Source organism: Jatrophihabitans sp. (assembly GCF_035474675.1).
Taxonomy (GTDB): domain Bacteria; phylum Actinomycetota; class Actinomycetes; order Mycobacteriales; family Jatrophihabitantaceae; genus Jatrophihabitans_A.
Map to the genome: position 1 here is coordinate 1 of NZ_DATINC010000146.1, position 55,436 is coordinate 55,436.

Here is a 55,436-nt window from a genome sequence, read left to right on the forward strand (position 1 = left end):
ATCAGCTGGTAGCGCTGGGCCAGGTAGGGCAGCGGCTGGTGGCTGTGCTCCCAGTCGATCAGCGACAGCCGGCGGAAGCCGATCACCGCCTCGTCGTCGGACCAGGTGCCGGCGTCGTCCGGGCCGCGGTGGCGCATCTGGGCCAGCGAGGCCTCGATGGCCGCGCGGGTCTCGGGCAGCTGGTCCTCGGCGGCGGGAGCCGCGAGGTAACCGATGAGTCCGCACATGTCAGCCGTCCATCCGTTGCTCGCTGAACTTCGCCGCCGCCGCGTCCTTGGCCGAGATCTGCGCCGGGTTGCCGGCGTCCACCGGGATCGGCCAGCTGAACCCCAGGCCCTCGTCCAGCGGCGAGTACGCGATGCCCGGCATGCCCGGGTACCACTCGTCGGTGAAGCAGTACAGGTACTGGCTGCCCTCGCGGCTCACCGACTGGAACCCGTTGCACACGCCGGGCGGCACCAGCACCTGGACGCCGAGGGAGAGGTCGACGGTGACCACCTTGCCGTAGCTGGCCGAGTCCGGCCGGGTGTCGAGGTAGGCACCGAGCGCCTGCCCGGCCACGCAGCCGACCAGCTTGGTGGTGGACTCGCCGTGCAGCCCGCGCACCGCGCCGTAACCGGACTCGGTGACGTTGATCTGGCGGAGAGTGCCGAAGCCGTCCAGGGTCGAGAGCCGGAAGAACTCCCGGACGGTGCCGCGCGGGTCGCTGACCTGCTTGACGGTGATGACCAGCAGCCCGTCGATGTCGGTCTGCTCGGTGTGCATGTCGGTGATCTGCACGCTCATGGGGTCAATACTCCCAGAAGCTCGACCGGTCACCGGACGCGCCGCACCCGGTAGGCGGTGCCGCCGTCGCCCGCGTCCTGCTGGCCGACCAGCTGCTGGCCGCGCATCCGGCACCAGGCCGCGATGTCGCCGGCTGCTGCCGGGTCGTCGGCCAGCACCGTCAGCTCGGCGCCGATCGCCAGGTCGGGCAGTGCCCGGGCCAGGTCCAGCACCGGCAGCGGGCAGCGCCGGCCCCGGCTGTCCAGCACCGTGGCTGCTTCGGTCCGGCCCTCGGTCTCCCGGACGGCGGGCGACCCGGGCGCCTGGGCCCGCACGGCGGCCACCGCGTCGGGCAGCACCGCCAGGAACCGCTCGACGTCGGCCTGGCCGACGCCCGGGTGCAGCGAAATCCGGACGTTGCCCGAGGTCAGCGCGCCCATCGCGACCAGCACATGGGACGGGGTCAGCGTGTCGGAGGTGCACGACGAGCCGGACGAGACCGCGAAGCCGCGCCGGTCCAGCTCGGTGAGCAGCGCCTCGCCGTCGAGGTACAGGCAGGAGAAGGTGACCAGGTTCGGCAGCCGGTCTACCGGGTCCCCGAGCACAACGGTGTCCGGTACGGCCAGCGGCACCTGCTCGCGAATCCGGTCGACCAGCCCGGCCAGCCGGCGTCCCTCGGCCTCCCGGCCGGCCCGGGTGGCGCGCAGCGCGGCGACCGCGGCCACGATGGCCGGCACGTTGGGCGGGCCGAGCGAGCGACCGGACTCGGACTCGTCGGTCGGGAAGGGCGGCCGCCACCGGGTGCCGTGGCGGACCACCAGCAGCCCCACGCCGGCCGGACCGCCCCACAGCCGGGCGTCGGCGGTGAAGACCGGCGCCTCATCCGGGGGCCGGCCGTAGACCAGGTCGTGGCCGGCGTCTACCACCAGCGGCACGCCGAGGCCGGCGAGCTGCTCGGCCGCCTCGGCGACGGGCTGCCGGGTGCCGACCTCGTGGTTGGCCGCCTGCAGCACCGCGGTGGCCACCCCGGGCCGGCCGGCCAGCTCCACGAACTCAGAGATCCGGACCCGGCCGGTGCCGTCCACGCCGGCCACCTCGACCTCGCCGCCGTGCACGCGGTGCCAGTCGGCCGCGGCGAACACCGCCGAGTGCTCCACCGCCGAGTGCAGCAGCACGGTGCCGGCCCGCCGCCGGCCCGCGAGGCTGCCGAGCAGGCCGTGCTGCAGGGCATGCACGCCGGACGGCAGGAAGCTCAGCTCGTCCGGGCGCACGTCGAGTTCCTCGGCCGCAGCCTGCCGGGCGGCGTCCAGCAGGATCGCGCTGCGCCGGGCGGCGCCGGTCAGCCGGGACGGATCGGCCCACCCGTCGGCCCAGGCGGCCTGCATCGCCTCGGCGGCCACCGGGTGCAGTGGCAGCCCGGCCGCGGCGTCGAAGTAGCCCGAGCCCGGCTGGTCCATGCCGTCAGACGGTAGTACGGCCTCGGTCCGGCCGCCGCCGCAGTCGACCCGGCCGCTACCTGACGCCACGAACCACCCCTCACCGCTGCCGTGCGCTGTTCTCAGATACGCTCGCACGTGCGGGATCCTCGAGGCGGGAATGGCCTCGACCCGGCCGGATGAAGGAAGGGCGGTTTCGCCAGTGCAGCGCAGTCTCCGGTCCCGGCTCACCCGGCTCGGCCTGCTCGCGGGCGTTGCCGTGCTGCTGTCCGGGTGCACCGCCCACGACGTCGAGATGAAGCTCCGTTTCGGCTGGCCCACCGGGGTCACCCACCAGGCCGACCGGATGCGCACCCTGTGGACCTGGTCCTCGGTGGCCGCGCTCGTCGTCGGGGTGATCGTCTGGGGCCTGATCTTCTGGTGCTGCTTCCGCTACCGCAAGACCGACGACCTGCTGCCCACCCAGACCAAGTACCATCTGCCGATCGAGATCGCGTACTCGATCGCGCCGTTCGTGGTCATCGCGGGGCTGTTCTACTTCACCGCCGTCACCGAGGACTACGTCGACAAGCTGTCGCCCAACCCCGACACCGTCGTCCAGGTGGTCGCGTTCAAGTGGAACTGGGAGTTCCAGTACAAGTCGAACACCGTCAACGGCGCCTCGCAGGCCACCAACTACTCGAGCAGCGACCCGGCCGCCGGCAAGCCGCTGTCCACGGTCGGCACCTCGGACGAGATCCCGATCCTGGTGGTGCCGGTGGACAAGAAGGTGCGGGTGATCGAGGTCAGCAAGGACGTCATCCACTCCTTCTGGGTGCCGGAGTTCCTGTTCAAGCGCGACGTGATCCCGATGCCCAAGCCGAACGAGTTCGAGTTCACCGCCACCTCCACCGGGCACTTCGTCGGCCGGTGCGCCGAGCTGTGCGGCACCTACCACTCGCAGATGAACTTCGAGGTCCGGGTGGTCACCGCCGACAACTACGCCAAGTACCTGTCGGCCCTGGCCTCGATCCCGTCCGGTGATCCGGCCAAGCAGCGCAAGGCACTGCAGGCCATCGGGGAAGCCCCGTGTGCCACCACCACCTATCCCTTCGTGACCGAGCGCCAGCATCGGTCGGCGTCCGAGCGTGCGCAGACCTGCGGCACCGGTGCGAGCTAGGGGAGGGCAGCGATGAAACCTGAATCCAGAATCTTCCTGTGGGTCGCGCTCTTCTGCTTCGTGGTCGCCGGCATCTACGCCGGCTGGACCAAGCAGAACAGCCACGGCATGGAGGTCGCCGGCACCGCGGCGCTGGTCCTGTCCGGCGGCCTGTTCGGCATCAGCGGCTCGTTCTTCTGGTTCGTCTCGCGGCGCATCGACGCCCGGCCGGAGGACCGCAACGACGCCGAGATCGCCGAGGGCGCCGGCGAGCTGGGCTTCTTCTCGCCCGGCAGCTACTGGCCCGTCGCGATCGCCTTCGGTGCGATGGTGACCGCCATGGGCATGGCGACCGTGCAGTACTGGCTGGTCGGTCTCGGCGTGATCATGATCCTGTTCACCAGCGGCGGTCTGCTCTTCGAGTACTACACCGGCGACCGGTCGCCCCTGCGCTAGAGCGCGATCTCTGGTTCAGTCTTAGGGCAACGTAAAAAGTAGAAGAAGCGTAAATCCGCTGATCGCGAAGTCCGCTGTGTACATCTCGTGCAGGCGGAGACCTCGCTGCTCTTCTGGCGTTCGGGATGGAACGGTGCGCAAGATCGCCAGCAGCGGACCCGTCGCTATCAGCGCTAGTGCGATTAGCACATCCAAGGTAATGATGGACGGGGTCGGCCGCAGATGCGCTCCCGCCAGTCGCAAGGCCATGGCTAGCAAAACTGGAGTTATGGTCACTCCGCCAAGTAGCCATGCTGCCTTAACGGCACCGGCGTGTTCACGAATCTGCTGAGCTTCCAGCCACGCACCGCGCGTCTCGCCTGTAGGACCAAGCTTTACGCTGTGGACAACGGCGAAGCAGGTATAGACGACCCCGAATAGGCTGCCTGCGGCCACCACCATGGAAAAAAGTGTTTTTACTGAGGGCTGGAACAACGCTGCCAGTACCTCGAATGCCCCGACTATGCAGGAGAGAGAGACGACGACGGGCACTGCGGCATAAACGATGGCCGGAGCAAGTCCGGCAATTGGGTCACGCTCCGCGCCGAGGTAGGCAAGCGCGACGGCGCCCAACAGACTGCCGAACATTCCGGCAACGAGGAGCGCGGTGGCAAAGGTGGCCAGAGTTGGCGCGTTCGCAACATGCGGTACCGGAGTGGTGAAGACAAGGATAATTGCGGGTACTGCTATCGCGCCGAACGTGCCAACTACCGCAGAGTACGCCGTGGCTCCGTGTCGAATATCGTGATAACCCCGGTCCGGTTCGGTCATGTCACTCCCGACGCAGAGGCGTTACTGGGCGCGCCAGCGCGGACGGTGTTTCAGTAGATACCAGTCTTGGCCGCTCTCACATTTGTGTCTAGTCCTGCATCCCAGCTCGGAGGGCGCGACGGTGCAGGAGTTGAGACCGATCCTCCTGACAGATCGCTGCGCTCATTCGCACGTGGCCGACCAGTATTGGTCCGGCATAGCGCGCCCGGGTCAGTCGGTGAGTTCGCGCTCGCGGTGCTGCTCGCGCTCGGAGGCGGCCAGCGCGTCGAGCTCGGCCTGGACGTCGGCCTTCTCGCGGACCGGGTAGAAGAAGCCCCGGATCTTGTGGCCGCGCGGGTTGCCGAGCTCGTTCATCTTCTTCGGCACCTTGGTTCCGGCGTAGGCCAGCTGGCCGTGGCCGTGGTCGTCCACCGGGCCGAGCGGCTGGTGCACCTCGATGAACTCGCCGTTGGGCAGCAGCTTGATGATGCCGGTCTCGATGCCGTGCTCGAGCACCTCGCGGTCGTGCCGCTGCAGGCCGAGGCAGATCTTGTAGGTGACCGCATAGGCCAGCGGCGGCAGCACCAGCAGGCAGATCCGGCCCGCCCATGTCATCGCGTTCAGCGAGATGTCGAAGGCCTTGGCGATCAGGTCGTTGCCGCCGGAGACCAGTAGCACGCCGTAGAACGTGATCGCCATCGCGCCGAGGCCGGTGCGCACCGGCACGTCACGGGGACGCTGCAGCAGGTTGTGGGCAGACTTGTCCCCGGTGAACTTCGCCTCCAGGAACGGATACGCCCCAGCCAGGGTGAACAGGATGCCGGGCAGCACCAGCGTCGGCCAGAACAGCGGCGGGATGGTGTGGTCGAACAGCCGGATCTCCCAGGACGGGAAGAGCCGGGTCGAGCCGTCCAGGAAGCCGATGTACCAGTCCGGCTGCGAACCGGACGACACCTGCGCCGGGTTGTACGGCCCGAACAGCCACACCGGGTTGATCTGGGCCAGCCCACCGAGCGCGGCGCACACCGCGAACACGATGAAGAAGAAGCCGCCGGCCTTCATGCCGTAGGTCGGGTACATCCGCTCGCCGCTGACGGTCCGCTCGGTCTTGCCGGGGCCGGGGAACTCGGTGTGCTTCTGCTTGACCAGCAGCGCCATGTGCGCACCGATCAGCGCGGCCAGGATGCCGGGCACCAGCAGCACGTGCACGATGTAGAGCCGTCCGATGATCACGGTGCCCGGGAACTTGCCGCCGAAGACCATGAACTCGGCCCAGCTGCCGACCACCGGGATCGACTGCATGATGGCCGCGGCGATCCGCAGCCCGGTGCCGGAGAGCAGGTCGTCGGGCAGCGAGTAACCGGCGAAGCCCTCGACCAGGCCCAGCGTGATCAGGCCCAGGCCGATCAGCCAGTTCAGCTCACGGGGCTTGCGGAACGCTCCGGTGAAGAACACCCGGAACATGTGCACCAGCATCGCGGCCATGAACAGCAGCGCGGCCCAGTGGTGGATCTGGCGCATCACCAGGCCGCCGCGGACGTCGAAGGAGATGTCGAGCGTCGAGGCGTAGGCCCGCGACATCTCCACGCCGTCCAGCGGCACGTACGAGCCGTCGTAGCGCACCTCGCCCATCGAGGCGTCGAAGAAGAAGGTCAGGAAGGTGCCGGACAGGATCAGGATGATGAACGAGTAGAGCGCGATCTCGCCCATCATGAACGACCAGTGGTCGGGGAAGACCTTGTTCAACTGCTTGCGCAGGCCGCCGGCCACGCCCAGCCGGTCCTCGGCCCAGCGACCGGTCTTGCCGATCCGGGTGGCCGGCTTCTCGTACCGCCGCGGGTTCTTGACGGTGGGGGCCTGGCGCAGGTCCGCAGGATCAGTGGTGGTCATGGCCGCTCCCAGAAAGACGGGCCGATTGCCTCGGGAAAATCGTCCCTGGCCTTAAAGTACTGCCTGCCGTCGACCATCTCCACGTCCAGCGGCAACTTGGGCAAGCTGCGGGTGGCGGGACCGAACACCGGCTTGGCATCCTGCAGCACGTCGAACTGCGACTGGTGACACGGGCAGAGCAGCCGTCCGGTCTTCTGCTCGTACAGCGAGGCCGGGCAGCCGGCGTGGGTGCAGATCTTGGAGAACGCCACGTACTCGCCCCAGCCGAAGTTCGCCTGGTTCTTGCGGGCCTTGACCGTCTGGCCGGGGCGGAGCCGGATCAGCAGGGTGGGGGAGTCGCTGTTCTTGACGCCGCCCTCCACGCCGGGGAACACCGTCGCGATGCCGCCGGGCTGCAGGTCGTCCGGGCTGACCCGCCGGCCGTCGGAGTACACCAGCGGCACGCCCGGGCCGTACGGGGTGTGGAACAGGCTCTGCCCGGGCCCGCGGCCGGGCTTCTTGATCATGGCGCCAACCAGCGCGACCAGCGGCACCAGGCCGAGCGCGCCACCGGCCAGTCCCAGGGTGGTCTTGAGCATCGAGCGGCGCGCGATGCCCAGGTCCTCGAAGCCCGACACCAGCGTGCCGGCGCCGAGGATCTGCTGGGTCATGTCGGAGGCACCGTCGTGCCGGTCCTGGACCGCCTCCTCCTCCGGCAGCAGCCACTTGGCCCACAGCACCACGCCGATGCCGATGCAGGCCAGCGCCAGGCCCAGCAGGCCGCCGAGCAGCGGGGTGAAGTACCGGTAGTTCTGGTTGCCGGCCCCGGGCAGCTTGAACTCGTAGGGCACCGCGCCGCAGAACACCACGATGAAGGCCACCGCGGCCAGGAAGCCGATCACGAAGACGGTGGCGATGGTGCGCTCGGCCCGCTTCTCGGCCTTGGTGCCGGCGATCGGGAACCGCTCGCGGCGGTGCACGATGTAGATGCCGTCGGCCTCCGCGCCGGCGATCATCGCCTCTTCCGGGCTCAGCTGCGCGGCCTCCTCGGCCGTCATCTCCTCGCCGGAGGAAGGGGAGTGGGTGGTGCTCACAGCCGTGCTCCGATCCACAAGATCGAGACCATCAGGACGCCGAGGCCGGCGGTCCAGATCAGCAGGCCCTCGGCGACCGGGCCGATCCGGCCGAGGCCCGCACCGCCCGGGTCCTTGGTGGTCTTGAGGTTCTCCACGTACGCGATGATCGCGCGCTTCTGCTCAGGGGTGAGCTGGTTGTTGCTGAAGACCGGCATGTTCTCCGGCCCCACCAGCATGGCCGTCCAGAGCTGCCGGTCGGTGGCGCGGTACAGGTCCGGGGCGATCTTGCCGGCCGACAGCGGCGCGCCGTGCCCGGTGGCGCCGTGGCAGGAGGCGCAGTTCAGCCGGAACAGCTCGCCGCCCTCGCCGAGCGCCTCGGAGCCCGCCCGCAGGTTGGCGTCGGCGGCCGGGACCTGCGGGCCGCCGCCCTTGGACTGCACGAACGCACCGAGCTGCAGGATCTCCTGCTCGGTGAACTTGGGCACCTTGCGCAGCTCCAGGGCACCCTGGGTCGGGGCCGGCATCCGGCCGGTGCTGACCTGGAAGTAGACGTCGGCCGAACCGGTGCCGACCAGGGTCGGGCCGCGGCCCGCGACGCCCTCGAGGTTGGCGCCGTGGCAGGTGACGCAGCTGTTGATGTACAGCTGGCGGCCGGCCTCCACGTCCTGGCTGCTGACGGTGTCGTCGGCGCCGGACGTCGGGGCGAGCATGGCGTAGCCGCCGCCGACCACGGTCAGGGCGCCGACCAGCACGGCCAGGCTGGTGACCCGCCGCCGCAGTCCGGCGCGGCGGCGCGGCGCGGTCCGGCCGGCAGTGCTCGCCACGGCAGTGTCCGCACCGGCAGTGTCCGCACCGGCGGTGTCCGCGCCGGCGCTGTCCACGACGGCGGGCGCGAAGCCGAGGTCGCCGTCCGCGTCGAGGTGGTCCTCGTCGGTCATGGACGTCCTTTCGGGGTTCGGGCCGGAGAGCCGGGCCGGGCGGTGGTGCACCTGTTCGTCATGGCTGTCGCTAATGGATGAGGTAGATCGTGGCGAACAGGCCGATCCAGACGACGTCGACGAAGTGCCAGTAGTAGGACACCACGATCGCCGCGGTCGCCTGGGCCGGTGTGAACCTGCCCAGGGCGGTGCGCGCCAGGAAGAACAGGAACGCGATCAGGCCGCCGGTGACGTGCAGGCCGTGGAAGCCGGTGGTGAGGTAGAAGACCGAGCCGTACCCCGACGACGAGAGCGTCATGCCCGCCTCGTGCACGCCGTTGACCAGGTGCCGGTACTCGTTGACCTGGTTGCGGTACTCGTTGGCCTGCCCGAGCACGAAGATCAGGCCCATCACGAAGGTGAGGGCGAACCAGCGGCGCAGGCCGTAGACGTCACCGCGCTCGGCCGCGAACACGCCCCACTGGCAGGTCACCGAGGAGGCCACCAGGATCACCGTGAAGACGGTGGCGTAGGGCACCGCCAGGTGCACCGAGTAGGCCGGGTTGCCGTTCAGCGCGGGAGCGCCGGGCCAGACGTCGAGGTTGTTGGCCCGGACCGTGAAGTACATCGCGAACAGGCCCGCGAAGAACATCAGCTCGCTGGACAGCCACACGATCGTCCCGACGCTGACCAGGTTCGGCCGGGTCAGCGAATGAACCTGGGACGAGGGAAAGCGCCCGGCCGGAGCGGCCTGTGCAGTCGAGGTCACCTCTGCATTATTGCCCCATCCCGCCGAGACCGTGAGGCATGGGGTCCGTGCTGGAGACGTGTTCTGCGCTCACTACCCTCGAAGAGTGCTCGGCACCCCGTTCTCCCTCGCTCCGGTGCTCGCCCACGGCGGGGAATCACCGGGCTCGACGGTGCCCTCCGACCTGCCCCGGTTCACCGTGGCGAGGCTGTTCACCGAGGTCGAGCTGGACTGGTGGCTGGTGGTCCCGCTGCTGGTCGCGACCGGGCTGTACCTGTGGGGGGTGTGGCGGCTGCGACTGCGCGGCGACCGGTGGCCCGCGGGCCGGTCGGCGGCGTTCCTGGCCGGCGGGATCGGGGTGATCGCGTTCGCCGGGATGAGCGGGCTGGGCAGCTACGACACCACCATGTTCTCCCTGCACATGATCCAGCACATGCTGCTGGCGATGGTGGCGCCGATCTTCCTGGCCTTGGGGGCGCCCATCACGCTGGCGCTGCGTACCACGCCGCGCCGGGTCCGCTCGGTGCTGCTGGCACTGCTGCACAGCCGGTTGGCCAGGCTGCTGACCTTTCCGCTGGTCGGCTGGGCGCTGTATGTGGCGAGCCCCTTCGCGCTGTACTTCACCGGCTGGTACCCGGCGACCCTGGAGCACCCGGTGCTGCACGAGATGCTGCACCTGCACTTCCTGCTGGTCGGCTCGCTGTTCTTCTGGCCGATGGTCGGCATCGACCCGCTGCCCGGCCGGCAGTCACCGCCGTTCCGGTTCCTGATCCTGGTCTCGACCCTGCCGTTCCACGCCATCCTGGGACTGGCCATCTACACCCAGACCACCCTGATCGCCGGTTCGCACTACGAGGGCCTCGAGCTCGGCTGGCTGGACCCGCTGTCCGACCAGCGGGTCGGCGGCGGGCTGCTGTGGTCGTCCGGGGAGCTGGTCGGCCTGATCATGCTGGGCGTGGTGGCCGCCCAGTGGATCAAGGCCTCCGAACGCGAGGCGGCCCGGGAGGACCGCCGCCTGGACCGGCTGGAAGCCGCCGAGGCCGCGGCCCGGGCCGCCGGCGGGCCGAGCGCGCCGCTGCCGGATGCCCCGGCGCCGGACGCTGCGGTCCTGGATACGATGGCGATCTCCCAGGCGACACCCGACGCCCGGCCGGCAGGCTCTGCGACGAAGGAAGTGCAGCTCTAGATGACCTCACCCGGAAACCTCACCGTTGTGGTCTACAGCCAGCTCGCCGACCTGCGTTCCGCCGTCCGGACCGCGGTGGGCCGCCGGGCAGCACCCGACCTGGGCCGGATCGACTGGGTGGAGTGCGCCAACTACAGCCAGCTGCGCAACCAGCTGGACTCCGGCCACATCGACCTGGTGCTGCTGGACGGCGACGCCCAGCCCACCGGCGGCATCGGCCTGTGCCGCCAGTTCAAGAACGAGATCACCGACTGCCCGCCGATCATGGTGCTGCTGGAGCGGGCGCAGGACCGCTGGCTGGCAGCCTGGTCGCAGGCCGACGCCACCCTGGTGCGTCCGCTCGACCCGGTGGTGGCCGCCCGGACCGTGGCCGAGCTGCTGCGGGCCCGGGCTGCCGCGATCCCCGTGGTGCGCTGAGCCGGTTCCCGTTGCGACCCGGCCCGTGACCGCCTCCTCGTCCCCGCCCCGGTGGGCTGACCTGCTCACCGCGCTGATGCGCGGGCAGTCGCTGTCGGCCGAGGCGACCGGCTGGGCGATGGCCGAGATCATGGCGGGCGAGGCAAGCCCGGCCCAGCTGGCGGCCTTCGCGGTGCTGCTGCGCGCCAAGGGCGAGACCCCCGCCGAGCTCGCCGGCCTGGTGCGCAGCATGCTGGCCCGTGCGGTGCCGGTGGCGCTGTCCCAGCCGGCGGTCGACGTGGTCGGCACCGGGGGAGACCGGGCGCTGACGGTGAACATCTCCACGATGGCGGCCCTGGTGACCGCCGGGTCCGGCCGTGCGGTGGTCAAGCACGGCAACCGGGCGGCGTCCTCGGCGTGCGGCACCGCCGACGTGCTGGAGGAGCTCGGGGTGGCCATCGACCTGGGCGCGGACGGGGTGCTGGCCACGGTGGCCGAGGTCGGCATCGGCTTCTGCTTCGCGCCGGTCTTCCACGCCGGCATGCGGCATGCCAGCGGGCCGCGACGCGAGCTCGGCGTCCCGACCGCGTTCAACTACCTCGGCCCGCTGACCAACCCGGCCCGGCCGGTGGCAGCCGCGATCGGGGCCTACGACGGGCAAATGGCGCCGGTGATGGCCCAGGTGCTGGCCGACCGGGGCGACCGGGGCATGGTGTTCCGCGGCGACGACGGGCTCGACGAGCTGACCACCACGACCACCTCGCAGGTCTGGCTGGTGCACGACGGCGCGGTACGGCAGGACGAGCTGGACCCGGCGTCGGTCGGCATCGCGCCGGCCGAGCCGCAGGCGTTGCGCGGCGGCTCGGCGGCGTTCAACGCCGAGGTGGTCCGGCGGGTGCTGGCCGGCGAGCCTGGTCCGGTGCGCGACGCGGTGCTGCTCAACGCCGCCGCGGCGATCGCGGCGTTCGACGGCGTGCTGGACTCGGCCGAGGCGGCGGTCCGGCACGGCCTGCCGGCGGCCGCCGCGGCGATCGACGACGGGTCGGCCGCGGCGTTGCTGCGGACCTGGGCGGAGCTCAGCCGGCAGCTGCGCGCCAAGCAGGACCGCTGAGCCTTTAACTATCGCCGAGCCTCACTGCCGCCGGGCCTTGTCTGCCGCTGGGCCTCACTGCCGCCGGCCGTTACTCCGGGGCCGAGTAGCCGATCGAGAAGGCCGACTCCAGGTCGTGGCGGGAGTAGGCCCGGAACGCCACGTGGGTGTCGGTGCTCAGCACCCCCTCGACCCGGCTCAGCCGGCCGGCGATGACGTCGGCGATCTGGTCGAACTCCCGCACCCGGACGATCGCGATCAGGTCGACGTCGCCGGCCACGCTGTAGACCTCGCTGACCCCCTCCAGGTCGGCAATCGCCTGGGCGACTTCCGGGATCCTGTTCGCCGCGACCTTGACCATGACGATGGTGGTGATCATGCGCTGATCCTAGAGCCAGCCGCCGACCGGACGGGCTGGTGCGTGACCGGCAGCCGCCGCCGGTCGGCGAACGGGTGGGCGCTGCGCCGGGCGGTGTCGGCCGAGGCCAGCCAGCTGCGCAGCCGGGCGGCGCCGGCTGCCGGGGAGGTCCACGGATGGCTGGCCGAGACCAGCCGGGTGCCGGGCTCGTTGAGCCAGCGCAGCAGCAGCTCGGTCTCCTCCACGGTGGCGGCGGTGGCCATGGTCGCCGAGTCGGAGGTGTGGGCCACCACCTCGGCGGACTCCTGCAGGGCCGCCACCAGCGGCATCGGCGGCACGCCGCAAGCCGCCACGTCGGCCCCGACCAGCCGGCCGTGCCGGATCACCACCAGCTCCCAGCCGCCCAGGCCGTCCGGGCGGGCGGCGACCAGCTCGGCGATCCGGGTGAGCGAGACCAACGCCTGCATCCGGGCGCAGCTGCGCACCAGGGTGGCGATCCGGTCGCGTACCACGGCCGCCTCCTCGTAGCGCTGGGCGACCGCCAGCGCCGCCAGCCGGTCGCGCAGCGGCTCGATCAGCATCGCCACATCGGCCTGCCAGGCCTGCACCACGGTGTCGACCAGCCGCGCGTAGGCGGCCGGCGAGAGCCCGTCCTCGCAGGGGGCGGCGCACTTGCCGATGCCGGCCAGCGCGCAGGCCGACCGGACCTGCCGGCCGGGTGCCAGCCGGTCGGTGCACTGCCGGATCGGCACCGCGTCGTGGATGGCGTCGCGCAGCTGCTCTGCCTGCCGGGTGGACCGCAGCGGGCCGAAGTACTGAGCGCCGTCGGTGCGGGCCTGGTGCACGATCGACAGCCGCGGATAGGGCTCCTTGGTCAGCTTGAGCCAGATCGTCCGGTCGCCGTTCTTGGAGCGCCGGTTGTAGCGCGGCTTGAGCGAGGTGATCAGCCGCAGTTCACGGACCTGGGCCTCCAGGGCATGCGCGCAGACGATCGAGGAGACCGACTCGGCCAGGCCCACCATCTCGCCCATCCGGCTGCGGGTCTCCGAGGCCACGAAGTACTGCCGCACCCGGCTGCGCAGGTCCTTGCTGGTGCCGACGTAGAGCGTCTGGCCGCCGGCGTCGTTGAACAGGTAGACCCCGGGCGCGTGCGGCAGCCCGTCGGCCAGGTGCCGCTTGCGGCGCTGGGCCTCCGAGACCTGGGAGGTGAAGGCGCGCAGCTCGGGCAGCGAGTGCACCCCCAGATTGCCCAGCCGCGCGATCAGCGCGTGCAGCACGTCGACCGTGGCCTGGGCGTCGGTCAGCGCCCGGTGGTTGGGCGTGACGGGGGAGGAGAAGAAGCGGGCCAGCGTGCTCAGCTTGCAGTTGGGCACCTCGTCGCGGGTCAGCACCCGGCGGGCCAGCAGGGCGGTGTCGAGCACCGGCGGAGCGGGCCAGCTGCGTTCCTGGCTGGTGCAGGCAGCCTTGAGGAAGCCGATGTCGAACGGGGCGTTGTGGGCGACCAGCACCGCGCCAGTGGCGAACTCCAGGAACGCCGGCAGCACCGAGCCGATCGACGGGGCGTCGGAGACCATGCCGTCGGTGATACCGGTGAGCACGCTGACGAACGGGCTGATCGGCATCCCGGGATCGACCAGGGTGGCGAACTCGCCGAGCACCTCGCCGCCCCGCACCTTGACCGCGCCGATCTCGGTGATGGCGTCCGTACCGGACGCGCCGCCGGTGGTCTCGAGGTCGACCACCACGAAGGTGGTATCGCGCAGCGGCTGCCCCAGGCAGTCGTCGATGCTGTCGAGGCTGAGCTGGCCGGTGGTCATCGCGGTCACAATCGAACACGTTAGCGATAGGGTGTGACGAAAGCAGCAGGCAGCGCCCAACTGTTTCTACGGCGATGGCTCGGCAGGGCCGGTTTGCGGGACGGAAGGCCACCTTGGATCGGCTCGCGGGCGAAACTGTCAGTGCCTGTTCCTACGGTATGGAGGACCCGCGGAACACGTCCCGCCGGCCGGGAGGAAGAGGTTCGAAGATGCTCATCGACTGCGACAGCTGCGCGGCCCGCGACATCAGCTGCAAGGACTGCGTGGTGGCCGTCCTGCTGGGCCCGCACCGGGGCGCGGTGGAACTCGACAGCGCCGAGCAGGACGCGCTCGGCGCACTGGCCAGTGGCGGCCTGTTGCCGCCGCTGCGACTGGTGCCCACCATGCGCCTCGAGGACCCGCCCAGCACCCGTACCGCAATTGCCTGATTTGTGACGCCAGTGTGAAAAATTAGGCTCACGACACGGCCCGATCAGATTGCTCAATGGCACGGCCGTCACGTAACCTTTCCGAGATCTTCCGGTTGCCGCCTCCCGACGGGAGGCACCGGAGGAAACCGCCGAGTCGGCAACAGACGAGTCGCGAACAGCCTTAGAAAAAAGTGCTGTTCGTTGGTCCGCGCCGAACCGGGGACCCAGGTTTTCTGGGGTGAATCGGAGCAGAACGGGGCCACTCGGCACCGGTACGGCACTGCTCCGTAGGGCAACTTCCAAGCCCGAACCCGACAGCTAACTCGGTAGGCGGTCGAGTGGAAGAGGAGTTCCGCCAACAGTGGCGTCAACTCGTGTTACGCGGCTCAGCCGCACAATTGTCAGTGTGCTCATCGTCACCGCAGCAGCGTTGGTGGCCCCGCTAGCCGCTCAGGCAGTCCCGCGGCTGGATACCCCCACGACCTCGGCGCAGGCCACCGCCAAGCTGCACCAGCTGGCCCAGTCCAGCGAGAAGCTGGCCGAACAGCTCAACCAGGCCCAGATCGAAGTCCGCGCCGCCCAGCGGACCGCCGCCACAGCCACCCAGGCCGCCGCCGCCGCCGAGCAGCGGGCGCACACCGCCCAGCGCCAGTTGGCCGCGCTGCTGGCCTCCCAGTACAAGGCGGCCTCGTTCAGCCGGACGGCCGCGCTGCTGGCCAGCAACTCCACCGACGGCTACCTGCAGACCATCCAGTCGATGAACCTGCTCACCCAGCACCAGAGCGTGGTGGCGCTGACCGCGAGCAAGGCCATCGCGACCTCGAACGCCGCGGCAGCCCAGGCCAAGGCCGCGGTGGCCACCGCCGTCGCCAAGCGCGACGCCCTGGCCAAGCGGCAGGCCGACCTCAAGCGCGAGGTGACCAAGTACAAGACCCTGCTGGCCACCCTGACCGCGGCCGAGCGGGCCAAGTACTACAACCCGGTCCCGTTGCCGTCGCCGGCCACCGTCAACCAGGTGGTGCTCAACGCCATGGCGGCCTCGACCCCGGAGGCGCCGGTGGGAGCCGGCCAGCCGGCGCATGCCTCGGGCAGGGCCGGTACGGCCATTGCCGAGGCGCGCGCCCAGCTCGGCAAGCCCTACCAGTACGGCGGCAGCGGCCCGGGCTCCTTCGACTGCTCGGGACTGACCTCCTGGGCCTGGCGGGCGGCCGGGGTCAGCCTGCCGCACAGCGCCGCCGGCCAGCAGGGCATGGGCACCCCGGTCAGCCGCGAGAACCTGCAGCCCGGTGACCTGGTGTTCTTCGGATCGCCGGCCTACCACGTGGGCCTCTACGTCGGTGACGGCATGATGATCCACGCGCCGACCAGTGGAGACGTCGTCAAGATGTCGCCGCTGTCCTACATGAGCGATTACTCAGGGGCCACCCGGGTCGGGTGAGCCAGCCAGCTGAACCGAACGGGCGGGAACCGGCAACGGTCCCGCCCGTTCGGCTGTCCCGACGCGGCCGTCGCTGGTGGCCGGTCTGGATCGGCTCGGCCGTCCTGGTAGCGGTGGTGCTGGCCGCGGTGCTGGTGCGCCAACTCGGGCGGCGGCCGGAGTCCGCGACACCCGCCGCCAGCTCCGGCTCGGCGGACGTCGCCGCGGTGCTGACCGTGCTGCACCGGCATGCGGATGCCCTGCTGGCGCGCGACGGGAGCTCCTGGGCCCAGGACCTGGATCCCTCGCCCGCCTCGGCGGGCTACGCCGGGCGCCAGCGACAGGTGTTCGCCAACCTGGCCCAGGTCCCGCTGGACACCTGGCGCTACGTGCTGGTCGCGCCGGTCACCGACCCGAACGTACTGGGCCCGGCGGCGAGCCGGCTGGGCGGTCCGGTGGTGATCGTGCACGTCGAGCTGCAGTACGCCCTGGCCTCGGTCGACCCGGCGCCGACCGGCCAGCAGCTCTGGCTGACCGGGGTGCGGCGGGGCCGGGACTGGAAGCTGGCGGCCGACGACGACGCCGCGACGGTCGGCGGCGCGTCCTGGCGGGGGCCGTGGGACTTCGGCCAGCTGCTGGCCCGGCGTGGCCCGCACACCCTGGTGCTGGCGCATCCGGCGCACCGGCAGGATGAGGCGGTGTTCGCCGATCTGGTCGAGAAGGCCGTGCCGGTGGTGACCCGGGTCTGGGGAAGCGGCTGGAACGACCAGGTCGCGGTGCTGATCCCGGACACCGCGCAGGAGTTCGCCGCGGTGACGGGGGACCGCGTCGATACCTCCGACCTCGCCGCGGTGGCGGTGGCCGACCAGGTGCGCGGCGACGGGACGGTGCTCGGCGCCCGGATCGTGCTGAACCCGGGCAACCTGGCCCGGTTGGACGGCACCGGGCGCCGGCTGGTGATCGGCCACGAGCTCACCCACATCGCGTCCCGGGCGGTCACCTCCGACCGGATGCCGGCCTGGCTGGTGGAGGGGCTGGCCGACTACGTCGGCAACCTCGGCTCCGGCCTGTCGGTGCCGGCCACCGCCGCCGAGCTCGCCACCGAGGTACGGGCCGGCCGGCTGCCGGCGGCGCTGCCGGCCGACACCGCCTTCTCCGGGGGCAGCCGGCTGCCGCAGGCCTACGAGCAGTCCTGGCTGGCCTGCCGGCTGATCGCCGAACGGGCCGGGCCGGCCGGCCTGGTGCGGCTCTACCGGACGGTGGCCCGGGCCGCCGCCACCGATCCGGCCGCCGCGCTGGCGGTGGGGCTGCGCCAGGTGCTGCACACCGACGTGGCCCGCTTCACCGCCGCCTGGCGGTCCTACCTGGTTTCGGAGCTGCGATGAGCACCCGCCGGTTGCTGGTCGTCACCAACGACTTCCCGCCGCGGCAGGGCGGCATCCAGTCCTTCGTCTACGAGCTGGCCCGGCGGCTGCCAGCCGGCCAGCTCGCGGTGTACGCCTCGGACCACCCGGGCTCGAAAGCCTTCGACGCCGGCCAGGACTTTCCGGTCCGCCGGCATCCCGGTGGCCTGCTGACCCCCACCCCGCGCGCCCGGCGCCGGGTGCTGCGGGCCCGGGAGGACTTCGGCAGCACCGCGGTGTGGTTCGGGGCGTCCGCGCCGCTCGGGCTGCTGGCGCCGCCGCTGCGCCGGGCCGGGGTGCGGCGGATGGTGGCCAGCAGCCACGGGCACGAGGCCGGCTGGGCGATGCTGCCGGGTGGCCGGCAGGCGCTGCGCCGGATCGGCAACCAGGTGGACGTGGTGACCTACCTGGCCGACTACACCCGGCAGCGGCTGGCCGGCGCGTTCGGCCCGCACCCGGCCCTGGTGCAGCTCACCCCGGGGGTGGACGTCGACACCTTCAGCCCAGCGGTATCCGGCGCGGCGGTCCGGCACCGGCACGGCCTGACCGGCCGTCCGGTGGTGGTGTGCGTCTCCCGGCTGGTGCCCCGCAAGGGCCAGGACGTGCTGATCCAGGCGATGCCGGCGATCGCTGCCCGGGTCGAACAGGCGGCGTTGCTGGTCGTCGGCGGCGGGCCGTACCAGCAGAAACTGCGGGAGCTCGCCGACCGGGTCGGGGTGGCCGACCGGGTGGTCTTCACCGGCCCGGTGCCGGCCGCCGAGCTGCCCGAGTACTTCGCGGCCGGCGACGTGTTCGCCATGCCGTGCCGGACCCGCCGGCTGGGCATGGACGTCGAGGGGCTGGGCATCGTGTTCCTGGAGGCGTCGGCGTCCGGCCGGCCGGTGGTGGCCGGCAACTCCGGCGGCGCCCCGGACGCGGTCCGCGACGGCATCACCGGGCTGGTGGTGGACGGCCGGGACGTGGCCGGCGTGGCACACCAGGTCGGCGGCCTGCTCGCCGACCCGGAGCGAGCCGGCCGGATGGGCAGCGCGGGCCGGCGCTGGACCGAGCAGGCCTGGCAGTGGGGCACCATGGCCGACCGGCTGGCCGAGCTGCTGCAGCTGTAGCAGCCGCTCAGTCCCGGGTAGGAGCTGCTCCGTCCCCGTAAGAGCTGCTCAGTCCCTGAAGGAACTGCTCAGTCCCTGAAGGAACTGCTCAGTCCCGGCCGGCGCTGGAGTACAGCGCGGCGATGTCGCCGGCGCGTTCGGACATCACCAGGTTGCGCTTGAGCTTGAGCGACGGGGTGAGCTGGCCGCCAGCCTCGGTCCAGTCCGCGGCCAGGATGGTGAACTTCTTGATCGCCTCGGCCTGGGACACCGCCCGGTTGGCGTCGTCGACGGCCTGCTGGATCTCCGCCCGCAGGTCCTTGTCGTCCACCAGCTCGGACAGCGCGGTGTCGGCGGGCCGGCCGGCCTTCTCCAGCCAGGTCGGCAGCGACTCCGGGTCCAGGGTGATCAGGGCTGCGATGAACGGCTTCTGATCGCCCACCACCAGGCACTGGCTGACCAGCCAGTGCGCCCGGACCCGGTCCTCCAGCACCGCCGGGGCGACGTTCTTGCCGGCGGCGGTGACGATGAGCTCCTTCTTGCGCCCGGTGATGGTGACAAAGCCGTCGTCGTCGATCTCGCCGATGTCGCCGGTGTGGAACCAGGTCTTGCCGCCCCGTTCCTCCAGGGCGTCCGCGGTGGCCGTCGTGTTCTTCCAGTAGCCGTCGAACACCACCGGGCCGGCCAGCAGGATCTCGCCGTCGTCGGCGATCTGGACGCTCATGCCGGCGACCGGCCGGCCGACCGAGCCGACCTTGATCTTGTCCTCGACGTTGAGGCAGGCCCCGGCGGTGGTCTCGGTCAGCCCGTAGCCCTCGTAGATGGTCACGCCGATGCCGCGGAAGAAGTGCCCGAGCCGGGCGCCCAGCGGAGCCCCGCCGGAGATGGCGGCCGTGCACTGGCCGCCGAGCGCGGCCCGCAGCTTGGAGTAGACCAGCTTGTCGAAGACCTTGTGCTGCAGCCGCAGTGCCGGTCCCGCGCCGCCGGAGTCCATCGCCTCGGAGTACCGGATGGCCACCGCCTCGGCCCGGTCGAAGATCTTGCCCTTGCCGTCGGCGTGCGCGCGCTGCTTGGCGGTGTTGTAGACCTTCTCGAAGACCCGCGGAACGCTCAGCACGAAGGTCGGCTGGTAGACGGCGAAGTCGGCGATCAGGTTCTTGATGTCGGCGGTGTGGCCCAGCGTGCATCCGGTGGCGATGGCGCCCATCTCGATGGCCCGGCCGAACACGTGCGCGATCGGCAGGAACAGCAGCGTGGAGGTGTTGGCGTTGAACAGGTTGCCCAGCCCGCTGGCCACCTCCGAGACCTCGGACAGGAAGTTCAGGTGGGTCAGCTCGCAGCCCTTGGGACGTCCGGTGGTGCCGGAGGTGTAGATCAGCGAGGCCAGGTCGCCGGGCTTGCCGGCCGCGAGGCGCGCGTGCACCTGCTCGGCGTCGACGGCCTCGCCGGCCGCGGTGAGCTCGGCGACCGCGCCGGCTTCGATCTGCCAGACCCGGCGCAGACCGGGGGTGCGCTCGCGCACCTCGGAGACGATCGCGGCGTGCGCGGCGGTCTCGACGATCACCGACTCGGCCTCGGAGTCGGACAGGATCCACTCGACCTGCTCGGCCGAGGAGGTCTCGTAGATGGGCACCACCACCGCGCCGACGGCCAGCACCGCGAAGTCGAACAGCGTCCACTCGTAGCGGGTCTTGCTCATCAGCGCGACCCGGTCGCCGGGTTCGATGCCGGCCGCGATCAGCCCGCGGGCGACGCCCAGCACCTGCTCGGCGAACTCCGCGGCGGTCACCTCGCGCCAGCCGTCGGTGCCGCGGACCTTCAACGACACCAGGTCCGGCCTGGTCCGGGCGTTGTCGAAGACGTACTGGGCGGCATTGTTCTGCGGAGGTGTTCCGGCGCTGGGAATGGTCAGCTCACGCACTCGCTCGCCTCTCGCGGATCGGGGTCCTGGACAAGACTGCTGGGGAACATCGAAAGGTAACCCTGGCCGCAGGGTAGTCGCATCTGGAGTTGCCTGGCGTGTCATCCTGCCGCAATGCACCCGCAAGTCCACCTCGTCGACGACACCTGGATCGATGCCGCACCCGAAACAGTGTCGGTCGAGGTTCGCGATCCTGCCAACTGGCAGGCCTGGTGGCCCTATCTGCGGCTGACGGTGACCCGCGACCGCGGCGTCAAGGGGGTGCAGTTCGCGGCCGAGTCCGGGCCGTCCGGAAGGTGGCCGGCCCTGACCGGCACGGTGGAGATCTGGCTGGAGCCGTTCAAGGCCGGCGTCATCCTGCACCACTTCCTGCGGCTGGCACCGGCCGATGGCCAGCAGTTGCCGCCGCGGGTGACCCGCCGGGCGAACCGGCGGGCCGGCTGGCACGCCAAGCAGGTGTTCTGGCGGCTCAAGGACAGCCTGGAGTCCCGGCCGCGGGAGACCAGCGGCTGAGGCTGGTGCCGGTGCTCCCGGTGTCCAGTGCCGCCGGCCGGCAAACTCGACGGTAACCTTCGCCCATGGCCGATGAGTCAACCCAGTCGATCACCATCAACGCAGCTCCGGCCGCCGTGATGGCGGTGATCGCCGACTTCGCCGCCTACCCGAAGTGGGCCAAGTCGGTGAAGTCCACCGAGGTGACCAAGCCGGGCCCGGACGGGCGTGCCGAGCAGGTCGCCTTCAAGATCGACGCGGGCGGCATACGCGACGAGTACGAGCTCGCCTACACCTGGCACGACGACCTCGAGGTGTCCTGGACGCTGGTCAAGGGCCAGATGCAGAAGGCCCAGCGCGGCTCCTACACCCTGGTGCCCACCGGCGCCGGCACCACCGAGGTGACCTACAACCTGTCGGTGGACCTGGCGATGCCGATGCTCGGCATGCTCAAGCGCAAGGCCGAGAAGGTCGTGATGGACACCGCCCTCAAGGAGCTGAAGAAGCGCGTCGAGACCGGCTGATGCCGCTCGCGATCGGGGTCGACATCGGCGGCACCAAGGTGGCCGGCGGGGTGGTGGACGACCAGGGCCGGGTGCTGGACACCGCCCGGCGTGCCACCCCGGGCAACGACGTCGGGCAGACCCAGGCGGTGATCGTCGAGGTGGTCTCCGAGCTGGCCGGCCGGCACCCGGTGTCCGCGGTCGGCATCGGGGCGGCCGGCTGGATCGCCAACGACCGGGCCACCGTACTGTTCTCCCCGCACCTGGCCTGGCGCGACGAGCCGCTGCGCGACGCGCTGGCCGGCGCCATCGGGGTGCCGGTGCTGGTGGAGAACGACGCCAACGCCGCGGCCTGGGCCGAGTACCGGTTCGGCGCGGCCCGCGGAGCCCGGGTAGCGGTGATGGTCACCCTGGGCACCGGGATCGGCGGCGGGCTGGTGCTCGACGGGGCGCTCTACCGCGGGGCGTACGGGGTGGGCTGCGAGTACGGGCACATGAGCGTGGTGCCGGACGGCCGCCGGTGTGCCTGCGGCAACCGGGGCTGCTGGGAGATGTATGCCTCCGGCACCGCACTGGCCCGGGACGCCCGGGAGCTGGCCGCCGTCTCGCCGGTCGGGGCGCACCGGCTGATGGAGCTGGCCGGTGGCGAGCCGGACCGGCTGACCGGGCAGCTGGTGACCCAGGCAGCCCGGGAGGGCGATCCCGCGGCGGGAGAGATCTACACCGCGATGGGACGCTGGCTGGGCCGCGGGCTGGCCGATCTCGCGGCGGTGCTGGATCCCACGGTGTTCGTGATCGGCGGCGGGGTGTCCGAGGCCGGCGACCTGCTGCTTGCCCCGGCCCGGCAGGCCTTCGGCGAGACCCTCACCGGACGCGGCTACCGGCCGGCGGCCGAGGTCGTGCTGGCCGAGCTGGGGCCGCAGGCCGGCCTGGTCGGGGCGGCCGACCTGGCCCGCGCCCCAGCCGCGCCGCCCTGAGCCGGACGCGTTGAGCCGAGCCGCGGCGCGGTGAGCCGCACCGAGCCGGGCCACCAGGTGCAGCCGCGCCGAGCCGGGCCTTTCAGGAAAGCTCGTGGAAGCAGCAGGAGCCGGTGGCGCCGCTGACCATGTTGAGCACCGCGTTCTGGTTGGCGACCAGCCCGCCGCGCAGGTACATCCCGGAGTAGCCGCGGGCGCCGAGGAAGGCGCCCCACACCAGCAGCCACTCGGTCGGCCCGTCGTCGGACGGGAACAGCTCGGTGTGCGGGTGGATGCGCCGCTGCAGCACGAACTGCTCGTTCATCGACTCCCGCAGCAGCGCGGCCCAGGCGTCGGGCTCGGTCTGCCAGCCGGGGATGACGCCGGCGCCGCCGTGCAGCATCACCGGCTTGAGGATCAGCTCCTCGCGCTGGTCGAGGGCATATTCCTCGAGCAGCACGCGGCGGCCGTCCACGGTCACCGGCCCGGGCCGGACGGTGCGGGTCCAGGGCAGGATCCGGTCCAGCACCTCCAGCTCGTCCGGGCTGAACAAGCCGCGGTTGGCCTCGTCCGACAGCAGCGCCAGCGCGCCCTTGCTGCTGTAGAGCTCGGCGTCCATCGGGGAGAAGATCTGCACCTTGCCGCGCTCGGCGGCCCGCAGCACCGGCTCGATCAGGCCGGGTCCGCTGGGGTCGAGCAGGTCCTCGATCAGGAAGAGCCGGTAGATCACGTCCACCTTGCGGCCGTCCAGCCAGACGTCGTACTGCTCGTCCACCCGCAGCTGGCCGAGGTGGCAGGCGAAGGTGTCCATGCCGCGCCGGGTCAGCGCGGCGGCATTCTTGTGCAACTGCGGTTCCAGCTCGGGGTAGCTGGCGGGCCAGTCGCAGAACGCCACCACCGGACGGGTACCCGGGGCGGCGTTGCACTCGGCCAGCAGGGTCTGGGCGACCTCGTCCATGGTGTCGATGTAGCCCAGGTTGTGCTCGGCCGCGAACTCGGCCATGAACGGCTGGTCCATAAACGCCCGGATCAGACCGCCGCTGTCGATGCCGCCCAGGGCGGCGCTCATGTTGTACTCCAGCACCCGGAAGCCGCCGTCGTCGAAATACAGGTCGGCCCGAGACAGCCGGCTCGGCGCGTTGCCACGGCCCCGCACGATCGCGTCCACCTGCTGGCGGGGCACGCCGGTGGCCAGCGCGAAGGCGCCCAGGTCGCCGCCGAACAACCGTTCCGGCAGGCTGGTCAGGCACCGGTACAGGGTCTCCAGATCCGCTCCCAACTGCCGCACCTGTTCGCGCTGCAGCAGGCCGGGCCGGGTCAGGCAACGACCGTCGAAATGGGTTCCCACCGTCACCGGCTGCACGGCGGCGTGAAATTCACTGGCCTTGATCCCGCTGGCGGCAAAGGCTGCCAGGTAGGCCTCGGTGAGCTTGTTGTGGTGGACCTGCGCGCTGTGCGTCGGTGCTGCCGTTGCTGACTCGATCACGAGCTGCTCTCCCGCCCTGTTCCTTCGCCGTGCCCTCGATGACTGCCGTTCGAACGCCCACAGGCTAACCCAATGCAGACACTCGGGACAGAGCCATTGCAGTCAGGGAAGGGGGTTCAGAAATAAATTTGATGTCGTACTACTTCGGACGCCGAATGCGAATCCCGCCGGCCGGTGCCGCAAGTTGCCGTGGCCGCCGGCAGCGGGAATGCTGCTGGGGATGACGGAGAACGAAGTGCCCGAGGCCGGTCCCGACGATGTCGCCTTCAGCCTGACCTGGCAGCCGGACGGCGAGGCACTGCGGGGGGAGCTGGCGGCTCGTAATGTCGGCAACCGCCGGGTGCGGCTGACCGGCAAGCCCCGGATCGTCCCGCTGGATACCGCCGGCCAACCGCTGGCCGCGGAGGCGATCATGACCCTGGAGCTGCTCGTTCCCGGCTACGTCGAGCTCGAGCCGGGGGAGTCGGCGACCGCACCGGTTGGCTGGGCGGGCTGGGACGGGCCCGCCGCCGGGCCGCGGGTGCGCGTCGGGTGGCCCGGCGGTCAGGTGGACGTGGCCGCCGACGGCCCGCGCGAACCGGCCGGCAACGGGCCGGCCACCAACCTGTGGAGTTCCTGGTTCGTCCGCGCCGACTCCTAGCCGGGGACCCGGTGGCTGCGACGGAGCCGAGCGCGATCCAGGGGTATGGAAAACATCCTGGTTGGGATAGCTTGTCCTGATTAGGGTGCGCAGCGTGTCTCCGGAGCCGGAGGCGCCGACCACCGGCGCCCCGGGCTGGAGGAGGCTTTCCATGACACGACCCCGCAGGCGCACCGGCATCCTCGCGGCCGCCGTCGGCGCGCTGGTGGCCGGCACCCTGCTGCTCGCCCCGGCCGACGCCGCCGCTGCCGCCGGGGTGCAGGGTGGCGACGCGGTCTACAGCGGCCAGTACCGCTGCACGCTCGCCTTCAACGTGCGCGACGCCAACGGCGCGTACTACTTCATCGCCTCCGGGCACTGCGGGGCGAGTGTCGGCTCGGTCTGGTACTCCAACTCGACCCACACCACCGCGCTGGGCACCACGTTCGCGGTCTCCTCGCTGGGCGGCGGCATCGTGATCGTCAAGTACCCCGCCGGCGTCGTGCCGCCCGGCAGCGTGGACCTGCACAACGGCAGCAGCCAGGACATCACCACGGCGGTCGACCCCTACGTCGGGGAGGCGGCCAAGCGCAGTGGCAGCACCACCGGCGTGCACAGCGGCAGCGTGACCGGGGTCAACGTGACCGTGAACTACCCCGAGGGCACCGTCACCGGCCTGATCCGGACCAACATCTGTGCCGAGGGCGGCGACACGGGCGGTCCGCTGTTCGACGGCACCAAGGCGCTCGGCGTCCTGGTCAGCGCAAGCGGCAACTGCAGCAGCGGTGGCACGACCTTCTATGAGCCGATCACCAAGATCCTGGCGGCGTACGGCCTCAGCGTCTACTAGCCGGCGGCGCCCGCATCGGCGGCACGACCCGTTTCCAGCCGGGCTCCCGAGGCGCTGGTGCCTGTTCGCCGACCGCCCAACGACGCTTTCCGTTGGCAGTTCTGTGCTGCCCGCGAGGGATTTCGCGTTCTGGTTCGCACTTCCGGAAATATGTTGAGCCTTCACATTTCCGATAGCGCTACCGGAAACCTTTATGCGAACTCCAGCGAAACAGATGTATAGAGATAGTCAGATTTCTGTTGGATAAAGGTGAAGTGGCGGAGTAATTCTCTTTGAAACTCTTGTCCTGATAACGAAACGCATGCTAGACCTGAATGCACTCGGAATTGTCTCTTTCCTTGCGTAGCGTTCTGCGTTTCCCCCGAAGGACCTACGAGAAGGAATCTGCCTGCCGAGCCCTTCTGAGCGTGCTACCCCCGGCGCGCTCTTCCCCTATCAGGAGGCTCGTAGTGAGACTTACCCGCACCTCGGTCCGCACCGGCGCTGTTGCCGTTGCGGTCGGCACGCTGGCAACAGGAACCCTGCTGCTCGCCCCCGGCACGCAGGCCACTCCGTCAGCTGCTCCGGCGTCGGCAGCCACCCTCAATGCCGCCGTCCATATCCTCGACACCACGGCTCGTATCCCGGGTACCGCATGGGCGATCGACGCCCAGACCCACCAGGTCGTCGTGTCGCTCGACCAGAGCGTCACCGGCACCAAGCTCACCAAGATCAGCGCCGTGGTCGCCAAGCTCGGCAACGCAGTCCGCACCGAGCGGGTTGCCGGCACCTTCCACAAGTACCTCGCCGGTGGCGACGCCATCTACGGCGGCCAGTACCGTTGCTCGCTCGGCTTCAACGTGCGCTCGGGCAGCACGTACTACTTCCTGACCGCCGGCCACTGCGGCAACATCGCCTCGACCTGGTACGCGAACTCCTCGCACACCACGGTGCTGGGCAACACCGCCGGCAGCAGCTTCCCGGGCAATGACTACGCGATCGTGCGCTACACCAACGGCAGCGTGCCGCCCGGCACCGTCGACCTGTACAACGGCAGCAGCCAGGACATCACCTCGGCGGCCAACGCCTTCGTGGGTGAAGCGGTCAAGCGCAGTGGCAGCACCACCGGCGTGCACAGCGGCAGCGTGACGGCGACCAACGCCACCGTCAACTACGCCGAGGGCACCGTCACCGGCCTGATCCGCACCACCGTCTGCGCCGAGGGTGGCGACTCCGGCGGTCCGCTGTTCGACGGCACCAAGGCCCTGGGCCTGACCTCGGGCGGCAGCGGCAACTGCAGCAGCGGTGGCACGACCTTCTTCCAGCCGGTCACCGAGCCGCTGTCCGTGTACGGCGTGTCGGTCTACTAAGCCGGCAGTTCCTTCCAGCAGTACCAGTTCCACCCCTCCAGGTAAGTAGCACCACCCAGGGCCGGCCGCCCGCGCATCGCGCGGGCGGCCGGTTCACTGTCCGGCTCATCGCGGTGGCCGGCCGGGTCTACCGGTGGCCGCCCGCCCTCAGCGCAGGTAGGACGCGCCGTTGGCGTCGAGGACGGTGCCGCTGATCCACACCGGCGCGTCGGTGGCCAGCCACGCCACCGCCCGGGCGATCTCGGCAGGCGTGGCGACCCGGCCGAACGGGCTCTGGGCCCGGACCGCGGCACCGTCCGGGCCGTCCAGCACGGAGCGGGCCATCTCGGTGTCGACGAAGCCCGGGGCGACCGCGGCGGCCAGGATCCCGTGCGGGGCGAGGGCCACCGCCAGCGACTGGGTCATGGCGTGCAGCCCGGCCTTGCTGGCGCCGTAGCCGGGCGTGGCGGGCTCGCCCCGGTACGCGCCCCTGGAGCCGACGCTGATCAGCCGGCCGCCGGCGGGGCCGGCCGCGCGGTGCAGCAGGTGGTCGACGGTCAGCCACGCCAGGTTCGCCGGGGCGAGCAGGTTGAGCTCGACGGTGTCCCGCCAGGCCTGCTGCCAGTCGCGGTAGCCGGTGGCCGCGATCGGGTGGGCGGTGAACACGCCGGCGTTGTTGACCAGCACGTCCAGCCCGCCCAGCCCGTCGATCGCCTCGGCGACCAGCCGCGCGCAGGTGTCCGGGTCGGTGAGGTCGCCGGTCACCACCAGGTGGCCGGTGCCGGGCAGCGCCGCGCGCACCCGCTCGGCGGCGTCCCGGTCGCGTCCGGCGTGCACCGCGACCCGGTGCCCGGCCGCCGCCAGCTCGTGCGCGATGGCCGCGCCGATGCCACGGCTGGCTCCGGTCACCAGGCTGCAGGTCGTCACGGGGTGCGACGGTACCGGTTGCCGTTTACCCGCAGGCGTTTTACCCGCGCTCGGCGTCGATGAGAGAGTGGCAGCCATGAGCTTCGACGTATCCGCCGTTCGTACCGGGTTCCCGGCGCTGGCTGCCGGCACTGCCTACTTCGACGGGCCGGGCGGCTCGCAGACCCCGCAGGTGGTGGCCGACGCCATCGCCGGGGCGTTGCGGGCGCCGCTGTCCAACCGGGGCACGGTGACCCGGGCCGAGCGCAACGCCGACGACATCGTGCACGCCGCCCGGGCCGCGGTGGCCGACCTGCTCGGCGCCGACCCGCGCGGCATCGTGTTCGGGCGCAGCATGACCCAGCTGACCTTCGACATCGCCCGCACGCTGGCCGGCGGCTGGACGGCCGGCGACGAGGTGCTGGTCAGCCGGCTGGACCACGACGCCAACGTCCGGCCCTGGGTGATCTGGGCCGAGCGGGCCGGGGCTACCGTCCGCTGGATCGACTTCGACCCGGAGTCCGGCGAGCTGGCCGTCGAGCACGTCACCGCCCAGCTGTCCGAGCGCACCCGGCTGGTCGCGGTGACCGGCGCCTCGAACCTGATCGGCACCCGGCCGGACCTGGCCGCGATTGCCGAGGCGGTGCACCGGGCCGGGGCGCTGCTCTACGTCGACGGGGTGCACCTGGCCGCGCACGCCTCCGTGGACGTGGCCGCGCTCGGCGTGGACTTCTTCGCCTGCTCGCCGTACAAGTTCTTCGGCCCGCACCTGGGCGCGCTGGCCGCCAGCCCCGAGCTGCTGGAGCAGCTGCACCCGGACAAGCTGCTGCCTTCCACCGACGCGGTGCCGGAGCGCTTCGAGCTGGGCACCCTGCCGTACGAGCTGCTGGCCGGCACCACCGCGGCGGTGGACTTTCTCGCCGGACTCGGCGGCAGCTCCGCCGGCTCTCGGCGCGAGCGGCTCCTGGCGTCGATGGCCGCGGTCGAGGAGTACGAGGACGGCCTGCGGCAGCGCATCGAAACCGGCCTCGCCGAGCTGGGCCCGGTGACGCTGCACTCGCGTGCCCGGCACCGGACGCCGACGCTGCTGGCCACCTTCGCCGGCCGGTCCGCGGCCGACGCCTACCGATTCCTGGCCGAGCTGGACGTCAACGCCCCGGCCGGCAGCTTCTACGCCTACGAGCCGGCCCGCCGGATAGGACTGCCGGACGGCGGCGGCCTGCGGATCGGGCTGGCGCCGTACAACGACGACTCCGACGCTGCCCGGCTGCTCGAAGGCCTGGCCAAGTTCCTCGGCTGATGAGCTGGCTCCGCTGGGCAAACCTGACCTGCAAGCTTGCCCGGGCATAGCACCGTCGGGCTGGGACGGATGCCGGCCGGGTTCGTCCGGCCGGCATCTGCCCTGACGTCAGCCGCCGGCTGCCGGTCGCGGGCTCCGGCAGCAAATCCGGTCCGAGGCCGTGAGCAGCGCCCGGGCCTGCGCCTGCAGCGACGTCAGCTGGCCGTGGGTGGGAGCCTGCCCGGCTGCGGCGGCGATGAGCACGTCCTTCATCTTGGCGGCGACCCGGTCCCGGGCGTCGGCCAGCGCCAGCAGCCTGTCCTGCTCGTCGGTGAAGGCGGAATCGTCGCTCGCCGACCCGGACGCCAGCGCCGCACTGTCGGCGATCAGGGTGTTGGTGGCGAACTCGCCGACGCTGGAGTTGAGCTGCTGGTAGGCCACCGCCAGGTCGGCGGTGTCCCGCAGCGCAGCGGACGGGTGCGCCAGGGCCTGGCTGATCACCCGGCCGTCGGTGGGGTAGTCGTCGGTGAGCCCGACCAGGTGCAGCAGGGTGGGCCGCAGGTCGGTCTCCTCGACCCAGGTGCCGACCGTGCTCGCCTGCGGCACCGTCCGGATGGAGTTCGGGTCGGACGGCTGGTTGCCCGCCGCGGGCTCGGGACCGTCCAGGCCACGGGCGGCCACCCCGGGGCCGACCAGCGCCGACCAGGTCACGTCGATGTTGGGGCTGTAATAGCCGTGGTTGTAGGCAAATCCGTTGTTGATGCTGACGTTCGGCCCGGACGTGGAGAAGAAGTAGTCCGGCTTCGGGAACAGGGTGTAGGTCGGCGTGCGCAGCGGATCGGAGGTCTGCAGGTGCAGGATCCGCTGCTCGATGGCACCGGCCTGGTAGTTGGTGATCCGCTCGTTCGGCACACCGGCATAGGGGTTGTCGCCGGTCATCGCCGCGGTGTCCCGCTGCAGCTGGCGAACGGCCGGGTCGGTCGGAGCCGGCTGGCCGTGCACGTAGATCGCCGCACCCTGCGGCTCGAGGTCGAACGCCGTGCCGCTGCTCGCGGTGGCCGACAGCAGGCCCTTGATGTTGGCCTGCAGCTCACCGATCTGGGCGGTGGTGTAGTGGCAGGCCACCGTCACGCCGTCGCAACCGGCCGGCGTCGGCTGGGTCGCCCGGCCGACATTGGCTCCGGCGAACTGGTCGTTCTCCTCCGCGCTGATCACGAACTCGGTGTTCGCCGGGGTGATGCCGTCGGCGGCCAGCCGCCGGAAGAAGGTGGCGAAGGCGGCGTCATAGTTCTGCGCGTTGGTGATATAGCAGCTGTCACCGGGGCCGATCGGCTTGCCGCTGCCGGTCGCCGAGGCCGAGGTGCAGCCGCTGGTGCCGGCCTTGCGCTCGTGCAGGTCGGAGATATAGCCGTAGGTGACCGGGATGCCGCTCTCCTGCATGTCGGCCAGGTAGGCCAGCGACTGGGTGGCGGTCGGGCTGAAGCCGGGGAATCCGGGCTTGTTGGCAAAGGTATTGATCAGCGGGTTGCCGTCCAGGTCGGTCAGGTTGCCGGCCGCGTCGGTGACCGGGTAGCCATTGCGGGTCAGCGACGGGGTGCCGGCGCCCAGCACCGGGGCGACGTACTTGTGCCCGAACAGCGCCTGGTAACCGGAGTAGCCGCCGGGCTCGGTGGGCAGCACGTCGGCCACCGCGGACGGCGACGGGGTGGCCTGGCCGAACTTCACCGCTTGGGCGTCGGCGCAGGTGGCATCACCGGCGGCGCAGTGCACCGCAACGCCGACGTAGTCGGCGGTCTCCGGGTCCTTGAACGAGGACGGGTCGGCCTGCCACTGGGCAACCTCGGGCGAGTTCGGCCCGAACACGGTCGGCAGGTCCAGCGCGGTGTTCTCCAGCACCATGTTGGCGGTGGAGAAGTCGCCGACCGAGCAGCCGGCCCGGGTGAACGGCACCCAGGGCGCCGGGGTCTGCTGGCCGGTGTTGACGGACCTGGCCGGCACCGAGGCCGAGTACGCCATGCTCGGCGCGGTGTCGTGGCCCGGCGTCGGCGTCGCCTTGGTGTCGAACACCGGCGAGGTCCAGTACGCGAAGGAGCCGGCCGGGTCGGTGCTGCCGTCCGGGTTGTAGGTCTTGTAGGAGTTGCTGACCGGCTGGCCGTGCCGGTCGCCGTACAGGCCGGTGTAGATGGTCAGGCTGTCGTCGGCGGTGTGCGCGATCAGCGGCGTGTGGGTGTTGGAGAACACGGTGCCGTTGGATTTCAGGAAGTCGAGCAGGTGCGGCATCTGCTCGAGGTCGGAGGGCACGTCGGGGTTGTCCCGGGAGAAGTGCACGTTGTCGAACACGATGCTGATGACGTGCTCGACCCCGTTGCCCAACCGGCACGTCGCCGGCCCGGAGGCTGGTGGGCTGGCAACGGCACTGGCCAGGCCGGCCAGTGCGACGGCTGTGCTGGTGGCGAGCGCCGAGGCACATACGACGGCGACGCTTCGTCGGGTGAGATGGCGCATGCGAACCTCCCGGAATGGACCAAAGCAGCTCACCCTAGCCCCGGGCAATACCCTTGCAGAACCCCTGGAAACTGAATTTCTGGCCAACTGTGGACATGGTCCACCGGCCGGATGTGCCTGTAATGAAGGCCTAATGAGACCCTGATGTCGGCAAACTGAAGATCAGGGCACCGGGACGAAGTCGATGGTGACCTTGACCTTCCTGATGTAGAGCACCCGGTTGTAGGTGAAGCTGTAGGCCAGGCTGTCGAAACCCCAGACGTGCGCGCCGAGCGGCAGCGGCTTGAAGTTGCCGGTGAAGGTGTGGGTGATCGGAAGGTTCTTCGAGATCGGGTGCGGCGGGGTGTTGGGTTGCCGGTAGCCGTTGACGTACCAGATGAAACCCGACTCGGCGACCGGAGTGATCTGGGTCGAGCCCGCCGCCGGGGGCGTCAACCGGATGCCGAAGGTGCCCATCCGCAGCCGGCACACGTTGAGCAGGTCGAGGGTCGCGCCGGGGTAGTGGCCGCGGTAGGGCTTGTTGCAGAACAGCGGGGGCGGCGGGGGAGGCTCGCTGTTGGGCACCTGTGCCGGCTGGGCCGGCACGCTGCCGCTGGTCTGGGTGCTGGTCTGGGTGGTGCTGGTGCCGTCCTCGGCGACGGCCGTATCGGTGGTGCTGACCGTGATCTGCGGGTCGGTGGCGGCCGGCGGAGTGGCCGGGGCGTCGTGGCCGATCTCGACGTAGAAGAGCGCCGGGTCCGACTCGGTACCGTTGGCGTCCTGCGCGATGACCACCAGGTTGTGCGGGCCCTCGGTGGTGATCCCCAGTGAAATGCTGCCAGAACTGCCGTCGACGACGGTCAGCGGTCCGTCGTCCAGGACGTACTCGAACCGGGCGGCAGAAGTGTTTCCCACCCCCGGCGGGGCGGTGAAGGTGAAGGTGGCGCCGGCGTCCGGCACCGCGTCGAACTGGCCGTCGGTGAACGACGAGGACGTCACCGTCGGGGTGGCCGGTGCGGTGGCCCGGAACCATCCCTGGGCGTCGACCACGACGTCGATCGCACCGGGCCCGCCATTGCGGATGTTGATGGTGCCGTCGGCCGCCGGGGCGACGATGGCCAGGTCGGTGCGGTAGGTGTTGGCGGCGGTGTAGTTCAGGTTGGACGTCGCGGGTTCCGGCTGGTCGCCGGGCCACAGCCGCAGGTAGCCGCCGGCCGTGGTGTTCGCGCCGTTCTGCACGGTGCGCAGGTTCAGCGCCACCGCGGCCAACCCCGCCGCGACGCCGGGCAGGCCGCCCACCCCGGCCACCGGCAGCGTGAGCACCGAGTTGCCGGCGATGGTGCGCACCGGCGCCACCCGGGTGTCGAGCAGTCGCACGGCGGCCGGTGTGAACGTTCCGGCCGCGGCGCGCGGGGTGAAGTAGCCCTGGATGTCGATGATCAGGTCCAGTGGTCCGCCGGCCCCGACCAGCACCGAGAACTCCCCGGCGCTGCTGAGCGGAACGGCCACCGACACCGCCTGGGTGGTGTCGTCGAAGTCCAGGGCGCCGGTGCTCGGCACCGGCGTGCCGGTCGCGTAGGTGCGCAGGTAGCCGTTGCCGGCCTGATTGAGGACCGCGATGTTGACGTAGACGGCGCTGGCGTCGGCCGGTATGCCGGCCAGTCCCGCCGGTTGCAGGGTGAGCGCCGAACCGGGTTGGACCTGGTACTGCGGGACGCTCAGGCCGCTGCGGGTGTCGCCGATCCTGGTCTGGTTGACCGCCACGAACCCGCCCGGCGCGGTGGAGCTCCCGGCGGTGAAGTAGCCCTGCACGTCGATGATGAGCTGGACCGCATGGTCGGCGACGACGTGCAGCGTGCCGTCGGCGTGCAGCGCCACCAGCGCGGTGTTGGACACCGAGTCGCCCGGGTTGAACACCAGCGCGGTGCCGGTCGGGGTGGCCACGTCGCCCGGTGCCACGCTGACCGAGCCGATGCTGCCGGCACCGACCGCGGTCAGCGACAGGGCCAGCGCGCTCACCCCGCTGGTCGGAATGCCGGCCTGGCCGGCCGCGGCGACGGTGCGCACGCTGCCGGCGGGCATCGCGGTGGAGTAGCCGCCGGTGCCGTTGCGGGTGTCGAGCAGCCGCCCGACGGCAGGCACGAACAGCCCAGCGGTACCGGCCTCGTCGGCCCGGGCCGGAGCGCCGTGCGGCGCCGTCGCCAGCTGGGCCGCGGAGACCATGCCGGCCACCAGCGCGAGCACCAGCACCGGGGTCACCGCGGGCAACCCGCCCCGCCGACGCCTCATCCGAACCTCCGCAGTTCTTCGCAGGAAAGGAGCACCGCCCCGGGCCGGATGTTCAGTTCCGGTATGGGAATGCGGGTAGCGGCGGCACAAAGTAGCACTGCAGACAGGTGCGAAACGACAATTCACAAAGAATCCGGCTGCCCGGTTTCCAGGCGATACCTGTTCGCCTGCCGGGCAGAGGGCGGCTGTGCGTCCAGCGAGAGTGGCCGCCGAGTACTCACTCAGACCTTACGAAACCTGAATGATTCATTCCAATTCGATACAATCTCTTTCGAGGCGGTAGCTGAGCCGCTGCACGTAACCGAGGAGGCCTGTACATGAAACGCATTGTGTTCGCAGTAGCCGCGGCGATGGCGGCGTTCCTGGTCGCGACGCTCGGCCCGGGTGCCCAGCCGGCGGGCGCGGCGGCCGGCACCGGATGCGCGTTGCGCACCACCACCCCCACCACCCAGTACTTCTGCCACGCCGGCGCCTACCAGTACGTGACATCAGACGGGGCGTACATGTCCACCCCGGTGCAGTCCCCGGCGGTGTCGAGCGCCGACTGGCACAGCCTCGCCGAGCTGGCGGTCGAGTCGGCCGACGGCCGGCAGATCATCGAGATCGGCTGGCGCATCTACCGGCCGGACGGCCCGACGCCGCGGCTGTTCGTCTACCACTGGGTCAACGGGGTGGGCAGCTGTTACAACACCGGCTGCGGCTACGTGTCGAACTCCTCGACCATCACGCCGGGCATGGCGCTGACCCCGTCGAGCACGCCGGTGCAGTTCGCCATCGAGTACTTCCAGGGCAACTGGTGGTACGGCTACAACGGCACCTGGTTCGGCTACCTGCCGGGCTCGTTGTGGAGCGGCACGTTCACCAAGGCCGGCCTGGTGCAGGAATTCGGTGAGGTGTCCTCGACGGTGGCCAGGCCCTGCACCGACATGGGCAACGGCTACCTGGGCACCAGCGCCTCGGCTGTCTCGGTGAGCGGGGTCGGCTACTACAACTCCACCACCGCGGCCAACCTGACCCGGGTCACCCCGGACGACTCGACGCTGTATGACAGCCAGCTGACCTCGGCGAACAGCTTCCGCTACGGCGGGCCGGGCGCCTGCTGAGGTTTCCCCGCAGGGACAAGGCCACTCCGGTCAAGCACCGGGGTGGCCTCGCCGCGTCCGGTCGCTCCGGCGACCCAGCGCTCCCGACGGGCCTCGCAATGGCCGGGGATCTCCGGACGCGGGCACCGGCAACTGCCAGGATGGGGGCCGTGACCACGCTGCGGCTGCTGTCCTACAACGTCCGGTCGATGCGCGACGACGTCGACGCGCTGGGCCGGGTGATGCGCGAGATCGCCCCGGACGTCGCGATCATCCAGGAGGCGCCGCGGTTTCTGCGCTGGCGGTACCAGTGCGCGGCGCTGGCCCGCCGGGCCGGCCTGGTGCTGGTCACCGGTGGCCGGGCCTGCGGAGCGAACCTGGTGCTGTCCTCGCTCGCGGTCGACGTGCTGGACACCTACGAGCTGGCCTTCTCTGTCGACCGGCGCCTGCACCACCGGGGCTCGGCCGTCGCCGTCCTGCGACGAGCCGGTGCGAGGTTCGCGGTGGCCGGCACCCACCTGGATCTGATCGAAGCCCCCCGGCTGCGGCACCTGGACGAGCTGGCGGACTTCACTGCCCGGTTCGTGCCGGCGGACGTGCCGCTGATCGTCGGCGGCGACATCAACGCGGTGCCGGCCTCGGCGACCTGGCAGCGGCTGCAACGGTTCGGCACCGACGCCTTCGCCGCGGCCGGCACCGGCGACGGCTTCACCTACTCGACCGTAGCGCCGGTCCGCCGGATCGACGGGGTGTTCGCCGACCCGCGCCTGCAGCTGCTCAAGGCCGAGACCGTCGACACCGCCGACGTCCGGATCGCCTCCGACCACCGGCCGCTGGTGGTCGAGTACCTACTTGCCGATGCCCAGCACGTCGAGCTGCCAGGCCAGGCTGAACGATAGCTCCCGCCAGGCGTCGTAGCGGCCGCTACGACCGCCGTGCCCGGCCTCCATCTCGGTCTTGAGCAGCACCGGCGCCGGGTCGGTGGCAGTCGCGCGCAGCTTCGCGACCCACTTGGCCGGCTCCACGTACAGCACCCGGGTGTCGTTCAGGCTGGTGACCGCCAGGATCGCCGGGTAGTCCTTGGCCTCGACGTTCTCGTACGGCGAGTAGGACTTCATGTACGCATAGACCTCCGGGTCGGCCAGCGGGTTGCCCCACTCCTCCCACTCGGTCACCGTCAGCGGCAGCGACGGGTCGAGGATGGTGGTCAGCGCGTCCACGAACGGCACCTGCGCGACGATGCCGCCGAAGGCCCGCGGCGCCAGGTTGGCCACCGCACCCATCAGCAGGCCGCCGGCGCTGCCGCCCTGGGCGACGATCCGCTCCGGACGGGTCCAGCCGATCCGCACCAGGTGCTCGGCGGCGGCGACGAAGTCGGTGAAGGTGTTGCGCTTGGCCAGCATCTTGCCCTGGTCGTACCAGTGCCGGCCGAGCTCCCCGCCGCCGCGCACGTGCGCGATCACGAACACCACGCCGCGGTCGAGCAGGGACAGCCGCGGGATGGGGAAGTTCGGGTCGATCGACACCTCGTAGGCGCCGTAGCCGTACAGCACCACCGGGGCGTTGCCGTCCAGCGCCACGTCGACCCGGCGCACCACCGACAGCGGCACCAGGGTGCCGTCGCCGGCCCGGGCCCACTCCCGGGACTGCACGTAGTCGGCCAGGTCCACCCCGCCGAGCACCGGCTGGCGCTTGCGCAGCAGCAGCTCCTTCGACGGCACCGCGTAGTCGTAGACGGTGTCCGGGGTGACCAACGAGCGGAAGGTCAGCCGGTAGCCGGTGGCGTCCCAGTCCGGGTTGTTTCCGGGCAGCACGGTGTAGAGCGGCTCGTCGAACTCGATCTCCTCCGGTGCGCCGAAGCCCGCGCCGGTGCGCGGCAGCACCGCCAGCCGGGTCAAGCCCTCCCTGCGCAGGTACAGCATCGCGTGCCCGGCGAAGGCGTCCACCGACAGCAGCCGGCGCTCGGCCGAGCCCGGGATCAGGGTGCGCCAGTTCGCCGCGCCGGGATCGTCCAGCGGCGCCGAGCTCAGCTCGAAGTTGGCCTCGTTGCTGTTGTGCACGATCAGCAGCTGGTCGCCGGCGTGCTCGACGTGGTACTCCACGCCCTCGGTGCGCGGCTGCACCACCACCGGCTCGGACAGCGGTGCGTGCGCGTCCAGCAGCCACACCTCGCTGGTCAGCTTGCTGGCCACCGAGATCTCGATCGCCTGCTGGTTGCGGGTCAGCCCGATGCCCACCCAGTACCGCTCGTCGTCCTCGGTGAAGACCACCACGTCCTCGGAGGCGTCGGTGCCGACCAGGTGCCGCCAGACCCGGTTGGGACGCCAGGAGTCGTCCACGGTGAGGTAGAAGACCGCGCTGGCGTCGGCCGACCAGGCCGAGGAGTAGAACACCCCGGCGACGGTGTCGGGCAGGTCCTCGCCGGTGGTGAGGTCCTTCAGGCGCAGGGTGAACCGCTCGTCGCCGGTCAGGTCCAGCGAGTAGGCCAGCAGGGTGCCGTCCGGGGACGGCTCGAGAGTGCCGAGGGCGAAGAAGCCGGAGTCGGCGGCGATCCGGTTGCCGTCCAGCAGCACCTGCTCACCAGGCGGCGCTCCTTCCTCGCCGCCGTCCTCGCCGATGGTCGGCGGGACGTCGCCGGTGGCCGGCAGCCGGCAGTGGATCGAGTACTGCTGGCCCTCCACCGTGCGGCTGTAGTACCAGAACCCGCCGCGCCGGTAGGGGACCGACAGGTCGGTTTGCTTGGTCCGGGTGACGATCTCGTCGAAGATCTGCTGCCGCAGCGGTTCCAGCCGGGCGGTGCGGGCCTGGGTGTAGGCGTTCTCCGCCTCCAGGTAGCCGATCACTTCCGGGTCGGCCTTGTCGCGCAACCACTCGTAGTCGTCGACGAAGGTGTCGCCGTGGTGCACCCGCTGTACCGGCTTGCGTGCGGCGACGGGCGGCTGCGGTTGCTGCGGCTGGTCGGACATCTGTCCGAGGCTACCGGCCCCGGCAAGCAACTCGGTGTCAGGCAGCAGCACGGTGTCAGGCAGCAGCACGGTGCCCAGCGGTGGCGGGTGCTCGCCGAAGTAGCGGTCCTCGGCGGCCAGCCAGGCGAGCTCCGGCTGTCCCAGCGCCCCGTCCCGGGCGATCCAGCGGCGCTCGCGGACCGGGCGCGGCACGTCCAGGAAGATCGCCACCGACAGCCACCCGGCGCACGCGGCGATCGCCGACACTCCCTCGACCAGCAGCACGGCGGGCACCGGCACCGCGACCGTCTCGGCGAAGCGCATCGCGTGCCAGTCGAAGCGCCGGTAGCTGCCGGGCCGGCCGGCCGCCAGCGGCTCCAGGACGCCGGCGCGCAGCCGCGGCCAGAAGCTGAACTGGCCCTGCCAGCCGTCCAGCAGCAGGTCGGTGGACAGCACCGCGGCGCCGTCCAGCCGGGCGGCCAGCGCCGCGGCCAGGCTGGACTTGCCGGCTGCCGCGCCGCCGTCGACGGCCACCACCCGGACCTGCCCGCACCGTGGCTCGGCGGCCCGGACCAGGTCGGCGAGCGTCGTCAGGTCGGCGAGCTTCGTCAGGTCGGCGAGCGTCGTCAGGTCCGCCGGCGGCCCGGCGAACTCCTCGGGGCTGGCCACGGCACCCAGCCTAGGCGCGGGCTGTCGTTTCCCCGGCCCGCTGTGTTCCCCCGGGCTGCCGTGTTCCGGCTGTCATGCGCTGAGCAGCCGTTCCCGGCGCACCGCGCCCAACCACCGCTCCAGGGGCAGCGAATCGCCCCGGGCCACGGTCACCCCCGCATGCAGCAACACCGGGTAAGGGCTCCGCGCCAATTCCGCGACCTGCGGCCTGGCCCGGAACGCCTCCCGTTCCTCGGGGCCGAACTCGTCCGGGCTGTTGCCGGTGAGCCGGCACCACACCTCGAACACCAGGTCCTGTCCGGTTCTCATCCTGACCGCCTTTCCCGCGGCACGAGCCGCACGCGATCACTGTGCGTTGCCAGGATGGCTGCGCGGACACCACCGGGTGACCGGCGGGCGAACATCGACCGGCGAGCGGGCGGGCTCAGACCACCGCGCCGTCGTCGTCGGAGTCGTCGCGCGGTTCCGGGCGCAGCCGCAGCACCAGCAGGCCGGAGCCGAACAGCACCAGCACCACGCCGAGCGGCAGCGGCAGGTCGGCCGGCAGCCCCATCCGGTAGCCGAAGGCCAGCACCAGGACGCCGAGCAGGGTGACCAGCACCGCCATCGCGGTGGGCAGGGTGGGCCGCGGCACCGGCGGGGCCGGCGGCGGCACGAAGTGCTCGACCTCGTCCAGCGGGTCCGGGGCGGCGGTGCCCAGCGGGCGGACGGTGGGCGCGGCGGCCGGCGGCCGGTCCAGGTCGCGCAGGTCGGCGACGATCCGGGCGAACTCGGCGTCGGTGTCGATGCCGGCCAGCGGATCGACCGGCGGCTCCTCCCGCGGCCGGTCCCAGTGCCGGTGCTGGGCCACCTCGATGCCGAGCTCGGAGGCGATCTCGGTCAGCACCTGGCGGGCCTCCGAGGTCAGGTCGGCGGCCACGTACAGCCGGTCGGCGGTCACCGGGTCACTGGCCGTGGTCGGCTCCACGTAGGCCGGCACGTCCCGCAGGCCTAGCACGTCGAGCAGGTGGTCGGCCAGTCGCGGGTCGACGTCGGCGACGGGTGAGAACTTGTCCGAGTTCAGGCCGTTGTCCCGGCGGCCACGGTGCGAGGCGGGCGAGCTCACGTCAGTCGCCGACGCTGGTACGGGCGTGCTCGGTGATGAAGTCCACGCTGCCGGCGAAGATCAGCTCCGCGTCGTGGTCGACGGTGGCCACGTGGTAGCTGTTGGCCAGGCTCACCTCGCGCACCGTGGTGGCGGTGGCACCGGCGTGCAGCAGCTTGGCCGACAGCGCGTCGACCACGTGGTCCTCGGCCGAGTGGTAGTACAGGATCGGCACCCGGATCTTGCCCAGGTCGGCGATCACCAGCCGCCACATGGCCTGCATCGACACGAACGCGCGCAGCGGCGTCCGGTCGTAGCTCAGCTCGGCCATCCCGGGCTTCTTGATGTCGCTGCCGATGCCGGGCCGGGAGCGCACCGCCCAGGCGAGGTAGCGGGCCAGCGCCGCGTCCTTGCGCATGGTGCCCAGCGCGACGTTGACCAGCACCAGGCCGGACAGCTTGCTCGACGGGTCGTCGGCGAGGTCCTCGGCCAGCCGGATGACCAGGGCGCCGCCCATCGACAGCCCGCACGCGAACACCGTGTCGCAGCGCTCGGCCAGCTCGGCGTAGCCGGCCCGGACCTCTGCGTACCACTCGGTCCAGGTGGTGCGGTTCATCTCCTGCCAGGTGGTGCCGTGCCCGGGCAGCCGGGGCAGCCGCACCGAGTAGCCCTGGGCGGCCAGGTACTCGGCCCACGGCCGCATGCTCTGTGGGGTGCCGGTGAAGCCATGGCTGATCAGCACGCCGGTCCGGCCGGCGGCGCCGCTACCGTCGACCGCGAACGGCTCGGCACCTGCGAGGATCGGCACGCGCGATCTCCTTTGCGTCTGGCTGGTTCCATTCTGCCGTGGCCGGTGCCGTCCTGGCGAGTCCCGGAAAAAGCCCCGGAAGCCTTTCACGCCCCGTCCCGGCGCGCGGGCGGGTCAATTGTGAGCCAGGTCCCGGCCAGACTATGGTCGAGGCACCCTGAGCAGTTCGGGAATCTGGGCTGGAGGCGCTGAGTGCTGTACTGGTTCCTGAAGACCATCGGGCTCGGCCCGTGGTTGAAGGCGATCTGGCGCCCCTACGTGGAGGGTGCGGAGAACGTGCCCGCCACCGGCGGCGCGATCCTGGCCAGCAACCACCTCTCCTTCTGCGACTCCTTCTTCATGCCGCTGATGGTCAAGCGGCGGGTCACCTTCCTCGCCAAGGCGGAGTACTTCACCACCCCCGGCCTGAAGGGCAAGCTGTCCCGGATGTTCTTCGCCGGCGTCGGGCAGGTGCCGATCGACCGCGACGACGCCGACGCCGCCAAGGGCGCCCTGACCACCGGCGTCCGGATCCTGCGCAAGGGCGAACTGCTGGGCATCTACCCGGAGGGCACCCGGTCCCCGGACGGCCGGCTGTACAAGGGCAAGACCGGGGTGGCCCGGATGGCCCTGGAGGCCGGCGTGCCGGTCATCCCGGTGGCCATGATCGACACCGAGAAGATGATGCCGACCGGGCGCAAGCTGCCGCACCTGCGGCCCCGGCCCGGCGTCCGGTTCGGCAAGCCGCTGGACTTCTCCCGCTACGAGGGGCTGGCCGGCGACCGGTTCGTCGAGCGGTCGATGACCGACGAGATCATGTACGAGCTGATGCAGCTGTCCGGCCAGGAGTACGTCGACACCTACGCCAGCAAGGTCAAGGTGGCCACCGGAGCCGACCTCGGCTTCGGCGCCCGGCGCGGCCTGATCCACCCGGACGCGGTGGGCAGCACCTCGCACGACCGGCTGCCGGTCGAGCGAGCCGGCTGAGCCTGCAGACGGGCCGGCTCGCCACACCGATGCGCTATTTCTACGACTGCGAGTTCATCGAGGACGGCCAGACCATCTCGCTGGTCTCGATCGGCTTCGTCGACGAGAACGGCCGGGAGTTCTACGCGGTCTCGACGGAGTTCGACCCGTCCCGGGCCATCGACTGGGTACGCCGCAACGTGCTCAACCAGTTGCCCTCGCCGGCCGACCCGGCCTGGCGCTCCCGGGCCCGGATTCGGGAGGACCTGCTGGCCTACCTGACCGCGCCGGGCGAGCCGATCGAGCTGTGGGCCTGGATGGCCGGCTACGACCACGTCGCGCTGGCGCAGCTGTGGGGCGACATGCGCGCCCTGCCCCGCCAGATCCCGCGCTTCACCCACGAGCTGCGCCAGCTGTGGGAGAGCGCCGGCTCTCCGCCGTTGCCGATTGCCGGCGAGGACGTGCATGACGCACTGGCCGATGCGCGGCACAACCTGGCGCGCTGGAGACTGATCACCGAAGCTCTCGCGGCCGGCTCGGCCCGCCCTGCCGGTGGTCGCTAGGCTCGCAAAACCGACAGCGCCGTCGATCCACCCGTTGCCCAGAGAAGAACAGTGCCTGCCGGGATAGCGGCAGCCGCACAGGAAGGACCGCCAGATGCGTATCGGTGTACTGACCGGTGGTGGGGACTGCCCCGGACTGAACGCGGTGATCCGCGCCGTGGTCCGCAAGGGCATCGGGGTGTTCGGCTACGAGTTCGTGGGCTTCCGGGACGGCTGGAAGGGCCCGCTGGAAGGCCTGACCATGCCGCTGGGCATCGCCGAGGTGCGCGGCATCCTGCCGCGTGGCGGCACCATCCTGGGCTCCTCGCGCACCAACCCGTTCAAGATCGACGGCGGCGTGGCCAGGATTCGCGAGAACCTGCACAGCCTGGGCGTCGACGCGCTGATCGCCATCGGCGGCGAGGACACCCTCGGGGTCGCCACCCAGCTGCACGAGCAGGGCGTGAACGTGATCGGGGTGCCCAAGACCATCGACAACGACCTCAACGCCACCGACTACACCTTCGGCTTCGACACCGCGGTCAACATCGCCATGGAGGCCATCGACCGGCTGCACACCACCGCCGAGTCCCACCACCGGGCCCTGATCGTGGAGGTGATGGGCCGGCACGCCGGCTGGATCGCCCTGCACGCCGGGATGGCCGGCGGCGCCAACGTGATCCTGATCCCCGAGCAGCGGTTCTCCATCGAGCGGGTATGCGCCTACGTGCAGAGCCGGTTCGAGTCCCAGTACGCCCCGATCGTGGTGATCGCCGAGGGCGCGATGCCGCTGGAGGGCGAGATGTCGACCGTGGACAAGGGCGTCGACGCCTTCGGCCACGTCCGGCTCGGCGGCATCGGTGACTGGCTGGCCTCCGAGATCGAGAGCCGGACCGGCAAGGAGGCCCGCACCACGGTGCTCGGCCACATCCAGCGGGGCGGCACCCCGACCGCCTACGACCGGGTGCTGGCCACCCGGTTCGGGCTGCATGCCATCGACGCGGTGCACGCCGGCGACTGGGGCAAGATGGTGGCCCTGTCCGGCACCGAGATCATCCGGGTGCCGCTGGCCGATGCCACCAAGACCCTCAAGACGGTGCCCAGCGAGTTCTACTCCGAGGCCGAGGTGTTCTTCGGCTGAGCCGGCGCTTCCCACGCGCCGGCACCTGCGGACCGGTTGCGGGCGTTCGGCGGCCGGCCCGCACTGGGTAGTCTTGGCCGTGTGACATCGCTCGACCATCCGTCCACCGCCGCGGAGGAGCTGAAGCTGGACGCCTGGCGCGGCCTGCCGGCCGCCCAGCAGCCGAGCTGGCCCGACCAGGCAGAGCTTCGCGCGGTGGCCGGCACCCTCGCGCAGCTGCCGCCGCTGGTGGTGGCCGACGAGGTGAACGCGCTCACCGCCCGGCTGGCGCAGGTGGCCCGCGGCGAGGCGTTCCTGCTGCAGGGCGGCGACTGCGCCGAGACCTTCGCGACCTCGTCGCAGGCCGACATCGCCGGCAAGGTCCGGGTGCTGCTGCAGATGGCCGTGGTGCTCACCTACGGCGCCTCGGTGCCGGTGGTGAAGGTGGGCCGGATGGCCGGCCAGTACGCCAAGCCGCGCTCCACCGAGCTGGACGCGCTGGGCCTGCCCTCCTACCGCGGGGACATGGTCAACGACCTGAGCCGGGATCCGGCGGCGCGCACCCCGGACCCCAAGCGCATCCTGCGGGCCTACTCGACGGCGGCCTCCACGCTGAACCTGCTGCGCGCCTACGCCGGCGGCGGGCTGGCGTCGCTGGAGAAGGTGCACGCCTGGAACACCGCCTTCGCCCGCGAGACCGAGACCGGCAGCCGGTACGAGCAGCTGGCCGCCGAGATCGACCGGGCGGTGCGGTTCATGCGGGCCTGCGGGGTGCACGACGCGGCGCTGGAGACCGTCGAGCTGTACTCCAGCCACGAGGCGCTGATCCTGGAGTACGAGCGGGCGCTGACCCGGGTCGAGGACGGGCGGGCCTACGACCTGTCCGGCCACTTCCTGTGGGTCGGCGAGCGCACCCGGCAGATGGACGGCGCGCACCTGGACTTCGTCTCCCGGATCGCCAACCCGATCGGGGTGAAGCTCGGGCCCAGCACCACGCCGGAGATCGCCGCCGAGCTGGTCGAGCGGCTGGACCCGGACGGCGTGCCGGGCCGGCTGACCCTGATCAGCCGGATGAGCAACCACCTGGTGCGCGACCTGCTGCCGCCGATCATCGAGAAGGTCCGCTCCACCGGCCACCTGGTGGTCTGGCAGTGCGACCCGATGCACGGCAACACCGAGGAGACCGCCACCGGGGTCAAGACCCGGCACCTGGACCGGATCATCGACGAGGTGGACGGCTTCTTCGACGTGCACGCCCAGCTCGGCACCCACCCGGGCGGGCTGCACGTCGAGCTGACCGGCGACCACGTCACCGAGTGCATCGGCGGCACGGCCGACCTCACCGCCGCCGACCTCAGCCGGCGCTACGAGACGGCCTGCGATCCCCGGCTCAACATCGAACAGTCGCTGGAGCTCGCCTTCCGGGTCGCCGAGCGGCTGGTCGCCGACTGGCGCACCCGCAAGCAGGGCGTCCAGCCCCGACCGCAGGTACGAGCGAGGACGGTATGAGCACTCCCTACCCGGTGGTGGACCTGCGCAGCGACACGATCACCCGGCCGTCCGCGGCGATGCGGCAGGCGATGGCCGATGCCGAGGTGGGCGACGACGTCTACGCCGACGACCCGACGGTGAACGCGTTCGAGGCCGAGGTCGCCGAGCTGCTGGGCCACGAGGCGGGGCTGTTCACCCCGACCGGGACGATGGCCAACCAGATCGCGCTGCGGCTGCTGGTCAAGCCCGGCGAGGAGCTGGCCTGCGACCGGATCGCGCACGTGGTGCGGTCGGAGTCGGGTGCCGCAGCGGTCTTCTCCGGCATCACCACCCGCACCTGGGAGTCGGTGGCCGGCCGGCTGGACCCGGCCGTGGTGGCCGAGCTGGTGACCCCGAACGCCGGGCCGCACCACGTCTCGACCGCCGCCATCGCGGTGGAGAACACCCACAACTTCGGCGGCGGCACCGTGCAGCCGCCGCAGGCGGTCCGGGCGGTGCAGCAGCTGGCCCGCGACACCGGCATGGGGCTGCACCTGGACGGCGCCCGGCTGTGGAACGCCTCGGTCGCCTCCGGCACCGGCATGGCCGACCTTGCGGCCGGCTTCGACACCGTCTCGGTGTGCTTCTCCAAGGGGCTGGGCGCCCCGATCGGTTCGATGCTGGTCTCCACGGCGGACCGGATCGCCGCGGCCCGGGTCTGGCGCAAGCGCTACGGCGGCGGCATGCGGCAGGTCGGCGTGCTGGCGGCGGCCGCCCGGTACGCGGTGCGGCACAACGTCGAACGGCTGGCCGAAGACCACGAGCGGGCCGCCCGGCTGGCCGCCGCGCTCGGTCAGAAGCCGGAGCTGGTGGAGACCAACATCGTGGTGCTGCCGGTGCCCGACGCCCCGGCGGTGGGGCTGGCCGCCCGCGAGCAGGGCGTCATCGTCTCGGTGCTCGGCCCGAAGGTGATCCGGCTGGTCACCCACCTCGACATCGACGACGACGGCCTGGACCGCGCCATCGAGGTGCTGACCCCGCTGCTGGCCGGCTGACCTTCTGAAAGAAACTCATCGCCGCACCGATGAGTTTTGCCGGCCGCCGTCGTTTCACCCTGCGCCAGGACATTCGGACACAGGGAGAACGGAGACGGACATGAGCAGGCTGCTCGACGGCAAGAACGCGATCCTCTACGGCGGCGGCGGAGGGATCGGCGGCGGGGTGGCCCGGGCGTTCGCCCGCGAGGGCGCCCGGGTGTTCCTGGCCGGCCGGACTGCCGGTCCGCTGGAGGCGGTGGCGGCCGAGATCACCGGTCAGGGCGGCGCGGCCGAGGTCGCCGTGCTGGACGCCCTGGACGAGCGGGCGGTCGACGAGCACGCCGCGGCGGTGGTAGCCAGCGCCGGCAGCATCGACGTGTCGTTCAACCTGATCAGCCGGGGTGACGTGCAGGGCCGCCCGCTGGTGGAGCTGGCGCCGGACGAGCTGCTGCGGGCGGTGACCAACGGCCTGCGCAGCAGCTTCCTCACCGCCCGGGCAGCCGGTCGGCAGATGATGCGCCAGCGGTCCGGCGTCGTCCTGCACCTCAACAGCGGTTCGGCGGCCGGCGCGATGCCGGGCATGGGCAGCACCGGGCCCGCCGACGCTGCCACCGAGGCGTTCATGCGTTACCTCGCGGCCGAGCTCGGCCCGCACGGCGTGCGGGTCTGCGGCATCTGGACCGCCTGGGTGGCCGAGACGCTGACCGTCGAGAAGCTGGTCGCGGTGGGCGGGCCGGACGTCCCGGCCCCGGAGGCGGTGCGGCAGGCGATCGCGGGCATGTCGGTGCTGGGCCGCACGCCCGGCCTTGCCGACGTGGCCGAGGCGGCCGCCTTCCTGGCCAGCGACCGGGCCGCCGGCATCACCGGCACCATGACGAACGTCTCGGCCGGCCTGATGCTTCGATGAGCACGGACCTAGCGAAGGGAACTGACAGGATGGACTGGAAGCTCGAAGTGGTGGTGGTGCCGGTCTCCGACGTGGACCGCGCCAAGGAGTTCTATGCCGACAAGGTCGGCTTCACCCTCGATGTGGACCACCGGGCCGGTGAGAACTTCCGGGTGGTCCAGCTGACCCCGCCCGGCTCGGCCTGCTCGATCGTCATCGGCACCGGGGTGGGCGACGGCGTCCCAGGCTCGGTGCGGGGCCTGCAGCTGGTGGTCTCCGACATCTCCGCCGCGCACGCCGAGCTGGTGTCGCGGGGTGTGGAGTGCAGCGAGATCTCGCATTTCGTGGAGGGCCGCATGCAGCCGGGCCTGGACCCCGACGGCCGCGAGTTCGGCTCGTTCGTGTTCTTCGCCGACCCGGACGGCAACAGCTGGGCGGTGCAGCAGGGCCGGTCCGAACAGCCGGCATGACCGCCTCGCCGCCGGCCGCGGTGGCGGACTGGGTGGCCGACAGAGCCGGGTTCGCCACGCTCGCCGAGCGGCACCGCCGCGAGCTGCACGTGCACTGCTACCGGCTGCTGGCCTCCTTCGACGAGGCCGAGGACGCCGTGCAGGAGACCTACCTGCGGGCCTGGCGGGGCCGGGACGGCTTCGACGGCTCGGAGGAGAAGGCGCTGGCGCGGGCCTGGCTGTACCGGATCGCCACCAACGTCTGCCTGGACCTGATCCGGGCCAGGGGCCGGCAGGTGCCGCGGCTGGGATCGCTGGCCGAGGTCGGCTGGCTGCAGCCCTATCCGGACCGGCTGCTGGACGAGCTGGCCGCCGAGCAGCCGGACGCGGTGGCGGTGAACCGGGAGACCGTCGAGCTGGTGTTCCTGGCGGCGCTGCAGGTGCTGCCGGCCCGGCAGCGTGCCGCCCTGGTGCTGCGCGACGTGCTGGGGCTGCCGGCCGCCGAGCTCGCCGAGCTGCTCGGCACCAGCGTCGCGGCGGCCAACAGCGCGCTGCAGCGGGCCCGGACGACCATGGCCCGGCACCTGCCCTCGCACCGGTCGGACTGGGCAGCGCGGCGTCCCAGCGCCGCAGAGCGGGAGCTGCTGGACCGGTTCATCGACGCCCACGAACGCTGTGACGCCGCGGCTGCCGCCGCGATCGCAGCCGAGGACATCCGGGTCACCATGCCGCCGTATCCGATGGTCTTCGACGGTCTCGACATGCTGGCCGGGCTGCTGGAGCGCGCGTTCGGCCCGGACCGGGAGGGCGACTGGCGGCTGCTGCCGACCCGGGCGAACCGGATGCCGGCGGCGGCCAGCTACCTCAGGCGACCGGGCGACAGCGAGTACCGGGCCTTCAAGCTGGACGTGCTGCGGGTCGAGGGGCCGGCGGTCGCCGAGATCACCACGTTCGGGTATGCGCTGTTCCCCGCGTTCGGCCTGCCGGACACGCTGCCCGGCTGAGCCCGCCGCGGCCGGTTCGCGGTGCTCGAGGTGGCGGCCGGCGCCATGTATGCCGACGGCTACGCCTTTCCGGGTGTCCGGCAACGGCGTCTGGCTGACCAGACAGGTGCCGGCGCGGTTCGTGTCCCGGCTGGCGGCCAACGGTTAGGGTTCGGCCCATGACGCCGGGGGAGATCTCGTGGGTGGGGCTGCTGACGTTGATGGTTGACGGGCCGGACCTGCCGGTGCGCGGGGTGATCAGCAGCCGTGATGGTGACGATACGTCCCGGCAGTACTTCGGTTGGGCCGTCATCGGTGGCCAGCCAATGCCGGTGTTCGCCGGCTTCGCCTCCGCGGTGGACGCCGAGCCCGGCGCGATGCCGCCCGACGAGCCCGACCCGGCCGAGCAGGAGCCGGTACTGATCCGGGTCTGGCGGGCCGGGCGACGGGTGCGTCTGGAGCGGCCGGACGGCCGGCCGTCGCTGATCGTCGGCGACAGCGAGTGCTGGCGGTTCCGCGGCGACGACCCGGTGCCGGTGGTCGCACCCAGCAGCGCGGTGGTCTACCAGGGCAACGGCACCGACCTGCTGGACCGGCGCGAGGCGAACAGCTTCGTGGGCAACGACTTCACCCGGCCGACCGGGCCGGTGGGCAGCACCACCTTCCTGGGCCGGCCGGCCTACACCGTCGAGCTGGCGCCCCCGTCGCACAAGCCGTACCCGCTCCAGCTGGTGGTCGATGCCGAGACCGGACTGGTACTGCAGCAGCGCAACGACGGATTCGGCTCGGTCGACGAGTGGGTCGAGATCGCGGTGGGGGAGCCGCTGGACGACGAGTTGTTCCGCTGGCAGGGGCCGTCGGTCCCGGAGGCGCACGACTGGCCCGACCCGGAGCGGGAATGGCATGCCGATCAAGCCCGGCGGTTGGAGTGGTTCCGGGCCAACGTCGCGCCGTTGCCGCTGCGGCTGGAACTCGATCTCGGGGTGTTCGTGCACGAGCACGATCCGGACGGCTCGTTCCAGGCCAGCATCGGCGAGGACCACCTCGGCATGCTGGCCCGCCGGCCCAGTTCGGATGCCGAGTGGGAGCTGCGCTGGGACGAGGTGCAGCACCGTTGGTCGGCCGGCGGCTGGGACTGGGCACTCACCTGGCGCGAGGGCCAGCTCACCGAGGCGGGGCTGGCGTCCCTCAAGCAGGCGCTGGGCAGGACATAAGCCGCCGTCCTGCGTTATTTTCAAGTGTTGCCAGCAGCCGCCGGCAGCCAGGAGGGGAGTGGCGCGGTGTCGTTGACCGAGATCCATGACCCGGTGATGTTCGCCATCCCGGTGTTCGTGGTGTTCCTGGTCCTGGAGATCGTGGCCATCCACGTGCTGCACCACGACCAGTTCGCAGTCGGCGCCGGCCCCGTCGAGCCGGTGCGCGGCTACGAGCCCGCCGACACCCGGACCAGCCTGACGATGGGCATCGGCTACTCGGTGGTCAACCTGTTCTGGCGGCTGGTGGTGCTGGTGGTCTACTCCGCCCTCTACGAGCTGACCCCGCTGCGGCTCGATCCGCGGGACTGGTGGACCTGGGTGCTGGTGTTCTTCGCCGACGACCTGGCCTACTACGGCTTCCACCGCGCCTCGCACCGGATCCGGTTCTTCTGGGCGGGCCACATCGTGCACCACTCCTCGACGCACTACAACTTCTCCACCGCGCTCCGGCAGAAGTGGACGCCGATGCTCACCCTGCCGTTCTGGATGCCGCTGGCGCTGATCGGCATCCCGCCGTGGGTGATCTTCACCGCGATGGCCTGGAGCCTGTTCTACCAGTTTTTCCTGCACACCGAGAAGATCGGGCGGATGCCGGCCTGGTTCGAGGCGGTGTTCAACACCCCGTCCCACCACCGGGTGCACCACGGCAGCGACGCCGACTACCTCGACGTCAACTACGCCGGCATCCTGATCATCTGGGACCGGATGTTCGGCTCGTTCGTCCCCGAGACGCACCGCCCGAACTACGGGCTGACCAAGAACATCGACACCTACAACCCGTTCAAGGTGGCGTTCGGGGAGTTCGCCAACATCGCCTCCGACGTCCGCCGCTCGCACGGCCTGCGCGCCAAGCTCGGCCACGTCTTCGGCCCGCCCGGCTGGCAACCAGCCGGCGCCCGGCTGGATCCGGCGCAGCCGAACCCCGAGCAGCTCAGCCCGGTCCGGCGCGCCTGACCAGCCAGCCGGCGGAGCTCACAGCGTTGCGGTGTCGATGACGAAGCGGTACCGCACGTCGGAGGCCAGCACCCGCTCGTAGGCCTCGTTGATCTGGTCGGCGGAGATCACCTCGATGTCCGCGCCGAGGTTGTGCTGCCCGCAGAAGTCGAGCATCTCCTGGGTCTGGGCGATCCCGCCGATCATGGAGCCCGCGAACGAGCGGCGGCCGGCGCTGAGCAGCGACCCGTCGACCGGGGAGGGATCGGGCGCGGCACCCACGCTGACCAGGGTGCCGTTGACGGCCAGCGTGCCGAACAGGGCGTTGAGGTCGATGTTGGCGCTCACCGTGTTGATGATCAGGTCGAACTCGCCGGCCAGTTGCTCGAAGGTTCCGGGGTCGCTGGTGGCGTAGTAGTGGGCGGCGCCGAGGCGCTTGCCGTCCTCCTGCTTCTTCAGCGACTGCGACAGCACGGTGACCTCGGCGCCCAGGGCGGCGGCGATCTTGACGGCCATGTGGCCGAGCCCGCCGAGGCCGACCACGGCGACCTTCTTGCCGGGGCCGGCGTTCCAGTGGGCGAGCGGGGAGTAGGTGGTGATGCCGGCGCACAGCAGCGGCGCGGCTTCGGCCAGGCCGATGCCGTCCGGGATGGCGAGCACGAAGCCGGCGTCGACCACGATGGAGGTGGAGTAGCCGCCCTGGGTGGTGGTGCCGTCCCGGTCGGTGCTTCCGTAGGTGAACACGGTGCCGTTCAGGCAGTACTGCTGGTCGCCGTTGCGGCAGTTCTTGCAGTGGCCGCAGGAGTTCACCATGCAGCCGACGCCGACCCGGTCGCCGGGTTTGAACGTCGTGACGTCGGCCCCCACCTCGGCGACGATGCCGGCGATCTCGTGACCGGGTGCCAGCGGGTAGTCCTGCGGGCCCCACTCACCGCGGACGGTGTGGATGTCGGAGTGGCAGATGCCGGCGTAGGAGATCTCGATGAGGACGTCATTGGCGCCGACCGCGCGGCGTTCGATGGTGGTCGGAACCAGCGGCCGGCCCTCGGCCGGTGCGGCGTAGGCCTTGACGGAGGAAAGTGGGGTGGTCATCGATTGCCTTTCTGCGGAATGGAAAATCGGGGTGCGGGGGCCGGCCGGTCCGGCACTACCGGGCGTGGTACTCCTCGTCGGTGACGTGGTCGAGCCAGGTCACTACCTGTCCGTTCCCGTCGGCCTCCTGGATGGCGACGTGCGCCATGAACCGGTCCGGCGTGGCGCCGTGCCAGTGCTCTTCGCCCGGCTCGATGTAGACCACGTCGCCGGGACGAATCTCGGAGACCCGGTCGCGGGTGGCGACCAGCCCGATGCCGTCGGTGACGTAGAGCGTCTGGCCCTTGGGATGGTGGTGCCAGGCGGTCCGGGCGCCGGGGGAGAACCGGACGTGCGCGCAGCCGACGGCCGACTGCTGGTCGGGGTTGCGGATGCCGTCGATGGCGACGGTGCCGGTGAACCATTCCGCCGGGCCGGCGCCGGTCTGCCCGCCACTCGTCGTGTGTCTCATGGTGATCCTCGTGTCGTTCGGCTGCGGTCCTGAGGGTGTTCGGGATGGCTGCCATCCGCCTGTCACCACTCTACCACCTAAGCGGATATAGTTCATCCGCTTCGGCGGCGGGCCCTCATCGCCCCACCGGTTGGGTGGTCCGCTCCGGAACAGCGAACAGGCCCGGCGCGCGGAGCGCCGAGCCTGTTCCGAGCCCTGCGGGTCAGCTCAGGGTGCGGGTGGTGCCAGCTAACCCGCTTCTACCGATCGGGCAAGGGGGTGCGGTCCACTGCCGCGGTCCGCGGCTGCGGAGCAGGCGTCAGCTGGGTTCGCTCTCGGGGTCGGCCGGCCGGACGGTGCCGGGGACGACCGTCCCGGCGGAGTCGCTGCCCTCGAAGTCGCTCGGGTCGATCGGCGGCTGGGCGTCGTCGTACTGCTGGTAGTCGGACTGGGGCTTGCCGGGATTGCCGTTCAGGGTGGCGTTCTCATCCTCGACCCGCTTGTCGCCGTAGACCTCGTCGTCGAGCGGATTGGTCATCTGCGCCTCCTCTGCCGGTCCGGGGCCGGAGGATCCGGCCCGAACCCGACTCTAGCGCCGGGACCGGCGGGCTAGCCGGCCCGGTAGGCGGCCGACGTCCGGCCGAGCAGGGCGGGCAGCGTCATCACGACCTCGGCCAGCTCGTCCAGCGCGCTGCCGTGCAACGCCTGCGCGCCGTCCACCAGCGCCTGCTCCGGATGCGGGTGCACGTCGACCATCACGCCGTCGGCGCCGGCCGCGATGCCGGCCCGGGCCAGCGGCACCACCAGGTCACGCCGGCCGGCCGAGTGCGACGGGTCGACGATGATCGGCAGGTGGGACAGCTGCTGCATCATCGGCACCGCCGAGACGTCGAACATGTTGCGGATGCTGGGCTCGAACGAGCGGACACCCCGCTCGCACAGCACGATGTCGAGGTTTCCGCGCTGGGCGACGTACTCGGCGGCCATCAGCCACTCCTCGTAGGTGGCCGACAGCCCGCGCTTGATCATGATCGGCTTGCCCACGCTGCCCACCGCCTGCAGCAGCCCGAAGTTCTGCATGTTGCGGGTGCCGATCTGCAGCATGTCGGCGTGCTCGGCCACCAGGTCCACGTCGTGGACGTCCAGCACCTCGGTGACGATCGGCAGGCCGGTCTCCTGGCGCACCTCGGAGAGGATCTTCAGCCCGACGCCGGCCAGTCCCTGGAAGGCGTAGGGCGAGCTGCGCGGCTTGTACGCACCGCCGCGCAGCAGGCTGGCACCGGCGCGCTTGGCCAGCAGCGCGGAGGCCATCGCCTGCTCGGCCGTCTCGACCGCGCAGGGCCCGGCGATCAGGGTGAAGGTGTCCGGCCCGATCGGCACTCCGCCGACCCGGATGGTGCTGCGGTTGGTGTGGTTCTCGGCCGCCACCAGCTTGTACGCCGCGGTGATCCGCTTGGTGTCGGCGACCCCGGACAGGCCCGCCGCGTCGATGGTCTCCAGCACCGCCTCGGTGCCGATCACCCCGATGATGGTGCGGGTGACGCCGCGGCTGACGAAAGCCTGGCCGCCCTGCACCTCGATGTGGCTTACCACGGCGGCGATGTCGGCCGTGGTCGCGGCCGGAGCCATCACAATCACCATGCGACCAGCCTAACTCCGCGCCTGCCGCCGGCTCTCCTCGTCCGTGCACGGCAGCGGAGCCGAGGGTCACACCACGGTCAGGACCACCTCGGTGCCCTCCCGCACCTGGGTGCCGGCCGCCGGGTCCATGCCCACCACCGTGCCGAGGAAGCCGCCGAAGGCGCGCTTGATCTTGACCTTGAGGTGCAGCCGCTCCAACCGGTCCTTGGCGAGGGCGACCGGGGTGCCGTTGCGGATCTGGGGGAGGGTGACCAGCTTGGGACCCTGCGAGACGACCAGCTTGACCGTGCTGAACTTGGCGACCGACGTCCGGGCCTGCGGGTCCTGGCTGATCACCGACCCGGCTGGCACCGTGTCGGAGTAGTCCTGCCCGGCATCGACCTTGAAGCCGGCCTCGGTCAGGGCCGCGCCGGCCTCGTCCTGGGTCTTGCCGACCACGTCGGGCACCGCCACGATCGGCGGGCCGGTCGAGACGTAGACGGTCACCGCCGAGTTGCGCTTGACCTTGGTGGTCGGCCCGGGGTCGGTACGGATCACCTGGCCGGGGGCGATCTTGCCGGTGTCGTCGGAGGTGTTGCGGCGGACCAGCCGGACCGGCATGCCGGCGAAGGCCTGCTGCGCTGCGGCATAGTCACGGCCCGCGACCTGCGGAATGACGTAGCGCTCGGGGCCGCGCGAGATCACCAGCCGGATGCTGTGGCCGCTGATCAGGTGGCTGCCGGCGTCCGGGCGGCTGGCCAGCACCAGGCCGGCGGCGGTGGTCTCGGAGTAGGCCTGCTCCACCGTCGGGTCGACGGAGAAGCCGGCGTCGCGCAGCAGGTTCACCGCGGTCGCCCGGCTGCTGCCGGCCACCTCCGGCACCCGGGAGTACCGGCCGACCGCCAGGTACCAGGCCGCGTACCCGGTCAGCAGGCCCAGCAGCAGGACCAGCACGACCACCAGCAGGGTGCGCCGCCGGGACCGGCGCCGCCGGGACCGGCGCCGCCGGCTGGCCGCGGGACTCGGCTCGGCCCGCCGGCCGGCTGGGGAGAGGTCGCCGGCAAGGTTGCCTTCAGAGTCGGGACGGCCGCGCTGCTGCACGGTGGTCGGGTGCAGGTCGATGGCCGCCGGCCGGCCGTGCGTGGGCGCGGTGGTGGCGGTGTCGTCAGCGGGCACCCGGGCGATCCGCTGGGTGGCGTCGGTGGCGTTACCGATAGCCGGGGCGTGCCGCCGCGCCGGCACCGCGAGCACCGGCAGGCCCAGGTCGATGCGGGCGTCGTGCAGTTCGGCCAGCATCGCTCCGGCGTCCAGCGGCCGGCCGGCCGGGTCGCGGCAGGTGGCCCGCAGCACCAGATCGTCCAGCTGCGGCGGAATGCCGGGACGGCGGCTGGACGGCGCCGGCACGTCGGAGTGCACGTGCTGGTAGGCCACCGCCATCGCGCTGTCGCCGGCGTAGGGCGGGGTGCCGGTCAGCAGTTCGAACAGCAGCACCCCGGCGGAGTAGACGTCGGAGCGGGCGTCGGCCATGCCGCGCGAGATCTGCTCCGGCGGGCAGTAGGCGACGGTGCCCATCATCAGCCCGGTGCGGGTGCTGCTCTGGTCGCCCTCGACGGCCCGGGCCAGGCCGAAGTCGGCCACCTTCACCGCACCGTCGTCGGAGAGCAGGATGTTCTCGGGCTTGACGTCGCGGTGCACCAGCCCGGCGCGGTGCGCGGCGGCCAGCGCGGCGAGCACCGGTTCCAGGATCGAGACCGCCAGCGCCGGCGACAGCGCGCCGTGCTCGCGCAGCAGGTCGCGCAGGGTGCGGCCCTGCACCAGCTCCATCACCAGGAAGACGTGGCCGGCGTCGGTGCCCTGGTCATAGACCGCCACCGCGTTGAGGTGCGCGAGCCGGGCCGCCACCCGGGCCTCCCGGGTGAACCGGTCGGCGAACGCCGGGTCGGTGGACAGGGCAGCCGACATCACCTTGACCGCGACCGGGCGGTCAAGGCGCTCGTCCAGTGCGCTGTAGACGGTCGACATGCCGCCCCGGGCCAACTGGTGGAGTATCCGGTAGCGGCCTTCCAGCACACGGCCGACGATTCGGTCAGGAGCCGTCTGCACCCGGCAATTCTAGGTCCGAACCGGAAACGGCCGGGCACCGCCGCGCGGCCGGCCCTTCCGGGGTGCCGACGTAGGGTGTCGGCATGCCAGCGCGGGGGAGGCCGGGCAGGCCGCGGATCGAACTGATCGTCGATGAGGAACACCCCGGCGGCACCATGCTGGTGATGGACGACGTCCGGCAGTCCTACGTCGATCTCGACGACCCGACCTACCTCGACTTCGAGTACGTGCAGTACTTCGCCAGCGTGCTGGCCACCCTGCCGCCCGGCCCGCTGGCGGTCACCCACATCGGCGGTGGCGGGCTGACCCTGCCGCGCTACCTGCAGGCCTGCCGGCCGGGCTCGCCGCAGCTGGTGTTCGAGCCGGACGCCGAGCTGACCGAACTGGTCCGCAGCAGGCTGCCGCTGCGGCGCGGGCACCGGATCCGGATCCGGCCGGTGGACGGGCGGGCCGGGGTCGCGGCGCTGGCCGAGGCCGGCGCGGATGTGCTGGTGCTCGACGCCTACGCCGACG

51 protein-coding genes, 2 pseudogenes and 1 riboswitch (1 of these 54 running past the window's edge) are annotated in these 55,436 nt (G+C 71.3%); of the genes and pseudogenes, 29 read left to right on the forward strand and 24 right to left on the reverse strand.

Annotated features, from left to right (window positions below):
- The 3 genes and pseudogenes from VLJ82_RS16930 to VLJ82_RS16940 all read right to left on the reverse strand — a co-directional run.
- Positions 1–227, reverse strand: a pseudogene (locus VLJ82_RS16930) (asparagine synthetase B); the annotation flags it as partial.
- A 1-nt stretch (position 228) separates the two neighbouring features.
- Positions 229–786 (reverse strand): dTDP-4-dehydrorhamnose 3,5-epimerase family protein, encoded by a 558-nt coding sequence (locus VLJ82_RS16935; protein ID WP_408664540.1) that lies wholly within the window; start codon positions 784–786, stop codon positions 229–231.
- Between the two features lie 29 nt (positions 787–815).
- Positions 816–2,222, reverse strand: coding sequence for a cysteine desulfurase/sulfurtransferase TusA family protein (locus VLJ82_RS16940; RefSeq protein ID WP_408664541.1), 1,407 nt, complete (start codon positions 2,220–2,222; stop codon positions 816–818).
- Positions 2,223–2,403: 181 nt separating this feature from the next.
- On the opposite strand from VLJ82_RS16940, the gene coxB reads away from it, so the two are divergent.
- Both coxB and VLJ82_RS16950 read left to right on the forward strand, forming a co-directional pair.
- A complete protein-coding gene (coxB, locus tag VLJ82_RS16945; RefSeq protein WP_408664542.1) occupies positions 2,404–3,360 on the forward strand; it encodes a cytochrome c oxidase subunit II in 957 nt (318 codons plus the stop codon).
- A gap of 12 nt (positions 3,361–3,372) precedes the next feature.
- Positions 3,373–3,795 (forward strand): cytochrome c oxidase subunit 4, encoded by a 423-nt coding sequence (locus tag VLJ82_RS16950; RefSeq protein ID WP_408664543.1) that lies wholly within the window; start codon positions 3,373–3,375, stop codon positions 3,793–3,795.
- 21 nt (positions 3,796–3,816) lie between these two features.
- Here VLJ82_RS16950 and VLJ82_RS16955 read toward each other — a convergent pair whose 3' ends face one another.
- The 5 genes from VLJ82_RS16955 to VLJ82_RS16975 all read right to left on the reverse strand — a co-directional run bounded on the left by VLJ82_RS16955 (position 3,817) and on the right by VLJ82_RS16975 (position 9,215).
- Positions 3,817–4,605 carry a hypothetical protein gene (locus VLJ82_RS16955; protein ID WP_408664544.1) on the reverse strand — a complete coding sequence of 263 codons (789 nt, stop codon included), beginning with the start codon at positions 4,603–4,605 and terminating at the stop codon, positions 3,817–3,819.
- Positions 4,606–4,815: 210 nt separating this feature from the next.
- Complete coding sequence (locus tag VLJ82_RS16960; RefSeq protein ID WP_408664545.1) at positions 4,816–6,474, reverse strand: cytochrome b; 1,659 nt, start codon at positions 6,472–6,474, stop codon at positions 4,816–4,818.
- Positions 6,471–7,547, reverse strand: coding sequence for a ubiquinol-cytochrome c reductase iron-sulfur subunit (locus tag VLJ82_RS16965; protein ID WP_408664546.1), 1,077 nt, complete (start codon positions 7,545–7,547; stop codon positions 6,471–6,473). The genes VLJ82_RS16960 and VLJ82_RS16965 overlap by 4 nt, the downstream gene beginning before the upstream one ends.
- Entirely contained in the window at positions 7,544–8,467 is a 924-nt protein-coding gene (locus tag VLJ82_RS16970; RefSeq protein WP_408664547.1) for a c-type cytochrome, read from the reverse strand. Before VLJ82_RS16970 ends, VLJ82_RS16965 begins: the two co-directional genes overlap by 4 nt.
- A 70-nt stretch (positions 8,468–8,537) precedes the next feature.
- Positions 8,538–9,215 carry a cytochrome c oxidase subunit 3 gene (locus VLJ82_RS16975; protein WP_408664548.1) on the reverse strand — a complete coding sequence of 226 codons (678 nt, stop codon included), beginning with the start codon at positions 9,213–9,215 and terminating at the stop codon, positions 8,538–8,540.
- Between the two features lie 85 nt (positions 9,216–9,300).
- Here VLJ82_RS16975 and VLJ82_RS16980 point away from each other — a divergent pair, with 85 nt between their 5' ends.
- The 3 genes from VLJ82_RS16980 (at position 9,301) to trpD (ending at position 11,887) form a co-directional block, all read left to right on the forward strand.
- Positions 9,301–10,380: a cytochrome c oxidase assembly protein gene (locus tag VLJ82_RS16980; protein WP_408664549.1), complete on the forward strand. Its 1,080-nt coding sequence runs from the start codon at positions 9,301–9,303 to the stop codon at positions 10,378–10,380.
- Positions 10,381–10,797 carry a hypothetical protein gene (locus tag VLJ82_RS16985; protein WP_408664550.1) on the forward strand — a complete coding sequence of 139 codons (417 nt, stop codon included), beginning with the start codon at positions 10,381–10,383 and terminating at the stop codon, positions 10,795–10,797.
- Between the two features lie 76 nt (positions 10,798–10,873).
- Positions 10,874–11,887, forward strand: coding sequence for an anthranilate phosphoribosyltransferase (gene trpD / locus VLJ82_RS16990; protein WP_408664590.1), 1,014 nt, complete (start codon positions 10,874–10,876; stop codon positions 11,885–11,887).
- Between the two features lie 70 nt (positions 11,888–11,957).
- Here trpD and VLJ82_RS16995 read toward each other — a convergent pair whose 3' ends face one another.
- Together VLJ82_RS16995 and VLJ82_RS17000 are read right to left on the reverse strand one after the other, a co-directional pair.
- Positions 11,958–12,245 (reverse strand): Lrp/AsnC family transcriptional regulator, encoded by a 288-nt coding sequence (locus VLJ82_RS16995; protein WP_408664551.1) that lies wholly within the window; start codon positions 12,243–12,245, stop codon positions 11,958–11,960.
- On the reverse strand, positions 12,242–14,041 hold the full coding sequence (locus VLJ82_RS17000; RefSeq protein ID WP_408664591.1) for a DEDD exonuclease domain-containing protein: 1,800 nt from the start codon (positions 14,039–14,041) through the stop codon (positions 12,242–12,244). The genes VLJ82_RS16995 and VLJ82_RS17000 overlap by 4 nt, the downstream gene beginning before the upstream one ends.
- Positions 14,042–14,250: 209 nt before the next feature.
- On the opposite strand from VLJ82_RS17000, the gene VLJ82_RS17005 reads away from it, so the two are divergent.
- The 4 genes from VLJ82_RS17005 to VLJ82_RS17020 all read left to right on the forward strand — a co-directional run bounded on the left by VLJ82_RS17005 (position 14,251) and on the right by VLJ82_RS17020 (position 18,377).
- The gene (locus VLJ82_RS17005; RefSeq protein ID WP_408664552.1) at positions 14,251–14,469 is read left to right on the forward strand and encodes a hypothetical protein; all 219 of its coding nucleotides are present in this window, start codon (positions 14,251–14,253) and stop codon (positions 14,467–14,469) included.
- Positions 14,470–14,633: 164 nt separating this feature from the next.
- Positions 14,634–14,797, forward strand: a riboswitch (cyclic di-AMP (ydaO/yuaA leader).
- A 60-nt stretch (positions 14,798–14,857) separates the two neighbouring features.
- Complete coding sequence (locus VLJ82_RS17010; RefSeq protein ID WP_408664553.1) at positions 14,858–15,889, forward strand: C40 family peptidase; 1,032 nt, start codon at positions 14,858–14,860, stop codon at positions 15,887–15,889.
- Positions 15,886–17,253, forward strand: coding sequence for a hypothetical protein (locus VLJ82_RS17015; protein WP_408664554.1), 1,368 nt, complete (start codon positions 15,886–15,888; stop codon positions 17,251–17,253). Before VLJ82_RS17010 ends, VLJ82_RS17015 begins: the two co-directional genes overlap by 4 nt.
- Positions 17,250–18,377: a glycosyltransferase family 4 protein gene (locus tag VLJ82_RS17020; RefSeq protein ID WP_408664555.1), complete on the forward strand. Its 1,128-nt coding sequence runs from the start codon at positions 17,250–17,252 to the stop codon at positions 18,375–18,377. Before VLJ82_RS17015 ends, VLJ82_RS17020 begins: the two co-directional genes overlap by 4 nt.
- An 88-nt stretch (positions 18,378–18,465) precedes the next feature.
- Here the strand turns inward: VLJ82_RS17020 and VLJ82_RS17025 are convergent, their stop codons facing one another.
- Complete coding sequence (locus VLJ82_RS17025; RefSeq protein ID WP_408664556.1) at positions 18,466–20,277, reverse strand: AMP-dependent synthetase/ligase; 1,812 nt, start codon at positions 20,275–20,277, stop codon at positions 18,466–18,468.
- A gap of 114 nt (positions 20,278–20,391) precedes the next feature.
- Between VLJ82_RS17025 and VLJ82_RS17030 the strand changes: the two genes are divergently transcribed.
- The 3 genes from VLJ82_RS17030 (at position 20,392) to VLJ82_RS17040 (ending at position 22,249) form a co-directional block, all read left to right on the forward strand.
- On the forward strand, positions 20,392–20,790 hold the full coding sequence (locus VLJ82_RS17030) for a polyketide cyclase / dehydrase and lipid transport (RefSeq protein WP_408664557.1): 399 nt from the start codon (positions 20,392–20,394) through the stop codon (positions 20,788–20,790).
- 65 nt (positions 20,791–20,855) lie between these two features.
- Positions 20,856–21,293 (forward strand): SRPBCC family protein, encoded by a 438-nt coding sequence (locus VLJ82_RS17035; protein WP_408664558.1) that lies wholly within the window; start codon positions 20,856–20,858, stop codon positions 21,291–21,293.
- A complete protein-coding gene (locus VLJ82_RS17040; protein WP_408664559.1) occupies positions 21,293–22,249 on the forward strand; it encodes an ROK family glucokinase in 957 nt (318 codons plus the stop codon). The genes VLJ82_RS17035 and VLJ82_RS17040 overlap by 1 nt, the downstream gene beginning before the upstream one ends.
- Positions 22,250–22,331: 82 nt before the next feature.
- Here the strand turns inward: VLJ82_RS17040 and VLJ82_RS17045 are convergent, their stop codons facing one another.
- On the reverse strand, positions 22,332–23,714 hold the full coding sequence (locus VLJ82_RS17045; protein ID WP_408664560.1) for a hypothetical protein: 1,383 nt from the start codon (positions 23,712–23,714) through the stop codon (positions 22,332–22,334).
- A gap of 220 nt (positions 23,715–23,934) precedes the next feature.
- Here VLJ82_RS17045 and VLJ82_RS17050 point away from each other — a divergent pair, with 220 nt between their 5' ends.
- The 3 genes from VLJ82_RS17050 to VLJ82_RS17060 all read left to right on the forward strand — a co-directional run bounded on the left by VLJ82_RS17050 (position 23,935) and on the right by VLJ82_RS17060 (position 26,532).
- On the forward strand, positions 23,935–24,354 hold the full coding sequence (locus tag VLJ82_RS17050) for a DUF4232 domain-containing protein (protein WP_408664561.1): 420 nt from the start codon (positions 23,935–23,937) through the stop codon (positions 24,352–24,354).
- Positions 24,355–24,505: 151 nt separating this feature from the next.
- On the forward strand, positions 24,506–25,183 hold the full coding sequence (locus VLJ82_RS17055) for a S1 family peptidase (protein ID WP_408664562.1): 678 nt from the start codon (positions 24,506–24,508) through the stop codon (positions 25,181–25,183).
- Positions 25,184–25,632: 449 nt separating this feature from the next.
- Positions 25,633–26,532, forward strand: coding sequence for a S1 family peptidase (locus tag VLJ82_RS17060; protein ID WP_408664563.1), 900 nt, complete (start codon positions 25,633–25,635; stop codon positions 26,530–26,532).
- A gap of 147 nt (positions 26,533–26,679) precedes the next feature.
- On the opposite strand, the gene VLJ82_RS17065 is transcribed toward VLJ82_RS17060, so the two are convergent.
- The gene (locus VLJ82_RS17065) at positions 26,680–27,438 is read right to left on the reverse strand and encodes an SDR family NAD(P)-dependent oxidoreductase (protein ID WP_408664564.1); all 759 of its coding nucleotides are present in this window, start codon (positions 27,436–27,438) and stop codon (positions 26,680–26,682) included.
- Positions 27,439–27,514: 76 nt separating this feature from the next.
- Here VLJ82_RS17065 and VLJ82_RS17070 point away from each other — a divergent pair, with 76 nt between their 5' ends.
- A complete protein-coding gene (locus tag VLJ82_RS17070; RefSeq protein WP_408664565.1) occupies positions 27,515–28,717 on the forward strand; it encodes a cysteine desulfurase-like protein in 1,203 nt (400 codons plus the stop codon).
- A gap of 108 nt (positions 28,718–28,825) precedes the next feature.
- Here the strand turns inward: VLJ82_RS17070 and VLJ82_RS17075 are convergent, their stop codons facing one another.
- Together VLJ82_RS17075 and VLJ82_RS17080 are read right to left on the reverse strand one after the other, a co-directional pair.
- Positions 28,826–31,201, reverse strand: a complete 2,376-nt coding sequence (locus tag VLJ82_RS17075) for a hypothetical protein (RefSeq protein ID WP_408664566.1) — start codon at positions 31,199–31,201, stop codon at positions 28,826–28,828.
- Between the two features lie 162 nt (positions 31,202–31,363).
- Positions 31,364–33,469 (reverse strand): hypothetical protein, encoded by a 2,106-nt coding sequence (locus VLJ82_RS17080; protein ID WP_408664567.1) that lies wholly within the window; start codon positions 33,467–33,469, stop codon positions 31,364–31,366.
- A 317-nt stretch (positions 33,470–33,786) separates the two neighbouring features.
- Between VLJ82_RS17080 and VLJ82_RS17085 the strand changes: the two genes are divergently transcribed.
- Positions 33,787–34,572, forward strand: coding sequence for a neprosin family prolyl endopeptidase (locus VLJ82_RS17085; protein ID WP_408664568.1), 786 nt, complete (start codon positions 33,787–33,789; stop codon positions 34,570–34,572).
- A gap of 149 nt (positions 34,573–34,721) precedes the next feature.
- The gene (locus VLJ82_RS17090) at positions 34,722–35,450 is read left to right on the forward strand and encodes an endonuclease/exonuclease/phosphatase family protein (RefSeq protein WP_408664569.1); all 729 of its coding nucleotides are present in this window, start codon (positions 34,722–34,724) and stop codon (positions 35,448–35,450) included.
- Here VLJ82_RS17090 and VLJ82_RS17095 read toward each other — a convergent pair.
- From VLJ82_RS17095 to VLJ82_RS17110, 4 genes are all read right to left on the reverse strand, one after another.
- Positions 35,400–37,517: a S9 family peptidase gene (locus VLJ82_RS17095; protein WP_408664592.1), complete on the reverse strand. Its 2,118-nt coding sequence runs from the start codon at positions 37,515–37,517 to the stop codon at positions 35,400–35,402. The genes VLJ82_RS17090 and VLJ82_RS17095 overlap by 51 nt on opposite strands.
- Before the next feature lie 720 nt (positions 37,518–38,237).
- Complete coding sequence (locus tag VLJ82_RS17100; RefSeq protein WP_408664570.1) at positions 38,238–38,474, reverse strand: hypothetical protein; 237 nt, start codon at positions 38,472–38,474, stop codon at positions 38,238–38,240.
- Between the two features lie 115 nt (positions 38,475–38,589).
- Complete coding sequence (locus VLJ82_RS17105) at positions 38,590–39,270, reverse strand: hypothetical protein (RefSeq protein ID WP_408664571.1); 681 nt, start codon at positions 39,268–39,270, stop codon at positions 38,590–38,592.
- A gap of 1 nt (position 39,271) precedes the next feature.
- The gene (locus VLJ82_RS17110; protein WP_408664572.1) at positions 39,272–40,057 is read right to left on the reverse strand and encodes an alpha/beta hydrolase; all 786 of its coding nucleotides are present in this window, start codon (positions 40,055–40,057) and stop codon (positions 39,272–39,274) included.
- Between the two features lie 192 nt (positions 40,058–40,249).
- On the opposite strand from VLJ82_RS17110, the gene VLJ82_RS17115 reads away from it, so the two are divergent.
- The 10 genes and pseudogenes from VLJ82_RS17115 to VLJ82_RS17160 all read left to right on the forward strand — a co-directional run bounded on the left by VLJ82_RS17115 (position 40,250) and on the right by VLJ82_RS17160 (position 49,699).
- Positions 40,250–41,023 carry a lysophospholipid acyltransferase family protein gene (locus VLJ82_RS17115; protein WP_408664573.1) on the forward strand — a complete coding sequence of 258 codons (774 nt, stop codon included), beginning with the start codon at positions 40,250–40,252 and terminating at the stop codon, positions 41,021–41,023.
- A gap of 29 nt (positions 41,024–41,052) precedes the next feature.
- Positions 41,053–41,565, forward strand: coding sequence for a polyadenylate-specific 3'-exoribonuclease AS (locus VLJ82_RS17120; protein ID WP_408664574.1), 513 nt, complete (start codon positions 41,053–41,055; stop codon positions 41,563–41,565).
- A 94-nt stretch (positions 41,566–41,659) separates the two neighbouring features.
- Positions 41,660–42,685: a 6-phosphofructokinase gene (locus tag VLJ82_RS17125; protein ID WP_408664575.1), complete on the forward strand. Its 1,026-nt coding sequence runs from the start codon at positions 41,660–41,662 to the stop codon at positions 42,683–42,685.
- A gap of 81 nt (positions 42,686–42,766) precedes the next feature.
- Positions 42,767–44,104: pseudogene (locus tag VLJ82_RS17130) on the forward strand (class II 3-deoxy-7-phosphoheptulonate synthase); the annotation flags it as partial.
- 65 nt (positions 44,105–44,169) lie between these two features.
- Complete coding sequence (locus VLJ82_RS17135) at positions 44,170–45,189, forward strand: threonine aldolase family protein (RefSeq protein WP_408664576.1); 1,020 nt, start codon at positions 44,170–44,172, stop codon at positions 45,187–45,189.
- 100 nt (positions 45,190–45,289) lie between these two features.
- The gene (locus tag VLJ82_RS17140; RefSeq protein ID WP_408664577.1) at positions 45,290–46,078 is read left to right on the forward strand and encodes an SDR family NAD(P)-dependent oxidoreductase; all 789 of its coding nucleotides are present in this window, start codon (positions 45,290–45,292) and stop codon (positions 46,076–46,078) included.
- A 29-nt stretch (positions 46,079–46,107) separates the two neighbouring features.
- Positions 46,108–46,527, forward strand: a complete 420-nt coding sequence (locus VLJ82_RS17145; protein ID WP_408664578.1) for a glyoxalase superfamily protein — start codon at positions 46,108–46,110, stop codon at positions 46,525–46,527.
- On the forward strand, positions 46,524–47,510 hold the full coding sequence (locus VLJ82_RS17150) for an RNA polymerase subunit sigma-70 (RefSeq protein WP_408664579.1): 987 nt from the start codon (positions 46,524–46,526) through the stop codon (positions 47,508–47,510). Before VLJ82_RS17145 ends, VLJ82_RS17150 begins: the two co-directional genes overlap by 4 nt.
- 158 nt (positions 47,511–47,668) lie before the next feature.
- Complete coding sequence (locus tag VLJ82_RS17155) at positions 47,669–48,703, forward strand: hypothetical protein (RefSeq protein ID WP_408664580.1); 1,035 nt, start codon at positions 47,669–47,671, stop codon at positions 48,701–48,703.
- A 96-nt stretch (positions 48,704–48,799) separates the two neighbouring features.
- On the forward strand, positions 48,800–49,699 hold the full coding sequence (locus VLJ82_RS17160) for a sterol desaturase family protein (RefSeq protein WP_408664593.1): 900 nt from the start codon (positions 48,800–48,802) through the stop codon (positions 49,697–49,699).
- An 18-nt stretch (positions 49,700–49,717) separates the two neighbouring features.
- On the opposite strand, the gene VLJ82_RS17165 is transcribed toward VLJ82_RS17160, so the two are convergent.
- The 5 genes from VLJ82_RS17165 to pknB all read right to left on the reverse strand — a co-directional run bounded on the left by VLJ82_RS17165 (position 49,718) and on the right by pknB (position 54,923).
- Positions 49,718–50,770 carry an NAD(P)-dependent alcohol dehydrogenase gene (locus VLJ82_RS17165; protein WP_408664581.1) on the reverse strand — a complete coding sequence of 351 codons (1,053 nt, stop codon included), beginning with the start codon at positions 50,768–50,770 and terminating at the stop codon, positions 49,718–49,720.
- A 55-nt stretch (positions 50,771–50,825) separates the two neighbouring features.
- Positions 50,826–51,221 carry a (R)-mandelonitrile lyase gene (locus VLJ82_RS17170; RefSeq protein ID WP_408664582.1) on the reverse strand — a complete coding sequence of 132 codons (396 nt, stop codon included), beginning with the start codon at positions 51,219–51,221 and terminating at the stop codon, positions 50,826–50,828.
- Positions 51,222–51,519: 298 nt separating this feature from the next.
- The gene (locus VLJ82_RS17175; protein WP_408664583.1) at positions 51,520–51,738 is read right to left on the reverse strand and encodes a hypothetical protein; all 219 of its coding nucleotides are present in this window, start codon (positions 51,736–51,738) and stop codon (positions 51,520–51,522) included.
- A gap of 71 nt (positions 51,739–51,809) precedes the next feature.
- A complete protein-coding gene (gene aroF / locus VLJ82_RS17180; protein ID WP_408664584.1) occupies positions 51,810–52,841 on the reverse strand; it encodes a 3-deoxy-7-phosphoheptulonate synthase in 1,032 nt (343 codons plus the stop codon).
- A 66-nt stretch (positions 52,842–52,907) separates the two neighbouring features.
- Entirely contained in the window at positions 52,908–54,923 is a 2,016-nt protein-coding gene (pknB, locus tag VLJ82_RS17185; protein WP_408664585.1) for a Stk1 family PASTA domain-containing Ser/Thr kinase, read from the reverse strand.
- Between the two features lie 83 nt (positions 54,924–55,006).
- Here pknB and VLJ82_RS17190 point away from each other — a divergent pair, with 83 nt between their 5' ends.
- Positions 55,007–55,436 carry the 5' portion of a spermidine synthase gene (locus tag VLJ82_RS17190; RefSeq protein ID WP_408664586.1) on the forward strand. It continues 398 nt past the right edge of the window, so 430 of the gene's 828 nt are visible here — the first part of the coding sequence; it begins with the start codon at positions 55,007–55,009; its stop codon lies beyond the right edge, outside the window.

Bases quoted from the DNA above. Each gene is read 5' to 3' on its own strand.
- VLJ82_RS16985 (WP_408664550.1), top strand. From the start codon at position 10,381: ATGACCTCACCCGGAAACCTCACCGTTGTGGTCTACAGCCAGCTCGCC.
- VLJ82_RS17040 (WP_408664559.1), top strand. From the start codon at position 21,293: ATGCCGCTCGCGATCGGGGTCGACATCGGCGGCACCAAGGTGGCCGGC.
- VLJ82_RS17085 (WP_408664568.1), top strand. From the start codon at position 33,787: ATGAAACGCATTGTGTTCGCAGTAGCCGCGGCGATGGCGGCGTTCCTG.
- VLJ82_RS17160 (WP_408664593.1), top strand. From the start codon at position 48,800: ATGTTCGCCATCCCGGTGTTCGTGGTGTTCCTGGTCCTGGAGATCGTG.
- VLJ82_RS17150 (WP_408664579.1), top strand. From the start codon at position 46,524: ATGACCGCCTCGCCGCCGGCCGCGGTGGCGGACTGGGTGGCCGACAGA.
- VLJ82_RS17140 (WP_408664577.1), top strand. From the start codon at position 45,290: ATGAGCAGGCTGCTCGACGGCAAGAACGCGATCCTCTACGGCGGCGGC.
- VLJ82_RS16940 (WP_408664541.1), bottom strand. From the start codon at position 2,222: ATGGACCAGCCGGGCTCGGGCTACTTCGACGCCGCGGCCGGGCTGCCA.
- VLJ82_RS17050 (WP_408664561.1), top strand. From the start codon at position 23,935: ATGACGGAGAACGAAGTGCCCGAGGCCGGTCCCGACGATGTCGCCTTC.
- VLJ82_RS17175 (WP_408664583.1), bottom strand. From the start codon at position 51,738: ATGACCAATCCGCTCGACGACGAGGTCTACGGCGACAAGCGGGTCGAG.
- VLJ82_RS16955 (WP_408664544.1), bottom strand. From the start codon at position 4,605: ATGACCGAACCGGACCGGGGTTATCACGATATTCGACACGGAGCCACG.
- VLJ82_RS17035 (WP_408664558.1), top strand. From the start codon at position 20,856: ATGGCCGATGAGTCAACCCAGTCGATCACCATCAACGCAGCTCCGGCC.
- VLJ82_RS17170 (WP_408664582.1), bottom strand. From the start codon at position 51,221: ATGAGACACACGACGAGTGGCGGGCAGACCGGCGCCGGCCCGGCGGAA.
- VLJ82_RS17000 (WP_408664591.1), bottom strand. From the start codon at position 14,041: ATGACCACCGGCCAGCTCAGCCTCGACAGCATCGACGACTGCCTGGGG.
- VLJ82_RS17080 (WP_408664567.1), bottom strand. From the start codon at position 33,469: ATGAGGCGTCGGCGGGGCGGGTTGCCCGCGGTGACCCCGGTGCTGGTG.
- VLJ82_RS17135 (WP_408664576.1), top strand. From the start codon at position 44,170: ATGAGCACTCCCTACCCGGTGGTGGACCTGCGCAGCGACACGATCACC.
- VLJ82_RS17020 (WP_408664555.1), top strand. From the start codon at position 17,250: ATGAGCACCCGCCGGTTGCTGGTCGTCACCAACGACTTCCCGCCGCGG.
- VLJ82_RS16950 (WP_408664543.1), top strand. From the start codon at position 3,373: ATGAAACCTGAATCCAGAATCTTCCTGTGGGTCGCGCTCTTCTGCTTC.
- VLJ82_RS16970 (WP_408664547.1), bottom strand. From the start codon at position 8,467: ATGACCGACGAGGACCACCTCGACGCGGACGGCGACCTCGGCTTCGCG.
- aroF (WP_408664584.1), bottom strand. From the start codon at position 52,841: ATGGTGATTGTGATGGCTCCGGCCGCGACCACGGCCGACATCGCCGCC.
- VLJ82_RS16960 (WP_408664545.1), bottom strand. From the start codon at position 6,474: ATGACCACCACTGATCCTGCGGACCTGCGCCAGGCCCCCACCGTCAAG.
- VLJ82_RS17055 (WP_408664562.1), top strand. From the start codon at position 24,506: ATGACACGACCCCGCAGGCGCACCGGCATCCTCGCGGCCGCCGTCGGC.
- VLJ82_RS17120 (WP_408664574.1), top strand. From the start codon at position 41,053: ATGCGCTATTTCTACGACTGCGAGTTCATCGAGGACGGCCAGACCATC.
- trpD (WP_408664590.1), top strand. From the start codon at position 10,874: ATGCGCGGGCAGTCGCTGTCGGCCGAGGCGACCGGCTGGGCGATGGCC.
- VLJ82_RS17075 (WP_408664566.1), bottom strand. From the start codon at position 31,201: ATGCGCCATCTCACCCGACGAAGCGTCGCCGTCGTATGTGCCTCGGCG.
- VLJ82_RS17100 (WP_408664570.1), bottom strand. From the start codon at position 38,474: ATGAGAACCGGACAGGACCTGGTGTTCGAGGTGTGGTGCCGGCTCACC.
- VLJ82_RS17165 (WP_408664581.1), bottom strand. From the start codon at position 50,770: ATGACCACCCCACTTTCCTCCGTCAAGGCCTACGCCGCACCGGCCGAG.
- VLJ82_RS17095 (WP_408664592.1), bottom strand. From the start codon at position 37,517: ATGTCCGACCAGCCGCAGCAACCGCAGCCGCCCGTCGCCGCACGCAAG.
- VLJ82_RS16935 (WP_408664540.1), bottom strand. From the start codon at position 786: ATGAGCGTGCAGATCACCGACATGCACACCGAGCAGACCGACATCGAC.
- VLJ82_RS17125 (WP_408664575.1), top strand. From the start codon at position 41,660: ATGCGTATCGGTGTACTGACCGGTGGTGGGGACTGCCCCGGACTGAAC.
- VLJ82_RS17155 (WP_408664580.1), top strand. From the start codon at position 47,669: ATGACGCCGGGGGAGATCTCGTGGGTGGGGCTGCTGACGTTGATGGTT.
- VLJ82_RS17145 (WP_408664578.1), top strand. From the start codon at position 46,108: ATGGACTGGAAGCTCGAAGTGGTGGTGGTGCCGGTCTCCGACGTGGAC.
- VLJ82_RS17070 (WP_408664565.1), top strand. From the start codon at position 27,515: ATGAGCTTCGACGTATCCGCCGTTCGTACCGGGTTCCCGGCGCTGGCT.
- VLJ82_RS17005 (WP_408664552.1), top strand. From the start codon at position 14,251: ATGCTCATCGACTGCGACAGCTGCGCGGCCCGCGACATCAGCTGCAAG.
- VLJ82_RS17030 (WP_408664557.1), top strand. From the start codon at position 20,392: ATGCACCCGCAAGTCCACCTCGTCGACGACACCTGGATCGATGCCGCA.
- VLJ82_RS16995 (WP_408664551.1), bottom strand. From the start codon at position 12,245: ATGATCACCACCATCGTCATGGTCAAGGTCGCGGCGAACAGGATCCCG.